This is a genomic window from Gimesia aquarii (assembly GCF_007748175.1).
Taxonomy (GTDB): Bacteria; Planctomycetota; Planctomycetia; order Planctomycetales; family Planctomycetaceae; genus Gimesia; species Gimesia aquarii_A.
Genome location: NZ_CP037422.1, coordinates 1981014 through 2038684, shown reverse-complemented (window position 1 = coordinate 2038684; position 57671 = coordinate 1981014). Strand labels below are relative to the sequence as shown.

General features: G+C 43.9%; 43 protein-coding genes (2 of these 43 cut by a window edge). 23 read left to right on the top strand and 20 right to left on the bottom strand.

Going from position 1 to position 57671, the window contains the following annotated elements:
- Window positions 1-332, bottom strand: the 5' end (the start) of a protein-coding gene (locus tag V202x_RS08170; RefSeq protein ID WP_145172879.1) for a M20/M25/M40 family metallo-hydrolase. It extends 1279 nt beyond the left edge of the window; 332 of the gene's 1611 nt are visible here — the first part of the coding sequence; the start codon lies at window positions 330-332; its stop codon lies beyond the left edge, outside the window.
- 297 nt (window positions 333-629) lie between these two features.
- Here V202x_RS08170 and V202x_RS08165 point away from each other — a divergent pair, with 297 nt between their 5' ends.
- Together V202x_RS08165 and V202x_RS08160 are read left to right on the top strand one after the other, a co-directional pair.
- Complete coding sequence (locus V202x_RS08165; protein ID WP_145172877.1) at window positions 630-3971, top strand: hypothetical protein; 3342 nt, start codon at window positions 630-632, stop codon at window positions 3969-3971.
- Between the two features lie 349 nt (window positions 3972-4320).
- Window positions 4321-6117 (top strand): hypothetical protein, encoded by a 1797-nt coding sequence (locus tag V202x_RS08160; protein ID WP_145172875.1) that lies wholly within the window; start codon window positions 4321-4323, stop codon window positions 6115-6117.
- Between the two features lie 42 nt (window positions 6118-6159).
- Here the strand turns inward: V202x_RS08160 and V202x_RS08155 are convergent, their stop codons facing one another.
- Window positions 6160-7188, bottom strand: coding sequence for a hypothetical protein (locus V202x_RS08155; RefSeq protein ID WP_145172873.1), 1029 nt, complete (start codon window positions 7186-7188; stop codon window positions 6160-6162).
- A gap of 374 nt (window positions 7189-7562) precedes the next feature.
- Here V202x_RS08155 and V202x_RS08150 point away from each other — a divergent pair, with 374 nt between their 5' ends.
- From V202x_RS08150 to V202x_RS08090, 13 genes are all read left to right on the top strand, one after another.
- Window positions 7563-11213, top strand: a complete 3651-nt coding sequence (locus tag V202x_RS08150) for a secretin N-terminal domain-containing protein (protein WP_145172871.1) — start codon at window positions 7563-7565, stop codon at window positions 11211-11213.
- Between the two features lie 42 nt (window positions 11214-11255).
- Window positions 11256-12938 (top strand): GspE/PulE family protein, encoded by a 1683-nt coding sequence (locus V202x_RS08145; protein ID WP_144981923.1) that lies wholly within the window; start codon window positions 11256-11258, stop codon window positions 12936-12938.
- A 73-nt stretch (window positions 12939-13011) separates the two neighbouring features.
- A complete protein-coding gene (locus V202x_RS08140) occupies window positions 13012-14220 on the top strand; it encodes a type II secretion system F family protein (RefSeq protein WP_145172869.1) in 1209 nt (402 codons plus the stop codon).
- 96 nt (window positions 14221-14316) lie between these two features.
- On the top strand, window positions 14317-14769 hold the full coding sequence (locus V202x_RS08135) for a type II secretion system protein GspG (protein WP_145172867.1): 453 nt from the start codon (window positions 14317-14319) through the stop codon (window positions 14767-14769).
- A 50-nt stretch (window positions 14770-14819) separates the two neighbouring features.
- The gene (locus tag V202x_RS08130) at window positions 14820-15443 is read left to right on the top strand and encodes a prepilin-type N-terminal cleavage/methylation domain-containing protein (RefSeq protein WP_145172865.1); all 624 of its coding nucleotides are present in this window, start codon (window positions 14820-14822) and stop codon (window positions 15441-15443) included.
- Window positions 15440-15904, top strand: coding sequence for a hypothetical protein (locus tag V202x_RS08125; protein ID WP_145172863.1), 465 nt, complete (start codon window positions 15440-15442; stop codon window positions 15902-15904). Before V202x_RS08130 ends, V202x_RS08125 begins: the two co-directional genes overlap by 4 nt.
- Window positions 15905-16819 (top strand): hypothetical protein, encoded by a 915-nt coding sequence (locus V202x_RS08120; RefSeq protein ID WP_145172861.1) that lies wholly within the window; start codon window positions 15905-15907, stop codon window positions 16817-16819.
- Window positions 16820-16879: 60 nt separating this feature from the next.
- Window positions 16880-18577, top strand: a complete 1698-nt coding sequence (locus V202x_RS08115; RefSeq protein ID WP_197993289.1) for a general secretion pathway protein GspK — start codon at window positions 16880-16882, stop codon at window positions 18575-18577.
- Window positions 18578-18615: 38 nt separating this feature from the next.
- On the top strand, window positions 18616-20112 hold the full coding sequence (locus V202x_RS08110) for a hypothetical protein (protein WP_145172857.1): 1497 nt from the start codon (window positions 18616-18618) through the stop codon (window positions 20110-20112).
- 69 nt (window positions 20113-20181) lie between these two features.
- On the top strand, window positions 20182-22080 hold the full coding sequence (locus V202x_RS08105) for a putative Ig domain-containing protein (protein ID WP_145172855.1): 1899 nt from the start codon (window positions 20182-20184) through the stop codon (window positions 22078-22080).
- A gap of 302 nt (window positions 22081-22382) precedes the next feature.
- Window positions 22383-26381, top strand: coding sequence for a secretin N-terminal domain-containing protein (locus tag V202x_RS08100; protein ID WP_145172853.1), 3999 nt, complete (start codon window positions 22383-22385; stop codon window positions 26379-26381).
- 18 nt (window positions 26382-26399) lie between these two features.
- Window positions 26400-27275 carry a hypothetical protein gene (locus tag V202x_RS08095; RefSeq protein ID WP_145172851.1) on the top strand — a complete coding sequence of 292 codons (876 nt, stop codon included), beginning with the start codon at window positions 26400-26402 and terminating at the stop codon, window positions 27273-27275.
- 113 nt (window positions 27276-27388) lie between these two features.
- Window positions 27389-28051 carry a BON domain-containing protein gene (locus tag V202x_RS08090; protein WP_145172849.1) on the top strand — a complete coding sequence of 221 codons (663 nt, stop codon included), beginning with the start codon at window positions 27389-27391 and terminating at the stop codon, window positions 28049-28051.
- 6 nt (window positions 28052-28057) lie between these two features.
- Here the strand turns inward: V202x_RS08090 and yegQ are convergent, their stop codons facing one another.
- From yegQ to V202x_RS08070, 4 genes are all read right to left on the bottom strand, one after another.
- Window positions 28058-29428 carry a tRNA 5-hydroxyuridine modification protein YegQ gene (yegQ, locus tag V202x_RS08085; protein WP_145172847.1) on the bottom strand — a complete coding sequence of 457 codons (1371 nt, stop codon included), beginning with the start codon at window positions 29426-29428 and terminating at the stop codon, window positions 28058-28060.
- A gap of 71 nt (window positions 29429-29499) precedes the next feature.
- Window positions 29500-30429, bottom strand: coding sequence for a sialate O-acetylesterase (locus tag V202x_RS08080; RefSeq protein ID WP_145172845.1), 930 nt, complete (start codon window positions 30427-30429; stop codon window positions 29500-29502).
- A gap of 73 nt (window positions 30430-30502) precedes the next feature.
- A complete protein-coding gene (locus V202x_RS08075; RefSeq protein WP_145172843.1) occupies window positions 30503-31969 on the bottom strand; it encodes a DUF1501 domain-containing protein in 1467 nt (488 codons plus the stop codon).
- Window positions 31970-31978: 9 nt separating this feature from the next.
- The gene (locus V202x_RS08070; RefSeq protein ID WP_145172841.1) at window positions 31979-35281 is read right to left on the bottom strand and encodes a DUF1553 domain-containing protein; all 3303 of its coding nucleotides are present in this window, start codon (window positions 35279-35281) and stop codon (window positions 31979-31981) included.
- Window positions 35282-35715: 434 nt separating this feature from the next.
- Here V202x_RS08070 and V202x_RS08065 point away from each other — a divergent pair, with 434 nt between their 5' ends.
- A complete protein-coding gene (locus V202x_RS08065; RefSeq protein ID WP_232098910.1) occupies window positions 35716-36465 on the top strand; it encodes a hypothetical protein in 750 nt (249 codons plus the stop codon).
- A 153-nt stretch (window positions 36466-36618) separates the two neighbouring features.
- Complete coding sequence (gene smpB / locus V202x_RS08060; RefSeq protein ID WP_145172839.1) at window positions 36619-37113, top strand: SsrA-binding protein SmpB; 495 nt, start codon at window positions 36619-36621, stop codon at window positions 37111-37113.
- A 58-nt stretch (window positions 37114-37171) separates the two neighbouring features.
- Here smpB and V202x_RS08055 read toward each other — a convergent pair whose 3' ends face one another.
- The 10 genes from V202x_RS08055 to V202x_RS08010 all read right to left on the bottom strand — a co-directional run bounded on the left by V202x_RS08055 (window position 37172) and on the right by V202x_RS08010 (window position 46634).
- Complete coding sequence (locus tag V202x_RS08055; protein WP_145172837.1) at window positions 37172-38290, bottom strand: PASTA domain-containing protein; 1119 nt, start codon at window positions 38288-38290, stop codon at window positions 37172-37174.
- A 229-nt stretch (window positions 38291-38519) separates the two neighbouring features.
- On the bottom strand, window positions 38520-39041 hold the full coding sequence (lptE, locus tag V202x_RS08050) for an LPS assembly lipoprotein LptE (protein WP_144981974.1): 522 nt from the start codon (window positions 39039-39041) through the stop codon (window positions 38520-38522).
- Window positions 39042-39089: 48 nt separating this feature from the next.
- Window positions 39090-40535, bottom strand: coding sequence for an outer membrane protein assembly factor BamD (gene bamD / locus V202x_RS08045; protein ID WP_197993288.1), 1446 nt, complete (start codon window positions 40533-40535; stop codon window positions 39090-39092).
- Between the two features lie 44 nt (window positions 40536-40579).
- Entirely contained in the window at window positions 40580-41326 is a 747-nt protein-coding gene (gene recO, locus V202x_RS08040; protein ID WP_145172833.1) for a DNA repair protein RecO, read from the bottom strand.
- Between the two features lie 353 nt (window positions 41327-41679).
- A complete protein-coding gene (locus tag V202x_RS08035) occupies window positions 41680-41988 on the bottom strand; it encodes a hypothetical protein (protein ID WP_232098909.1) in 309 nt (102 codons plus the stop codon).
- 222 nt (window positions 41989-42210) lie between these two features.
- Window positions 42211-42987, bottom strand: coding sequence for an alpha/beta hydrolase (locus tag V202x_RS08030; protein ID WP_145172831.1), 777 nt, complete (start codon window positions 42985-42987; stop codon window positions 42211-42213).
- A 62-nt stretch (window positions 42988-43049) separates the two neighbouring features.
- A complete protein-coding gene (locus V202x_RS08025; RefSeq protein ID WP_232098908.1) occupies window positions 43050-43766 on the bottom strand; it encodes a peptidoglycan recognition family protein in 717 nt (238 codons plus the stop codon).
- Between the two features lie 395 nt (window positions 43767-44161).
- Window positions 44162-45040 (bottom strand): DNA-binding domain-containing protein, encoded by an 879-nt coding sequence (locus tag V202x_RS08020; RefSeq protein WP_145172829.1) that lies wholly within the window; start codon window positions 45038-45040, stop codon window positions 44162-44164.
- The gene (locus V202x_RS08015) at window positions 45037-45966 is read right to left on the bottom strand and encodes a DUF692 domain-containing protein (RefSeq protein WP_145172827.1); all 930 of its coding nucleotides are present in this window, start codon (window positions 45964-45966) and stop codon (window positions 45037-45039) included. Before V202x_RS08015 ends, V202x_RS08020 begins: the two co-directional genes overlap by 4 nt.
- Window positions 45967-46103: 137 nt before the next feature.
- On the bottom strand, window positions 46104-46634 hold the full coding sequence (locus V202x_RS08010) for a hypothetical protein (protein ID WP_145172825.1): 531 nt from the start codon (window positions 46632-46634) through the stop codon (window positions 46104-46106).
- Window positions 46635-47604: 970 nt separating this feature from the next.
- Between V202x_RS08010 and V202x_RS08005 the strand changes: the two genes are divergently transcribed.
- Window positions 47605-48417 carry a DUF255 domain-containing protein gene (locus V202x_RS08005; protein WP_197993287.1) on the top strand — a complete coding sequence of 271 codons (813 nt, stop codon included), beginning with the start codon at window positions 47605-47607 and terminating at the stop codon, window positions 48415-48417.
- A gap of 135 nt (window positions 48418-48552) precedes the next feature.
- Here the strand turns inward: V202x_RS08005 and V202x_RS08000 are convergent, their stop codons facing one another.
- Window positions 48553-49449: a YHS domain-containing protein gene (locus tag V202x_RS08000; RefSeq protein ID WP_197993286.1), complete on the bottom strand. Its 897-nt coding sequence runs from the start codon at window positions 49447-49449 to the stop codon at window positions 48553-48555.
- 375 nt (window positions 49450-49824) lie between these two features.
- Here V202x_RS08000 and V202x_RS07995 point away from each other — a divergent pair, with 375 nt between their 5' ends.
- Window positions 49825-50679: a hypothetical protein gene (locus V202x_RS07995; protein ID WP_145172819.1), complete on the top strand. Its 855-nt coding sequence runs from the start codon at window positions 49825-49827 to the stop codon at window positions 50677-50679.
- Window positions 50680-50733: 54 nt separating this feature from the next.
- On the opposite strand, the gene V202x_RS07990 is transcribed toward V202x_RS07995, so the two are convergent.
- A complete protein-coding gene (locus tag V202x_RS07990) occupies window positions 50734-51339 on the bottom strand; it encodes a methylated-DNA--[protein]-cysteine S-methyltransferase (protein WP_197993285.1) in 606 nt (201 codons plus the stop codon).
- Between the two features lie 100 nt (window positions 51340-51439).
- Between V202x_RS07990 and V202x_RS07985 the strand changes: the two genes are divergently transcribed.
- The 3 genes from V202x_RS07985 to V202x_RS07975 all read left to right on the top strand — a co-directional run bounded on the left by V202x_RS07985 (window position 51440) and on the right by V202x_RS07975 (window position 54018).
- A complete protein-coding gene (locus V202x_RS07985; protein ID WP_232098907.1) occupies window positions 51440-52186 on the top strand; it encodes a hypothetical protein in 747 nt (248 codons plus the stop codon).
- Between the two features lie 113 nt (window positions 52187-52299).
- Window positions 52300-53562, top strand: a complete 1263-nt coding sequence (locus V202x_RS07980; RefSeq protein ID WP_145172815.1) for a pyridoxal phosphate-dependent aminotransferase — start codon at window positions 52300-52302, stop codon at window positions 53560-53562.
- Between the two features lie 51 nt (window positions 53563-53613).
- Window positions 53614-54018 carry a VanZ family protein gene (locus V202x_RS07975; RefSeq protein WP_145172814.1) on the top strand — a complete coding sequence of 135 codons (405 nt, stop codon included), beginning with the start codon at window positions 53614-53616 and terminating at the stop codon, window positions 54016-54018.
- Between the two features lie 32 nt (window positions 54019-54050).
- On the opposite strand, the gene zwf is transcribed toward V202x_RS07975, so the two are convergent.
- Entirely contained in the window at window positions 54051-55610 is a 1560-nt protein-coding gene (gene zwf, locus V202x_RS07970) for a glucose-6-phosphate dehydrogenase (protein WP_145172812.1), read from the bottom strand.
- 75 nt (window positions 55611-55685) lie between these two features.
- Window positions 55686-56831 carry a (E)-4-hydroxy-3-methylbut-2-enyl-diphosphate synthase gene (ispG, locus tag V202x_RS07965; protein WP_145172810.1) on the bottom strand — a complete coding sequence of 382 codons (1146 nt, stop codon included), beginning with the start codon at window positions 56829-56831 and terminating at the stop codon, window positions 55686-55688.
- Window positions 56832-57037: 206 nt separating this feature from the next.
- On the opposite strand from ispG, the gene V202x_RS07960 reads away from it, so the two are divergent.
- Window positions 57038-57671, top strand: partial view of a tetratricopeptide repeat protein gene (locus tag V202x_RS07960; RefSeq protein WP_145172808.1) — the 5' portion only. Its footprint extends 827 nt past the window's final position; only the first 634 of its 1461 coding nucleotides appear in the window; the start codon lies at window positions 57038-57040; the stop codon falls past the right edge of the window.

Genomic DNA, 57671 nt, shown 5'->3' with positions numbered 1-57671 from the left:
CCAGGCTTGATACCATATTTTTGAAGTAACCCACGAATATAAGTACCAGCCGCCTGCCCTCCTTGTGAGCCGGCTTCTCTTCCCTCAAGTGAATCGCTGGCTAAAAATTCGATATGTGTTTTCAGCTCATCGACCGAAATTGACTTTACTGCCGCTTTATATGCGCTAGCGGCAGGATAATTCGTTTCAGCTTGAATGAAATGATTGCCACAGGCAAACCAAACCAAACCAATCAAACATAAGAATTTGATTTGTGAAGAATTACATTTACGAAAAACACCATTCGCTGGATCAGAAGTCAAAGTTCGCGGCTGTTTTGGTTTTTGATACACGCTATAAAATTCCCGACTGTTTTTGAGATAGGTGAATTAGAAAGATGGCCTATTCTTACTATACCTCTTATTTTAGGCTAGTGCTGTGTACAAATGATATTGCTCCGGACAGGTTTAAGATCAGTTACAACGACTGGTATTGCAGTTATTTACGAAGATTGGATAAAACACAATATCAATTTAATGCCCATCAACCGGCAATAATTGCAGTTAAAGGACTCTTAGGAAGTGACTTAGGGTAAGTGACTTTTAACTGAGATGCAAATCTGATTCATAAATAACGACGGCAAGGAAGCCATGGTACGTTCATTTGCTCAAACTCTGCTAAATCAATTCGCACAAATTTTATGTAAACGATTGGGAATTCTTTTTCTCATCGGTTGGATCTGTGGCCTCTTTCTGTTCGCCTGCATTCAGCGCTTCCAGTCATTTGTTAGTGACAGCTCAGAAGTTTTAGTTGGGATCGGGTTATCGATCTGTATTGGGATCTGGTTGGGTCTACCAACATCAGTTGCGCAGTCCAGCCGTGCTTCGGACTCAACATCGAAACCAATTTATGATCGCAGAAAATTTCAATTCACGTTGCTTACTTTTGCAGGTTGGTCCATTTGTTTTCCGCTTCTTTTAAAACAATTGAATCAAGTCTTACATCTGTTTTCGATTCAACAGATGTCAAATTTTGTTTTTCTAACAGGCCTCATGATATTGGCTGCGATCGCGCTCATCATGCCTGCTACCTATTGGTGTGCCCGATTATTCTGGTTGACTGTGAATCACATTGGTTTCAATTCTATTCACCAGCTGAATCAACATATTGCCCGTTATATCACAGGCATCGTATTTGGACTGTTCATTGCTATCTTCTGGTTAGTGCCGCAACTAGGCTGGACGATTTCGCTGGCATTTCCTGTCGGAGTTTCTTTACTGATCTGTTTTGGTCCATGGTTATTAGCTTACCTGGGATCTTTATTTCCTGAATCTTTCGAGTGGGTTCAGATAAATTTGATTAACATGAAATCAGGTTTACTTTCTGAGGAGAATGAGCGTTTGCTGTCAGAAAAGCAGACTGAGATTCCCTTTGTGATACATGGTAGTCGTTTTCTTGTAAGTCTGGCCGTCGGAATTCTCTTTGTGACTTCGAGTCGTGTTCTCTTTCAGTTGTATCCAGATTCACTTTACCTGAAAGTGATAGCCTGGTCTGCATTCTTAGCTGGAATTGCAATCGCATTGAATTTCATCCGTTTTCGTGGGTTAGAGGCTGCGGTTCAGTCAACAATCTGTTTCACTTTAGGAACAGGCATCGTTGGCATTGGTTGTCTGGCACTATTCCCTCTGTTTGTCTCTTGGATGCTATATGCAAATGCTTATATTGAGTTTGCTTTCGTTCTGGCATTGGTAAGAGGAGCTTTAACTGCGTTTATCTTTTGTGTTCTCGGCTATTGTTGGAGTGGTTTTTTAAATTTATCGATTCAGCCCAAGCGTTCGCGGGAAGACCAAATATCAATGTATCAACTTCCTGTTTGGCAGCCATTCTGTTTCCTGGCAGGCCTGTTACTTAGTTATGGGCTCGTTAGTACTTCAATTGCAGATGTCAGATCAGTTGCTGCGATTTCTGCATTGGTTTTACTATGTCTGGCAGTAATCATCTGGTTTTCGCAGTACCGGCTTCCTCGAACGAGAATGCAATCTGTGACTGCGAGTTTATGTTTAACGGCACTCATTACCGGCTTACTGTTTCATCACAATTATGATGCCCGTCGCTCAGCAAAATTATTATTTTCAACGAATACTTTTACAGGCTTGCGTTACGGATTAAATTCAGAGTTATTGCCTTATTTGGATGAGGGGCGTTGCTTTTCGGAAGTCGAAGGTGAATATGGCACATTTACGCTCTGGTCATTTCGTGAGAATCAAATCCAGATCCGCAGGAGTGGACTGCCATTTGGAGTCACAACTGTCGATCCTGGGCTGTGTCCTCACACGACAGGGGAACTGATGCCCTTCCTGATACCCGTGATTCTTCATGAGCGTCCCTCGGAAGTCTTATTTTTAGGTCTGGGGGCAGGGGTCGGAGTCAACTCCAGTTTGGATTTCCCAGTTCAAAATGTGACTTGTCTGGAATCCGATCAAGGGCTCGTCAAATTGTATGAGGAAGAGCTTGCGTCTCGAAATTCCATTTCTGCATTCGATTCAGAACAAGTTCAATTGATTCAACTACCGATTGCGTTGGCGATGGCGTCTCGAACTGAATCGGAAAAGCAATATGATTTGATTATCAGTAATCCGGTTCAGTCAGTGGTGACACAGTCGTTGTCTGAATATACGGCTGAGTTTTATCAGAATGTTTCCCGCCATCTGAATCAAGAAGGGATTTTTTGTCAGAGGTTTCAACACATTGATTTTGGAGCCCAGCCTTTACGTGTGATAGCACAAACATTTCTTTCCCAGTTTAAACAGGTCATGGCAATTGAAATTGCCAATGGTGAAACATTATTTTTGGCAACGAATTCTGAGCAAGGCTTTATTCGGGACAATTTGATCGATCGGCTACAAGCTCCCCAGGTAAGACGCACAATGGCGCAAGTAGGCTGGGACTGGTCTGTTTTGATGAATCTGGCCGCCTATTCTCATGAAGCGTTGAAAGACATGGCCGATGATGTGAAAACATCCGTGAATAATACTTCGACCGGTAATTTTGCTTTTACACTACCTTTCGAATTAATGCGTTGGGGATTAAAGCGAGAAGAAATTCAGAAGATGGTTTCCAAAGAAAACCGTACGGGTCGTATTATCAACTGGATGCCACTTGAAAAAGATGATCCCATCGTGCTCAGGAGACTGTCAGAGGTCACTGCACAAAATAAATTGATGGCACAATACCCTGATCAATACTGGAAGTATCGGAAACCTGCCAAGGAACAGATTACAGAAAACCCGCGTTCATTGATCAGGCAAGTTGCCGCTGAGAACTTAAATGATGATTATATTCATAGTGAAGACAAACGCCGCATGCTTTATTTCAAAGCATTATCAGACGCGATGGAAAAGGCAAATCCTTCGATAGAACTTATCAGCCGTGTTGTGAAATTTACCTCCACCTATGATCCAATGGTGAGCTATTTTATGCATGATGAAGTGGCCGAACTCTACAAAAAGTCAAAAGACGCTCCTCCGATTCTCGAATTTTCACATCGACTTCATGCCATCAATTATGGGGCAGTTTCAGATCGGTCTATCAATTCTGTCGTGCGTGCTCTGGAATTAGCAGCCACCAAACCTGAGATGTTCCAGAGATCGCACCAGCAATGGGATCATTTAAATGGCCTGCTTCAGGCTCTGAAAGTACGTTGGGACAATCGTTCTCAAGCCCGCCCTGTCACCTCCAAGCAGGCATTACATGACATCGAACTGAGTATATCCGCAATCGAATTGGCATTTGATGCCATGGATGGATTACACGACCAAATAGGGGTTTCACAACAAAGCTGGGGTCTACGAAAACTGGTTTTAGAGCGAACATTGGTTCGGCCTTTACAGACCTATCAAAATCGAGTGTTACCACATCACTATAAAAAAACGCGCGAAGAAGCCAAAAAACTGTTAGAGAATATTAAGCTTCCCGAAGCTGATGCACTTTGAGGCTAAGGGTTCTTTTCAAAGTCAATTCAGGAATCGATTTACAAACTAAGTGTCGATCCGATGTAAGCAGCTTCTATCATTCTCTAGAATTTCAGATTCATTTCCTTCACTCGCGTTAAAAAGCCCAATTTTCTGAATCTTTTTGGACTCTAAATGAGTATATTGGGAAATGTTGAATAGGGCACTTTTGTCAGGTGAGACTCCTCAGGTGGCAAGAGGAAAGCCCAATTTCAGGTTACTTTCGAATCCTCGGAAAAGGCGGATCATGACAAACTACTTTTATTCAAATTCATATCATGCGTTTTCTAAACATAGAACAATTTTTCGGTGTGTATGTAGCACAATACTGTTGACTACCCTGCTTTTCAGTAACTCCCTTTGGGGGCAGGAACCGTCCAAAAAAGACTCAGAGAAAAAAGAGAAAACAAAACAGGCAGTAGAGACGTTATTACCTAAGCCGATTATTGTCATCAATTTTGCAAGTGTTGAACGCATTTTACAGGACATCGATTTGATTTTCGAATTGGCAGAGCGCCCTGAAATTGCTGAGATTGCTTCATCTTCTCTCGCGAATGTCAACGATCTCGAAGGTATCGACCAAAACAAAAACATGGGAGTGGAAATGTATCTGAAAACAGGGTTGTTACCTCAGCCTGTTTTCATCATGTATCTTCCCATTTCAAAAGTTCGCTCCTTTATTGAGACGCTGGAAGCAGTCATTCCCGGTGATGAAGAAACAATCAAAAAAGACCCAAATCGCGATGATCTCTTTATTGTTAATGGCAGACGTGGTGAGTCTTTAATTCGCATGCAAGACAATTATGCCCATATGCTGTTTCGAGGTGGAGAAAGTGAAGAAACCCTCGACCTGATTACAACCCGAAATTTTGATGATCCCACACAGCAATTTCAGAACCTAACCAATAATTATGATCTTGCAGTGAAACTGGATTTAAGTGGCGTTCCTGAATTGATGCGAACAACATTTTTAGGATTTTTTCGTACTGCAATCGAAACTCAGTTACAACAAAGAGATGGAGAATCTGACTCTGCTTATGAACTACGGCGTATGTCGGGAAAACAGAATATCGAAGGGATCGAATATTTTCTCAACGAAGCCCAGGAGTTAGTGTTAGGCGGATATATTGATACAGAGCAGAAAAGGGGAATCATTGATTTTCTGATCAAGGCAAGACCCAATAGCGATCTGGCTCGTGATATTAAAAATATTCCTGGTAAGGCCAGTTATTTCAGTGTGGTGACCTCACGTAAGAATTTACCTGTCGCGGCTTCTGCATCAATGAATATTGCGCGTCGTGAGCGAGAATCTTATCACGCTTATTTAACTTACTTTGAGAAACAACTCGCTGAAAAGTTGTTAGCTGAAGATGAACGTCTGCAAAATACAAATTCTGTAAAGCAGTTTTTTGGTCCCATTAAATCAATGGTGAAGAAGGGACACCTGGATTTGTTTGCACAACTCGTTGCAACACCTTCACGAAAGTTTGCCTTGATCGGTGGCATCAAGGTTACTCCTTCTGCCAATCTATCGGCTGCTTTACTGGATCTAATCGAACGCGTCGATAAATTACCTGACAATAAGGCGAAAATTTTTACGAATGCGGAAACCGTTCAGGGGATCGCCCTGCATCAGTTACAGCCTGACATCAAGTCGGCCGATGATCGACAGAAACGGTTTTTAGGTGGCGTGCCCTCACTTTATGTCGGTGCCGATTCACAGGTGATCTGGTTTGCGATGGGAACGGATATCGCAGTTTCTGCACTCAATGAAGCAATCGAACAGATTAATACGGCATCGCCTGAAGCACGTAAAGAACAGCGTACGGCCCCCTTCCAAATAGAGTTTCATATGCGACCCTGGTTAGGCTTGTTTTCCGAAGAAGAAATCGATCAGAGTGGTGTCATGCAAGTCCTGGATGTTGCATTTGAAAAGGACAACGATTTAATTCAAATGACGACTCAACCAACCGAGACGGGAGTTCGAACCCAGATTCAAGTCGATGAGGGGTATTTAAAACTGTTGGGGCTTTCAATCTCGAAGCAATTTGATCGTAATCAGGAACGTCGTGCTCGCAGAGAACGGGAGCGGCAGAAAAAGAAAGCGAAAGACAATCAGAATAATTAATACTTTATCAAGAGTACAATTGTTAAATGATAATGAATGTCATTATTTCTTTTTGATCGTTACATAATGATTAATAAACTGTGCTTGTGACATGGATTGTGACAGATCAATATTTGCGCCTTCGAACAAGCGACGCATAGAACGGCTTTTTTTCCACTCTTCGGCAGAGACCATATCATCTTTATTGCGGTCAAGCAGTTTGAAAAAGTACTTGGCTTGAGTATTTATAGGATCGTTACTAGAGGCAGTAGGTTTTGTGGGAACCGTTTTTTCTTTCGGAGTCTTCTTGGATTCACTGAGCTTGGTAGAAGCTTCCGATTTTCCTGAATCTGTTCGTGATTCGGTTGGCTGATCCCGATTGAGGGCAAACATGAAAGATGCAGCACTGCGCTGTGTTTTACCTTCTTTTGAGAGCTTGATTTCACGCGGTGTCAAAAAACCATCTCCGTTCAAATCCATCGTAAAAAAATCATTGAGCTTAGTAGGGTTGTTTTTTCTCCATTCATACAAGCCAATCTGACCATCTTGATCTGTATCATGAGGAATAAAATCTTTCGATAAATCAACTGTTGTGCGTTCCAGCTTGGCGGTCTCTTTTTTAGTCGAACTACTCGATTTGCCGCTGGAAGAATTCGTCGGTCTGGTGTCTCTACCTGATTGAAATGAACCATAACGGCCCCGCATTTCACTCTGGTCAAACCCTCCCTGTGAAACCCATCCTGAACTCCCACTTGGAGAAGAACTCCTAAAGACCATTGGTCGTCTTTGCCCTCCTTCATCTGAAGAACCTCTCCGACTGCGCATGCGTTCCATGAGCTTAGGCAAAATCTGCTCAAATTCTTTTTGACTGATACTACGAGATGTATCCAAGCCTGCCGCTTCCAGAGACTCTTTCAGGCGTCCGGGCATCTGTGCAAATTCTGCTGGTTCTATTACGCCGTTTTTATTTCGATCAATAAACGACATAAATCGTTGTGCTCTGTTTCCATCACCTGGTTGAGCATAGACCAGATCAAGATTGACCCCTACCAGCATTAAAGGCAGAAGGAGCAGACTGAGAAATCGAAACATTTTCTTCCTTCGCGGTATTTTAGGCGGTCTTTTCGTGTCAGGACCGTGTTTAATAGACAACTACAGGGATTTTGCGCATCTAAAGCTTCTGGATGCAAGAGGTTTTCCCCAGAGATAACATAATAACACCAGTTATCGCGGAAAAGATCGTTCAAATCGAAAAGATTTCAGTGATCTTTGAAACGGGCCGTAAGCTATTGAAGTATCACATGATAGTGCATGTTTGGGCAATTTGCTCTTGTATTTGATTTTTGCCACTCATAGCATAATGGTCATAAGGATATCTTTATAACAAGTCTTTTTTGTCGTATTCGGAATTGTCATTCACAATGGTCCTGAAAACAAAATCCTTTCATTGCTTTGTCGTTATCTTGGTGGCACTCATTGTATGTTCAGATTCTGTCCACCAGTCACTTCAGGCTCAACAGCCGGGAGGTCGACCGGACCGGGGAGGATTTGGTGGTCGTAGAGATCGGGGAGGATTTGGTGGCAGAGGGAGCTTCGGTGGCGGGGGACCACGAAATGATATCGGTTCCCTGGTAGCACGCGAAGCAGTTCAAAAGGAACTTCAGTTAACCGAGGACCAGATTAAAAAGCTGAGTGAAGTAGCTCAAGAACTTCGTCCCAACCGTGAGTTGGTGGAACCATTTATGAATCGGATGCGTGAAGCGCAAACTGATGAAGAGCGCAGTAAGATTCGCGAAGAGATGGGCTCTGTATTCGAAAAACGGAGAAAAGAAGGCGAAGCGAAACTTTTTGGACTGTTAAATGAAAAACAAGCTGCACGATTAAAGCAGCTGCAATTGCAAGAAACCGGGTATCGTCAGCTGACCAATGAAGAAACAACGAAACAGCTTAATCTGTCCGATGAACAATCGAAAAAAATCAAAGAGATTGAGGAGCAACGGCTCGCAGCGCGGCGAGAATTAGGACGCCGTGCTTCATCAGAAGAACGTGAAAAACTTCAAAAAGAATTCGATCAGAAAATTGAGAGTGTTTTAACGAAAGAGCAACAGTCTCAATGGAAACAAATGCTCGGTCCAGCATTGGTCTCTGATCAAAATCAGAATTCTACAACTGTAACAAGTAATTCAGTTTCTTCACCTCGTCCACGCCCTCAGATTCCAATGGAACCGGAAGGCTTGCGACCGCAAGACCGCCGTATTTCATTTGGTGGCGGAAAAGCAGTTGCTATGGATAAAACTGCAGATCAACCCCAAGTCGGAAGTGAGCCCAAGGCGGCTCGTAAAATGTCGTTCAATTTCCGGTTTGCTCCCTGGGGAGATGTTTTGAAACTCTTTGCAGAGTCTGCAGGTTATACGCTTGATTTAAACGATGTTCCACCGGGGACTTTTAACTATTTTGATAATGGCACTTATACGCCGACCGAAGCGTTGGACATTATCAACGGTTACTTGTTGCAGAAAGGATATGTCATTGTTCGTCGCAATCAGTTCCTTGTTGTCTTAAACATTGATAATGGAATCCCCCCCAATCTGGTTCCCATCGTCAGTTCTGAAGAAATTGCCAAACGTGGGAAGAATGAACTGATGAGTGTTTCTTTCCAATTAGAAGGAGTTGACCTCGATCAAGTTTCTAAAGAAGTACAAGCCATATTAGGTCCTCAGGGCAAATCTGTGGCATTGAAAACAGCGAACTCGATTATCGTTACCGATATTGGCAGTAATCTATTGCGTGTCAAAAAAATTCTGGAAGGAGCGATTGCCAATGGGGGACCCACCGATCTCGTATTTCGCTCTTTCGATTTAAAGTATATTGATGCTTCGGAAGCAGAGAAGATTGTTCGCAATCAATTTGGGCTCCCTGCGGCAACGCAAAATGTGAGTTCCAGTGCCATCATGGCCCGCTATTACGAAGCACGGTCTCGACGCAGCAGTAGTAGCAGCAGTAGCAAGAGCACCTCACAACCAACAACAACGGGCAAATCAACACAGGTAACAGCAGACCCTCGTACCAATCGTCTCTTGGTGACTGCGACACCTGCTCAAATCAAAATCGCAGAAGAAATCATTAAATCGATCGATGTGGATGAAGATAGTTTGGGAAGTCTGGTGGCAGGAGGAGGTCACCGACCGTTTTTGCAGGTCTATTCAATTAGTTCAGCTGACTCACGCGAAGTCACGAAAACATTAGATGCTATGATGCCTGGCGTGGTCGTGAATGAAGATGCTCGCAATGGCAAGATTCACATTCTAGCGACACTCAAAGAACACAAAAGAATTGACGAGATGATTCGACAGCTAGATGGCGAAGGAGGCAGTCAGTCTGTTTCTGTCATCAATCTCAGTTTTCTCGATCCCATCTCTGCAACGACGACGTTACGCTCGCTGTTTTTGAGAGATGGCAATGATGCTCCGACAATTGAGGCAGACTTGCTGGGGCGGCGCCTGCTTGTACGTGGTTCGCCAGATCAGGTCATTCAAATCAAAACGGTATTAGCACAATTGGGTGAAGATGGGACCGGTAAATCAAACGATGTCAGAGACAATAGCCCTGTTCGTACGATTCCGCTTGGTGGCCGTGATTCGAAAGAAATTCTGCAGTTGATCGATAAGCTCTGGTCAGCCTCTTCTGGTGAGGAGAATCCAATCCGAATCGTAGTACCTTCTGACAATTCATTAATCCGCGAAAAAGTATTGGGAGAAGAGAGCGCTCCCGTTAGAAATCGAGGTTACCGCGTACCAACTCAAAGTACGGGAGCACCTTTGAATCGTCCGATTCAACTCAGACAACCTGCTTCAGAATCTGACACTCAGCGGTTTTTCTTTACTGCAAGCGAGCAGAAATCAGAGAGTGAAGCAACGCAACAAAAAGATGCTACTACCGAGACGAATACTGCTGATAAAGTGAAGACAGAATCAACGGGTCAGAAAACATCGACTCAGAAATCTTCTCAATTGGATAAAAAGAAACCAGTCGCCATTTCGACCAACGGAGATAATCTAATCATTTCATCAACCGATTTGGAAGCTTTGAATCGGCTTGAGCAAATGATAGAAGCTTTAACCCAGGCAATACCACCCAAAAATCAATGGACGGTTTTTTATCTTCGCTCAGCAGATGCAACGGCCACTGCTAAGATGCTGGAAAGCCTGTTTCCGACCAGTTCTGTATCAGATATGGCACCAGACTCCGGTATGTTTGGTGGTTTATCATCGATTGGTGGTAGCCTGATGGATGCCACTGGCTTGTCAACTTTAGGTATGGGGCCTCAGACATTGCGGATCATTCCTGAAGTACGGTCGAATGCGCTCTATGTCACAGGGCCTCCTGATAAAGTCCGCTCGGTAGAACAGATGTTAAAAGTGCTTGACACATCAGAACTGCCTGCTTCATTACGAAATCGTTCACCGGGAATTATTCCTGTTGAGCATGCTTCGGTGAATGAAGTCGCAAACATCGTCAAAGAACTCTACAAAGATTATATGCAAGCCCCTCAGAAACAGAATAACTCACAAAAAGGAAATCCGTTTGCTGCAATGATGGGGGGTAATCGAAACCAGCAAAATTCTAATGCGAAACCAGCTGAAGCCCGACTTGCTGTGAGCGTTGACGAAAATGCGAATCAATTGCTGGTTTCAGCCAGTGATTCGCTGTTTCAAGAGATCGAATCACTGGTTCGTGAGTTGGATTACTCTGCCAAAATGTCACGAAAATCAGTACGCGTTGTGACTTTAAACAACGCGAATTCTGCTTTAATTCAGAATGCTTTGACTTCGCTCTTACCTAATGTTTCTGTCAGTACAACAGGTAGTAATTCTCGGAAAAAAACAACCGACCAGAACGCGAATTCTCCAAACCAACCTGCATCCCCCACGAATTCAGATAACCGTAATGAAGAAATTCGCAAATTTTTTGAACAGCGAATGCGCGAACGGATGGGAATTCCTCAACCTGGGGGAAATTCGAATGGTCGTACCTCGCGCGGTTTTCGTTTTCCTGGAAGTGACAATAGTGGTATTAGAGGAGGCGGCAGCCGTTCGAATCGTGGCCGGGGTCGCTAAGATACCATTCTCCATGAATTTTTTTGCTATTGCGTAAACCCCATGGAAATCGGTGAAATTCTCCAACGACGTGGACTTCTTGACGAACGCCAGTTGCAGTTAGCGCAGCAATCGGCGAATGGTCATCGTCTGGATCGTGTTGTCCTGGAAATGGGGTTGGCCTCAGAAGAAGATCTTCTCAAAGTATTTGCCGATGAGCTTGGCATGAAGTACTTTGAGTTAAAGGACTTTCAAGTTGATACAGAGTTGCTTTCACAGTTTCCCGCTACGCCAATCTTTCGACATTCATTACTCCCCTTGCAACGAAACAACGGTCGCGTACTGGTGGCATCAGCCGACCCTTTTGATTTTGAAGCTATCGATGAGCTCAGTTCACTGAGTGGTCAGGTTTTAGAGCCGGTACTTGCACTCCATGATGATGTTGTTGAGCTCATCAAGGATAACCTTGGTGTTGGCGGTGACACGATTAACGAGCTAGTCTCACAGCGATCCGCTGAAGACGGTGTTGAATTACTTGAAGAAGTCTCTGAAGAACATGGCGAACTGGCCGATATGGCACAGGCGGCTTCAGTGATTCGTCTTGTGAATGAGTTACTGATCGAAGCATTACAGCAACAGGCTAGTGATGTGCATATCGAGCCACATGAAACGGGTCTGGTTGTGCGTTATCGGATTGATGGTTTATTGCGGGTTCAATCCGTTCCTGCCGAGATCAATCATTTTTACTCGGCGATCATCACCCGTCTCAAGATCATGTCACATCTAAATATCGCTGAGAAACGATTGCCACAAGATGGACGAATCAAACTTCGGATTACGGGGCGAGAAATCGACGTTCGTGTCTCGATTATTCCGATGATCTATGGTGAAGGAGTCGTGCTGCGCCTGTTAGATAAAGAACGGATGGTTTTTCGACTGGATAATGTTGGCCTCAATCAGGGGCTGCTAACTACCTTTCGCGATTTGATTCAGATGCCGCATGGAATTGTGCTAGTGACAGGTCCTACGGGAAGTGGAAAAACTTCAACGCTATACAGTGCTTTAAATGAAATTAAAAACCCCGAAACGAAAATCATAACGGTTGAAGATCCGGTCGAGTATCACAGTGAAGGAATCAGTCAGATTCAGGTGAATTCTCGAATTGGCCTCACCTTTGCAGCTGGCTTACGTAGTATCTTACGTCATGACCCTGATGTGGTTCTGATCGGAGAAATTCGAGATGGAGAAACAGCCAATAGTGCGATTCAGGCATCTCTCACCGGGCATCTTGTTTTCAGCACTTTGCATACCAACGATTCACCGGGAGCATTTACACGTTTAATCGATATGGGTGTTGAACCTTATCTTGTCGCCAGTACAGTGGAAGCCGTTTTAGCACAGCGTTTGGTGCGTTTACTTTGTCAGCACTGCAAAGCGCCTTATCAACCACAGGCTGATAAATTACCGCCTGATTTTCCTGACCTTGAAATTAAGGAACTCTGGGAGCCCGTTGGTTGCCGACATTGTCGGGAAAGCGGATATTCTGGACGGATTGGTATTCTTGAACTTCTCGTAAACGACACAGTCATTAAAAGGTTGTGTACCGAGCATGCCAGTTCTGGGCAAATACGCGATTATGCTCTAAAAAATGGGTGGCAGACATTACGTGATGCTGGTTGGGAAAAGGTACTCGCAGGGATTACTTCCATTGATGAAGTCCTGCGTGTCACTAAAGGAGATATCTAAAGCGAAATAATAATTGTAAATGCTAGTAGACAAATTTGTTTTCAAGAGTTTTGATTCAATCAAAGTAATTACGATGCCGGAATTTCAATACATTGCCAGAGAAGCGACAGGCCGCCAGGTGACGGGTATTCTGTCAGCACCCAATCAGCAGGATGCCTTGAACTCTCTGGCTGCGCGCAGTTTATTTCCGGTGAAAGTGGATTTGGCAGATCAGGCAAAGGCACAATTGAAATACACGGGGCGTCGTGTTCGTGCTCGCTTTTTGTCTGTCTTTTATACCCAATTAGCAGACTTACTGAAGTCAGGCGTTCCCCTGCTCCGTTCGCTGGAGTTATTGCATAAACAGTCAACAAATCCCGCTTTGAAATTAGTTCTGGAAGAGGTTCGAGCTGAAGTTGCCGATGGAACACGGCTGGCTGTCGCTATGGGCCAGCATCCCAAAGTCTTTTCTGAACTGGCTGTGAGTATGGTTCGTGCAGGGGAAGAAGGGAGCTTTCTGGAAGACGTTCTAAAACGCATTGCCAACTTCACGGACCATCAGGAAGAATTAAAAAATCGTGTCGTGGGAGCGATGATTTACCCTGCGTTTTTGACGACATTTGGAACGATTATTGTTAGTTTTTTACTCATCTATTTCGTTCCCAAGTTTGAACCAATTTTTGCAAGAATGTCCGCACGAGGAGAACTTCCCTGGGCTACCACCACACTATTGGGATTTAGCGAATTCATGCAAGCTTATTGGTTTGTGATACTTTTTATAATGGCATTAGCTGTCGTTGCGGTTTACAAATATATCGCGACAACGGAAGGAGGTATGAAATTCGATCAATTTCGATTGAACGCTTATGGATTGGGTAGCATCGTTCGCAGTCTGGCTATTGCCCGCTTTTGTCGTATCTTGGGAACCCTGCTGACGAATGGCGTTCCCATTTTACAGTCCTTACGAATTGCCAAAGATGCAGCAGGGAATAAGGTGATCAGCAACTCAATCGGTGAGGCAGCCGAAAGTATCTCTTCCGGAAAATCGATCGCAGAGCCATTTGCTGTGAGTGGGCAATTCCCGGAAGAGGTAGTGGAGATGATAGCTGTGGGTGAAGAAGCAAATAATTTAGAACAGGTATTAATTGATATCGCTGACAATATGGAACGGCAGACGAACCGTAAACTGGACATGTTTGTGCGTATGCTGGAGCCTTTGATGTTGCTGCTCATGGCTGCTGTTGTCGTTTTTGTGATGTTGGCTTTACTTTTACCCGTCTTTCAAAGCTCAGGCTTACTATAATAAATAAGGGAAGAAGACTTTGCTGGTTAAATCTCATTTAGGTTGAAGCCAGAATTGTGATTTCTGGAAAATGTATATTGCGAAAAGGATGGAGACATGTATCAACAAAAAAAACAAGTAAGACAAAAACGACACGGATTTACGTTATTGGAGATGCTGATCGTATTGGGAATCATTCTCGTTATTGCAGCGATGGTTGTTCCCAACTTGTTAGGCAGTCAGAAGAAAGCCAACATTAAAGCCACACGCGCCAGCATTCACAATCTGGAACAGGCATTCAAGCTCTATGCTGCTGAGAATAACGGCGAATACCCACAAGGAGGCCAGGAACAGATTCAGCTTCTATTAGAGCCAGCTACCTCAGATGGTCAGGCAGCGGAACCATATATTGATTCGCAACCTCTGGATGCCTGGGGACAGGTATTTCAATATGAGTACCCTAATAACAAATCAAAATCGACCAAGCCGGCAATTTGGTCTCTGGGGCCAAATCAACAAGATGAAAACGGATCTGGTGATGACGTGAATAACTGGGACCAGGCAAATTAGACTAACTTTGCAAGAGGCCAGTTAGAGATGATGACAAGGGGGCGCTATCCGTGCCATTTCAACAGAAAAAGAATTTGAAGGTTCAACAAAATCGATCAGCATTTACGCTGATCGAAATGTTACTCGTTCTTTCTCTGCTTTTGGTATTGATCTCTGTTGTCTGGCCTGCTGTACTCCGGATCAACGCGAGCAATCGATTAAAACAGAACATGCAGGATGTGAAATCAGCGTTCGCTGCCGCACGTATTCGTGCCATTGAGCATGGTATCAATTATCAAATTTACTTCGAATTGGGTGGAAACCACTATCTGGTAGTGCCCGTTGATAAGGAATTATTAGGACAAGGAATTGATTCCGCTGATACACGGCAGATCTCCAGCGAGGAGGCTGTGATCTCACAAGAGCTCTCAGAAGATTTTGAATTTAGTAAAAACGTTGCGGCAACAGTAACCGAGCCGGCTATCCCCTTCGAATGGCTTGGAAATCTTCCCGCTGCCAAAGATTGGAAATGGATGGAAACATCTTTTCCGATCACGTTTTATCCAGATGGATCTGCTGCCTTCGATTTGGAACATGAAATTCTAGGAAAAGATCAAAAAAGAGTCGCCAGTATTGAGCTTCGAGGTCTGACAGGCAGTGCATCGATTTCGTACGATCGGGAGACGTCTCGATGAGAGTTCTCAGGCCGATCACCCAGACGTCTTTTCCGAGTCGGGCTGGACTCACCTTACTAGAAGTTCTGATCTCGCTGACGATTTTTCTGGGTGCTCTGGCAGCAATCAGTCAGTTGATTAGCATTGGTTCGCGGGCCGCTTTACAGGCACAGCTTCGAACTCAGGCTATGATAAGATGCCAATCAAAACTGGCCGAGGTCATTTCTGGTGCGCAACCGATGGAGTCGGTTTCTCTGTCTGCATTCGAAGATGATAACGACAACTGGAAATGGAGTTTAAACGTCGAGCCTGGTACCTACGAGACGCTTTTAAAACTGACAGTGGATGTGCAATATTCCGGAGACTCTGAGACCGTTACCACCAGTTATCAGCTCACTCGTCAGGTTCGGGATCCTGCTGAATTGCTGGATGCAGCCAATACCGTTGAAGTGAGCGATGACACTGAAATGGAGGATTTTTAAATGCAAAAATCATTTAGTTCTCCGAAACGCAGGCTTGTTTCACTATCATTGGGATTCACCTTACTGGAAGTCATCCTGGCGATTGGATTAACAACATTACTATTGGCCGCCATCTATTCCGCTCTCGATCTGTATTGGAAATACACAACCATTGGTCATGTACAAGTAGAACGCGCGCAAATAGCCCGGGCAATTTTTCAAAAAATAACGCATGACTTACATTGTGTGACTTATGTGCAACAAATTACAGAAGAAGAGTCGACAGACTCCTCAGAAGAGGAAGATGAGATTGAAGAAATCCCGGTTACAAATCCGGATGAAGCTTATACCACTGCAAACATAGGCGTTTATGGAGATGCTCAATCACTTGTGTTACACACCAGTCGTCCAGCGCGACAACCACTACTATTTTCACAGTCAATGAGCGAAAGTGATTCCATCGATTCACGGAGCGATTTGTTATCGATCTCCTATTTTATTGCAGCCGCTGGTTCTGAAGGATTGCAGGGAGTGGTCGGCGATCGTTTTCGCAGTGCTTCAGAAAATGGTGTTGCGGCACAAGGACTTGCAAGGATCGAAGGAAATCGTTTAGCCATGATCAATGCCGATGAATCGGCAAATCTCGAAGAACTGGCCGAGCAATCTCAATTATTGGCGCCAGAAATTGACGACCTGCAATTTCAATATTTCGATGGAACTGACTGGTTAGAAGTTTGGGATAGTATTGAATATGGTACAGTCCCCCAGGCAGTGAAGGTGACAATCGGATTTCGAAGCGAAGCTGATCAAGGAGTCATCAAATCGATCAATAGTAAAATCAACGGTTACGAAAACACATACAGCATGGTGATTGCTTTACCGCTGGCATTACCTGCCATATTACAAACATCAGAACAAGAAGCCGACGCGTTTTAAATGGTGCAGCAACATTTCTTTCATCACGATCACAGGTATCAAATTTCTAGTCGAGAAATCATGTTGAAGCTGCGCGCGGGTAGTACTTTACTAGTGGTGTTGGTAGTCGTCGTGATGCTTAGTTTGGGTGCGTATACGTTTTCGGAATTAATGATCGTGGAAATGGAAGCGGCTAATATTTATGGGCGTTCCCTGCAATCGCGCGAACTGGCTCTCTCAGGTATCGAGCAAGCGGCTGTTTACGTGGGAGACCGATCAGAAATTGATGGCTGGAATTCCTACCATAACCCGGAACAGTTTCAGAATATCAATTTAGTACCGGGAGAGATTTCAAGAACCAGCGGTTATTTCAGTGTTGTGGCACCCGTCGTCACAGATTCCGAATCAAAATCCATTCGCTTCGGCTTAATGAATGAATCGGGAAAACTGAATTTGAATATTCTGGCAACTGAAGAGGTAGATGACTTAGAGGATGTCGATTCAGAATTAGATGATTTTGATATTGAGGCCGACACACCTGTTGACCGTTTAATGTATATTCCGAATATGACAGAAGACATTGCAGCGGCGATCCTCGATTGGATTGATGAGGATGACGAAACGCGTTCTTTAGGTGCTGAGAGTGACTATTACGAAACACTCGAATCGCCTTACTCTGCTAAAAATGCTCCCCTGGAGTCATTGGACGAACTATTGCTGGTGCGAGGTGTCACTCCAGAATTACTTTATGGCGAAGATACAAATCGAAATGGAATCCTCGATCCTAATGAGAATGACGGTGATGCGACATTGCCTCTCGATAATGCCGATGGAGTTCTGGATCCTGGTTGGTCAGCGTTCTTTACTGTTTATAGTCGTGAAATCAACATTCGTCCCGACGGCTCAGAGAAAATCAATCTGAATGCAACGATGTTGACTGAACTCTATGATGAGCTTGAAGTAGAACTCGGACCTGATGAAGCCCGATTCATTGTCGCTTATCGAACAAGTGGTCCGGTTCCGACATTGAGTGATCTGGATTCAGGCGACATTTTAGGGAGCACTGTGGGAGGGGGAACAAGTGAGAAAGAGGCCCTCAACGAGTTAGCCGTCGGAATCGCGAAAGCAATTTTTTCAGAAGAGGGGGTGACTGTCACTCGTGCAGGGATCGATTTATCAGCCGGAGGAATCTATAGCATCAATTCAATTTACGATCTAATTGGCTCTGAAGTCGAAACTGAGATCGATGGCCAACAGACGACCCTCGTGAGTCCCTGGTCAACTGACCCTGCCGCCATGACAGCTGATTTACCAATTCTGCATGATCTTCTTACAACAACTAAAAGCCAGTATATCGAAGGACGTATCGACATTGGGCAGGCACGGTTGGAAACGCTTCTGGGAATCCCTGAAATGGACGAAGATTTAGCCAATTCGATCGTAAATTCCCAAATGACTGATACAAATGGTGCGCCATCTACAGAAATCAGTCAGGCAAGACAAACAACGGGATGGCTAGTCATTGAGGGCTTAACGACAATAGAACAAATGAGAAAACTGGCTCCCTACATTAACAGTGGAGGGGATGTGTTTCGTGCCCAGTCGTTAGGATATTACGGAAAAGGAGGCCCTGTTACTCGAGTCGAAGCCATCATTGATGGAACATTCATTCCCCCACGAATCACATATATCCGTGATTTGAGTAACCTGGGAGCTGGGTATCCTTTGTCGTCGTTTCGAGGAAATGAGACATGGTGGCTTGGTGAAACAACTCAGTGATAGGACGATTTCGAAACTGAAATTTTGAAAAGTAAATAATGGCAGACTATCTAGCACTTAACTGGGAAAAATCAGAACTCACAGGTATCGAAGCAACTGTCAGTGGTTCAGCTGTTTCTATAAAACGATCATTTCATATCGTTTGGCCTGATGAGTTGAACCCCACTCAGGATCCGATTTCAGCTGGCAGTTGGTTGAAGAATGAATTTTCGCGGTTAAATATTTCGGTAAAAAACGTACTGATTTCTTTTCCCCGTCATGACACTACGATTCGTGTATTGGAAATACCTGATGTTCCTATAGAAGAAGTGCCTGAAATCGTTCGGTTTCAGGCGGCAACGAAATCTTCGGTTCCTCTCGGTCAATTATTACTCGACCACTTGTTGCTGCCTATCCGTGAAGGAAAAGAGGCGCGTGATGTATTGGTTGCCAGTATTGTCAGAGAACTGCACGATCAGGCAGTGAATACGTTCCAGTCGATAGGTATGGATGTCATTTCGACGGGAGTCAGTGCGATCTCTGTTGCCGAATGGATCGCACATGTTGGTACCTTCGATAAGATGTCTGATCCCACCTTAATTGTGAATCAGGTAGACCATCATCTGGAAATGTCATTGGTCAATGATCAACAACTATTATTTACCAACTCAACATCGATGACATCTGCAGATCGCGATGTGACAGAACAGTCGATGATCACAGAGGTCAACCGTTTTCTTTTAGCCAGTAGTTCACAACTTGCCGGACAGAAAACAAAACAGATCATATTGATTGGCGAACAGCAGGCACAGCAATCTTTTTCTAAAAAGTTAAGTAACCGATTTCGTTGTGCTGTTGAATTTATAGATCCGTCACTAAGTGCAGAGTCTACATTCAGTGACTCTCCCCCTCTTAAGTATCCGGGAGTTCTGGCCGGACCAATGGGGATGTTATATTCCCAGGCAAAAAAGAGTATGGAAGTTGTTGACTTTCTGAATCCTCATAAGGCAGAAGTGAAGCCAGATCGTCGTAAACTACAGATCGGTTTAGGAGTCGCCGGTGTGGTATTAATATTTATGACGGCTTTATTTTTAACACAGCGTCGTGTTTCTGATCTGGATGAACAAATAGTGGAACGCCAGAATATCCAGAATGGTTTAAATGAATTGCTCAAACGAGGGAAGCCAACTTTAGAGTCAGTCGCACTCATCGAAAACTGGCAACACTCAAATTCCAAATCATTAAAAGTATTGAATGAATTAGATACCGTACTACCTGGCACAGATCGACTCTATCTAAGTGATATGAGTCTGAATCGTTCGGCCGGTCAATCGATCAGTCGCCTGAGAGCGACTGGTCATGCGAAAGATGATCTGGATGTGAGAGACCTCAATCGCGAATTATCAAATGATAATTATCGAGTTCACCCTAAGCGAAGTAGTAACAGTACCTTCGATTCTGAGTACCCCGTTCCTTTTGAGATCGACGCAGAACGGCTTCCTCCTCAAGTCAATACTCAGCAGAAATCTAAGCCTGAGAAGGTGAATAAAAGTTGATTGGGAAGAATTATGTCGGGAATCGTAAATCAAATGCGAATTTGTTTCATTGAGTTGAGTGTGTGAACGATGCAAAAACGAGAAAAAATACTGGCATTGATTTTTGGAGCTGTGATTGTCTTCTGGTTGGGAATGCCAATTCTACATAGCACTTTTATCGAACCAATTGAGTCTCGAGAGAATCAACTGAATGTGATCAATAATTCCATTGATCAGAAAGAACAGCAAGAACTGGAACTCCTTCGTTCAGCCAAACAACTGGGAACCTGGGTTGAACACAGTCTTCCGCCGGACGAACACGATGCACAAAGGCTCTATCTGGAATGGTTAAATGATCTGGCAGAACTTTCAGGAATATCAGATTTGAAATTGTCACCTGGTCGTCGAATCCGTGAAGGCAAAACTTATATTGCCGTCCAGGTTTCTTTAGAAGGGACCGCCACTTACCAGCAGTTATGTCACTTTCTGCTGCATTTCTACCAAACCGATCTATTACAAAATATTGTTCGCTTGGAATTAAAGAGTACCGGTACTGGTAAGTCTGATCCACTCGAAGTGAAAATAACAGCAGAAGGTCTGGCTTTGACAAAGGCAAAACCCCGTGAGCAATTATTTCCACGTGCAAAAGTAGCTGCTATTCTGAACTTTGATGGGACTAAAATGAAGGTTCAAGACGTCATTGATTTCCCCAGTCAGACTCCTTTTCGAATTCGTATCAACCAGGAATTTCTCACTGTAACTGAAATCTCAGAGGATACCTGGACTATTGTGAGAGGTGCTAATTCGACAGTCCCTGCTCGCTATGATGCTGGTACACCTTTTGAGCTATCACCTCTCAGTCAATATTCTGAGGGAAACACAAAATTGCAACAGTCGATTACTCAGGATACAGAACTGATTAAAGTTCTTAGTTCAAAACATTTTCCCAAAGGGCAACGATTTCTCATCAAGATCAATAACGAAATCTTAAATGTTATCAATCAGACCAATGGAGAATGGGCTGTTCAACGTGGAGTCCTTGATACAAAACCCACTGCTCACTCCAAAGGGGAAGTTGTCATGCAAGCGCCTCAATATTTACAGGCGGTTTTTGATTATGGTTTGGTTGCACCCTCAAATCCATTTGCGAAGCCTGTTCCAGATAAAGTTTATAAGCTGGAACTGAAAGAGATTCCCAAACAGACGATTGTCAGAGGTAATATTCTTGAGTTAAAAATTCCTATAGTAGGTATCAATCCTTCAATCAATGCTCCTGTGTTATCTGTCAAAGAGAAATTACCAGGGTTGGTAATGAAATCGGATAAGTTAAAGTGGTCCCCTGCTAAAGAGCAAAAAGCAGGCGTTTATCCCATAACAATCGCTGCAGTTCAGGGAGATCAAACTCAAGAAAAAGTGTTCCAAATCGAGCTACTTGAAAAAAATACGCCACCAAAAATTGAAGCCATCAAATCTGTGGTTGCATACCAGACACAGCCTCTCTCACTATTCGTGAAAGCCAGTGATGTCGATCTTCCGCCACAAAAGCTCAAATTCGAGTTAGCATCAGAAGCTCCTGAGGGTGTGAAGCTCAACTTAGAGACAGGGGAACTCACCTGGACTCCTGCTGCTTCGGCTGAGTTAAAAGACTACGTGATTACCGTAAAAGTTTCAGATTCGGGGACGCCTCCTGTTTCTTCAACTGAGAATATTACTGTCAAGGTTCTACTAGACGACGCATTTTTTACGTTCTTAACGGGTAGTATCAACGTTGATGGAAAGAAAATTGCCTGGCTAAGAAATCGGGCAACGAACCAGAAGCAGGAAGTTCAAGCGGGAGACACCATTAATGTTTCGGAGATCCGCGCCATCGTGAAGTCTATTTCAGATAAATATCTCATTCTGGAGATCGATGGCAAACCGTGGGTGCTCTCACTGGGAGAAAATTTCAGAACATTGCGAAACCTGTCCTCAGTTCCTGTGTTGAATTAGCCTCTCCTCTTGTAAACTCGAAAGAGATGGTTACTTCTCATACCTTTCCTCTCCATTTTTCCTATTCTTAGCTCGCTATATTCTCAGGCATCAATTCTGCGATTCGTAAACCGACATCACTGACATGTACGGGCGGAAGTATTTATGCGCATATCATTACTATATATGAAGTTATGTTAATCGCCGAGCCCTAAAAAACTCTGATTTTCTTTCCAAATATAAACACCTTTGTTCAATAAAATAGTCAAACTTTTCCGATATTAACGATTGTAGGGATTCTTTCAGGGACGATCTCGCTTGAGATGCGTCTACATTCCTTGATCAGAATTCCTGAAGTCGGCTTATGGTATCAATGGGGTGAAACGTTGTTTTTATTCATACGATTAATCAGAAATTGTTCCAGGCATTTACGTTGCCTGTTAGCACTGCTCGTTCTTTGCGGGCCTTCGGTTTCTGTTTACGCCGACTCAAAGCCCTCGTTTTGGAATCGCTTCCGAAAGCCATCCTCTACAAAGACGAAGGAAACTAAAGCTGTTTCAGATGACTATGAGCGAAGCTTTTCCCAGAACGAACATCGACCAGGTAAAGCGCCTGCAGAAATTTCTTTAAACTATGTCCAATCGACGTGGAAGAAAGTATTAGAGCAAGTTGCAGAGCAAAATGAACTGACATTGGTAATGGATGTTGTACCGAAAGGTTTTTTTTCGCGTCGAGATAAACGACTGCATTCCTTTGATCAAACTTTACAAATCTTAAATCGAGAACTCGAACCTAAGGGATTTCGGTTGCTTCAAAAAGACAAATTTCTAGTCGTTCTCGATCTTCGACAGACCAAGGCAAAGTATATTCCCCCGACCATCCAAAACGGTAAATCGAAAATAAATACCGAAAGAAAGAATCATGGAGTTCAACAGGTAAACTACCAGAAACAAACTAAGGCGTCTGAATCACGCATCACTCAGCCAGATGTACCAGCGACTTTTGAAGAAAGTGCACAAAAACTTCCAAAATCTCAATCGAAACTGAGGAAAACTCTGTTTTCAGTTCGTCCAAGTACGTTGAGTAGTACAGAAATTCTCAGACAGTTCTATCATGCCTTAGAAACACGTGCTGAACTGCAGGGAGAGGGTCCAGGTGGTTTCCCCGGAATCGTAGTTTTTATGAATGGAACTCAAAAGGTACTCAAGGATGAATCAACTGATTTAGAGAACCCAGTTGATTCACATATTGATTTTCGTATAGGACTCGATAAAGAAAACAATGCATTGGTTTTTGAATGCGCTAGTTCCAAAGCGAATTCATTAAGATCAACTGTCATGAGACTTGATCAAGCTGCCAAAGGTTATGCAGAGTCAATTCAGCTTGTATCAGGTACGATGAAAATTGGTAGAGTTGCTCAAACCCTGCATGAGCAATTGAAAGCAAGTACAGTTAAAACAGGTTCGCATTTGAGCTTATCTCAAAATAGTGCTCCTAAAACACCACCGCACTTACGTAATCGAAGTTTCAATCAATTAAGACAGCGTATAGATCAAATCAGTTTTGACGAAAAACAGCCTGAGAACACAAGTCAAGATCCAGTACCACCCGGTCCAGCAGAGAAACCGGATCAAGCTCAAAAACAGCAAGCGCTTCCGGAATTATTGCAAGATCTAAAGGGCAATGTGAATATCGAGTCTGTCCCAGATCTCGGAGTTCTGATCTTACGCGGTAAAGATGAAGATGTTGAAGCACTGATGAAGATCATCAAAGAGTTGGAAGAATTAAGTGCAGGTACCCGTCCTGACATCCATTTATTAAATCTGCGTCATGTCAATTCGACTGCACTGGCTGATCTTTTGAATGGCGTGTATGAAGAGCTTGTTAACTTACGAGCTATTCAAGGGCAGACTCAAAAAATCAAATTCATTCCTCTGGGAAAGCCCAACGCATTATTGATTCTAGCACCTGATACAGATATGCCTTCGATTCTTAAGCTGGCAGAGGAACTGGATCAGCCCGTGAACCCACTCACCGAATTTGGTGTGTTTCATTTGAAAAGTGCCAGTGCCACTCAAGTCTCTACAACATTACGTGAGTTTTACGATGAACGAGGTGGGTTGGGAACTCGCATTATTGTTTCTCCCAATATACGAACCAATTCGATCATCGTTCAAGCCCAGCCAAGAGATATGCAGGAGGTCGCGGCGCTGATTCAGAAGATTGACCAGGATCAATCCAAGGCAATCAGCCGTGTCAAAATATTTCCTCTAAAGAATGCGATTGCAGAGGATTTAGCTGAAACTCTGAACTCAACATTACAAAGTGTGCTTAACCCGGCAGCAGCTCGAACAGCAGGTTCCGGAGCTAATTTTGGAGGCGCGGGGGGTGAAACAGCCCAACAATTACAGGAAGCACGCTCAGTTGTCCTGGAGTTTTTGACACACGATGGATCTCAAAGCCAGGTCTTGCGATCAGGATTATTAGCAGACATTCGAGTCATTGCCGATCCGCGTGCAAACACACTGGTTGTTACTGCTCCTAAAGACAGTCTGGAGTTGGTAGAAGCTTTAATCAATCAATTTGATCAACGTGTCTCGACGGTTGCGGAATTAAAAGTTTTTACATTGAAAAACGCTGACGCAGACTTGATGGTGACTTTGCTACAGTCTACTTTTTCCGTCGAGAATCAACAAACTGATTTAGGAATTCAAATTGCGGGTATTGATGATACCAACAGTAACTTAGTACCCTTGAAATTTACGGTAGATCGACGAACCAATTCAGTTGTCGCGCAAGGCGGAGCTGATGCATTACAGATTGTCGAAGCCATCCTGTTAAAATTGGATGGTGCAGATAGCCGAAAACGTGAAACTACAGTGATTCAATTGAAAAACACTCCGGTCGCGGATGTGGCTGTAGCCATTAATGAATTTCTTGACACTCAACGTTCACTTATTGCTCAGGACCCTGATCTGATCAGTAGTTTTGAGTTGCTGGAACGCGAAATCATTGTCGTTCCTGAACCGATAAACAATAATTTAATTATCAGTGCCACGCCTCGCTATTTTGCTGAAATATCCAATCTCGTCAAAGAATTGGATAAGGAAGCTCCGCAAGTCATCATTCAGGCTTTGATTGTTGAAGTCGAATTGGATAACGATGACGAGTTTGGAGTTGAGTTGGGAATTCAGGATTCATTGCTCTTTAATCGAAGTATCATCGACAACATTCTGACGGTACAGCAAACCGTCACCGGACAAAATAACGTCACTCAAACCAACCAAACAATTGTTTCCCAAGAGGCAACGCCCGGCTTTCTGTTTAATAGTATTAACCCACTGGGAACCAATAATTCTAATAACGTTGGAAATACGGCCGGTCAGGCATTGAGTAACTTTTCATTACAGCGCGGTAATGATGATCTTGGCTTTGGTGGACTGGTGCTTTCTGCTAGTTCTGAGTCTGTCAGTGTCTTAATTCGGGCATTAGCTGCCAAACGGAATGTGCACATATTGAGCCGTCCTCAAATTCGAACGGTCGATAATGTCACCGCCCAAATACAGGTGGGACAAATTGTTCCGGTGGTGAACGGCGTCACGGTTTCCAGTGTAGGTTCAGCAAACCCTGTCATCGAACAAGATGAAGCAGGAATTATTCTGGCAGTGACACCACGGATTAGCCCTGATGGTAATATTGTCATGGAAACCATAGCTGAGAAAAGCGATTTTGATGGACAAAGCGTTCCCATCTTTACGGATGCAACCACTGGAAATGTTGTTGAATCTCCGATTAAGAACATTACACAAGTCCAGACGACGGTCAGCGTTCCCAATGGTCAAACTGTAGTTTTAGGTGGAATGATTACCGAATCTGATACTACTATTGAACGCAAAGTCCCTTGGTTGGGTGATATTCCTTTTTTAGGCATCCCCTTTCGCTATGACTCATCCTCAACCAGACGTAAAGAGTTATTGGTGTTCCTGACTCCACGCATCATTCAAAATGATGCTGATTCCGAATTCATTAAGCAGGTCGAAGCAGAGCGCATTCACCTGATGGAAGAAAAAGCGGAAGAAATGCATGGACCTATTTTTGCTGTACCTCCGGGAGAACCAGAGTTCATCCCTGATGGAGACGGGCTCTTAGAACCGATACCGCCAGCTGAGATGCCTCAATCCAATTTGAATTCATCTGAAATGATCGAAAATGAAAGCAGTGGAGAGATCCAGCAAATCGGTTATGAAACAGAGGCTTTAACAAAACGATCTAAAAAGAAGCCGGTAAAACAAAGGCGTTTTCCTTATTGGGGGCGAGATTAATAAATGGACTATTTAATCATGCCTTTTCGATATTTGATGATTTTATTTCTTTCAACACTCGTTACGGGATGCGCAAGCATCGATCTGACCAGTTGGGATTGGAAAATGAAACATCAGTTTGCGACACCCAAAAAACCGGTCTATGAAATTGTAGCACTCTGGGAACCGGCTGAAGGAAAAGGGGTTGATGGAATGCCAACCCGAGGATTTGCTGGCCAGTTATTGTTTTTCCAGCATAATAACCCCTCGCCTGTTTACGTGAAGGGCGAGGTGATGATTCATCTATTCGATGACCAGGGTGATCTGGAAGGTCAAACAAAACCAATTCATCAATACAAATTTGATTCAGGAGCATGGCAGGCTCACGCGGTTGAATCGACTTTAGGTCCTGGCTATCAGGTTTTCATACCGTATGTTCGAAAAGGTCGGATTCAAGCGGAATGTGCCTTGCGCGTTCAACTGACCCAGCAAAGAGTTTCTGATGTCTATTCGCGAATGGTTTCAGTGAAACTGGAAGGAACAACTCCTGAAACAAGGCAAACGTCTCTAACACAGAACCAACAGCACTTCGAAGCAAAAGGTCAGATCGAAGTCGATACTTTAGCAAGACGAGAAACAGGAAAGCGTCTAGAGCTATCTCGGGAGCATAAACAAATTAAATTTAATGATTCTGAACAGCGACAAGAACGAATTCAGCAAACGAAAGCAGAATCGTTGACGCCTGTTTTAGATGAACGCGATGAACGAATTCGCCAATTGGAAAATCAAATGGCTCGTTTATTGGATGACCAAAGGCAACAATCAACGGAACGATTTAGGAATTCTGAGAATGAATCTATTCCCGCAAATTCGACCAGTTATCGTAAGTTTCGATTAAGTGGTTCTGTGGAATAACATGATTCTCTAATCAGAAAACAGGTTATTTACTTCCACAGTAAAAAGTCGATGTTATAATTAACGTTTATTCAAGCTGGTTTTGCGTTTGCTTCTGTTTCAGGAGAAACACGATGCGTTTTGTTCTCATAAATACAATGAACGTCATAGTTTGTGCCTTGTTGCTTTTTGGTCTCTCCGAGCGATGTCAGGCTCAGGTACAATCTTTGTCAAATAATGCCTCGGGTAATGCAGGAACGAGTTTTGGGAATACGGGTTCCAGGAATAGTGCCTTTGGTGATTCCCAATTAGGGCTTTCTACTTTTGGTAACGCGCAAACAGTGACTCCTCAAAATTCCTTCATCGGTCGATCCGATGCAGCGCAAAACTCATTTATTGGACGTACAAATGCACAAAATACGGCCAATACTGTTGGGCAGAATCGCAACTTTAACCGGGCAAACACGAGCGGATTTCAAAATGGTCGAAATCAGTTTAATACAGGTCAGAATGCAATAAAAGCGCCTGCATTTCGTCCACAGATGAGAGTGGCATTTAAGTCTGCTCCTCTCCCGCTAAGTAATATGAAAACATCAATGGATCAGTCCTTTGGTCGAATCAAAGAACGAAACGAACGGTTTCGAGATGTGCAGTTCCAGTTGAACGCTGATCGGAGTGTCACACTACGTGGTCAAGTCGAATCAGCAAGTGCCAAAAAACTGGTGGAGTTCCTGGCTATGTTGGAGCCAGGTGTTCGTAAGGTAAAAAATGAATTAACGGTTGCTGCCAAAAAATAGTTTGTATTAAACAAGGCTTGTTGTGGCCGGTGTCTGCACTGATTTCATTAATAACGCAAACCGTTGATCATGTGCGCTTAATTGTCCCGCACTTTCTTCAAGCTGATTTTCAGCAAACGGGATTTTCACGATATGACCGCTACCAGGAGCGACATCAATCGATTCGGTTTTTTGATTTAATAATGTTCTCAATTCAAAGACCGTATTTCCAGAGGGCGTCATCAACTCAAGTTCATCGTTGAGTCCAAACTTGTTTTTGACATCGATAATCAGACCATCTTCCTCACGGTCAATAATATCGCCGACAAATTGTTGTTTGTTAGCGACCGAACGACCATGCTCATAATTTTGCATACTTTCTGAAGCATGTCTTTGGAAAAAGCCTTCGGTATAACCACGATTGGAAAGACTGTCGAGCATTTCCAACAAATTCTCATTGAACTCAACACCCGCGGCGGCATCGTCGATGGCTTTGCGATAAACCTGTGCGGTTCTAGCAGCATAAAAGAATGATTTTGTGCGTCCTTCAATTTTCAGCGAACTGATTCCCATATCACTAAAAGTCTTGACATGCTGTACCGCACGCAAGTCTTTCGAGTTCATGATGTAGGTACCATGTTCGTCTTCGTAAGCAGGCATGTATTCGCCGGGGCGTTGTGGTTCTTCCAACAAAAATACCTGATCCACGATGGGAAGTTGCTGCTGACTTTGGGGAGGGGGAGGATTTTTTAGCACAATATCACCTTCCATGGTCTGGACCGCTTCATTCACTTTATAGTCCCAGCGACAGGCGTTTGTGCAGTTTCCCTGATTTGAATCACGATGATTCATGTAACCGGAAAGTAGACAGCGCCCTGAATACGCGATACAAAGTGCACCGTGCACGAAGACTTCCAGTTCCATGTCAGGACATTCTTCCTGAATCTCAGCAACTTCTTTGATTGATAGCTCGCGAGAAAGGATGACGCGAGTCAGACCAAAGTTCTGCCAAAACTTAACAGTGGCATAATTGACGGCATTCGCCTGAACTGATAAATGGATGGGAACTTCTGGCCAACGTTCTCGTACCATCATGATTAACCCGGGGTCAGACATGATCAGGGCATCCGGTTTCATATCGATAACCGGTTCCATGTTTTTGAGATAACTACGCACTTTCAGATTGTGAGGTGCAATGTTACTCGCAATATAGAATTTCTTACCCAGTTTATGTGCTTCTTCAACGGCTTCTGCCATGACTTCCAGTTTATTGAATTCATTTTCTCGAACACGCAGACTGTAACGAGGCTGCCCGGCATAAACGGCGTCAGCACCAAATGCGTAGGCATATTGCATTGCCTTACGCGTCCCAGCGGGGGAGAGAAGTTCCGGTTTCATATTGATACCTAAATCACAATTTCTATCGAAAAACAGATTGTAAAATGCGAATCACTCAAAACAGGATAGTATTATTCCTGAGGGAGATTCCATAGGGCCTGGGCAAATTTCTTTCCTAAATCCAGATAACCCACAGAATTATAGTGCCAACGATCTGAATAACCATAATCATCAGTACTGGTTACAAGTGCTGCACGTTTGTCTTTTTTGACAAACGAGGCTTGTGCGGCTCGTACGATCTCACCATGTTTCCAGACTTTTCCATCGGGATGATTTCCTGAGTCGGAAATGCGTCCTATGACCACAGGGAGATCATCCGCGTACATGGTAGCGCGAATTAAGTCCATCAGTCGCTTCAGGTTGGCCTCATACGCTCGCGCGATTTCTTCAGCGTAAACGGCATCGCTTTCGCCTTGCATCCAGACAATACCAGCGGGAACCAGGGTATCGCTTTCACCATCCTGATCAATGTCCCGCGTTTGTAGTGCGCGTTTCATACCTGCGAGAAAATGGTCGTATTGATTGATCCCCTTACCTTCTCCCGTTCCCTTTTCATAATCCGGGTCCCAGCAACCAAAGTTGCCAGCCGCCTCGATAGCAAGAGAAGTTCCACCACGCGAAATTTTGATCAAAGCAACATTTTGATTTGGAGCGAGTTCTTTCAGTGTTTTCGCAAACGTCAGCTCAGCTCCAAACCGATTTGAATAAACATTGGCCTTCCCATCTGATTTGAATCCAGCACCGTGACCGGGTTTGAGCTGAGACCAGATACCGCGACCATCAACGGCAACACCGTCCGGGCTTGGATTTGCATGAAAGATCATAACGTCGGGAATCGGTTGTTTGAGATCGGCCGGAAGATCTTTGGTATAACCGTAGCCATCCATATTAGATTGGCCACCGAGAAAATACACATGATATGTTTTGCTGGAAGCAGTGTTAGTACTACAGAAGAATTGAATATGGATCAGCATTAATGCAACGCATGCAAAACGACACATAGGAAACCTTTCACACAATTTGTAAAAAATAGATTACTTGCGATTCGACCTCGCAAGTAATCTATTATACAAGCTATGCGATGATTTCGTCGATAGAGTGACCGAAATCCATTTCAATGCGTTTGTGGCCAGGCACTTCGAGACGGCGGGCATTCAGTCCCAACTGTTTCATCAGCGTGGCATGCACGTCAGTCACATAATGCGGATGCTCTTCGGCATGGAACCCAAGTTCATCCGTTGTGCCATGCGCGACACCACCCTTGATTCCACCACCGGCCATCCAGATTGAAAAACCATATGGATGATGGTCACGGCCGTTACTGCCTTGTGAACCAGGTGTTCGTCCAAATTCCGTTGCAAACACAACAATCGTATCTTTTAATAAACCTCTGCGTTTTAAGTCTTTTATCAGCCCTGCCGCTGGTTGATCGACCTGCTTTGCCAGCTTGGAGTGATTCGTTTTCAGATTGGAATGCGAATCCCAGGCACCGGCAGCACCACCCCCATGCATGATCTGGACAAAACGAACGCCCTTCTCTACAAATCGTCGCGCAGCCAATAACTGCATTCCAAATGGTTTTGTTGCAGGATCATTCAGCCCATAAAGTTCCTGAGTCTCTTTGGTTTCCTGATCAAACCGAATGACTTCGGGGACTGCCGATTGCATGCGGAATGCCAACTCATAAGACTTAATTCGTGCTCGAAGTGTACTATCATTCGGATATTTTATAGAGCTTAGCTGATTGAGTTGATTGATAAGAGAGAACTCAATCTTCTGTTCTGCATTCGATAGATCAAGTTCAGGCTTTGCATAGGGAAGCGGATTTTTCGGATCGACTTTGAGGGGAACCGAATCGTAGGCAGGCCCTAAATAATGTCCGTCTCTCACATCAAAAAAGCGGGGACCCATGTTGATGAATTGCGGCAGGTTCTGATTCAGTGATCCCAAACCATAATTAATCCAGGCACCAATGGTTGGTACCCTCTCATCCAACATATGTCTGCCGGAGTGGAATTGGACCTGTGCACCATGGTTGTCGTCTGTGGTCCACATGGAGCGCACGATAGAAATGTCATCGACACAACTGCCAATATGGGGGAACCAGTCGCTGACCTCAATACCACTCTGACCATATTTCTTGTAACCCACCTGCAGTGGATAAACTTTATTTCTTTGTTGCCCGTTGGCATCGTTGACGACAACAACACGTACTCGTTTCAGTTTTTCAGATTCTTGAACGCTTTTCCAGGGAGTTTCACTGATCGATTTCCCTGCGTATTTGGTGAGCATTGGTTTCGGATCGAAACTTTCCATATGACTCACGCCACCGCGCATGAACATCCAGATGACGCTTTTCGCTTTGGGAGGAAAATGAGCTTTGCCATCGGGTGGAACATGTGCCGTGGATGCACGGGCTTGATCTTCCTCTTGTAATAAGGAAGCCAGCGAAATTCCAGCAAGACCGGAACTGAGGCTCGTCAGGAAGTTGCGACGAGGAAGCTTACCTGAGAAGTTCTGAAGAGAATACTGTTTATTCATGACGCACCTTCATCGAATCGTGATGAAATCGTTATGGTTGAGTAAGGCATGAACCAGATTTTCACGCGAACGCCAAGTCGGATTCTGATTTTTATTTGATTTTAATACCGACTCTGTTTCAGCCAAAGCTTTCAAGCAAAGAGCCGATTCCTGCGGGGTTGGCTCTACACATAGAATTTTTTCGTAGGCGAGCCTAATAAATTTCTGATTATTGATATCAGGATGCTTTGTTTGAATTTGCTCTGTAATTTTACGAGCCATTTGCAGAGAGACTTTGCTATTGGCTAGTGCCAATGCCTGTTGAGGTATGACACTTTGATTTCGACGATAGCATGCAAAAATATCAGCGGCATCAAACATACTGAGAAATTTATTCTGAGCATCTCGTGAAGTTGTGAAATATAAACTGCGTCGCTTACTTTCAGGGTTTTTGTCCGGATCGATGGTCGGGCCTCCTCGAGCCAGATCGAGTTCTCCAGCCAGGTAAAGCAGACTGTCACGTATGACTTCGGATTCCATCCGTATGGTATTTCGCCGCCAGTAATATTGATTCTTTAGATCCTGTTCCAGGGTTCGGGGATCCGCGCCAATTGTTGAACTACTAAGTTGATAAGCCTGTGAAGTGACCATCAATTTGTGCAGATGTTTCATGCTCCAGTTGTGTTCCATGAAGTCAACCGCGAGCCAGTCCAGTAATTCATGCTGAAGTGGTTGTTTGGAACGCAGGCCAAAATCAGTCACCTCTTCTACCAGTGGCTGACCAAAGTGCCTTAGCCAAATATGGTTCACGGCGACTCTTGCCGTTAACGGGTTTTTGCGATCAGTAATCCAGCGCGCAAACGCCGTGCGACGTCCAGTGCTGGTTGTGGGATAAGGTTGAAATCGGGATGCCTCCTTTTCCGCAGGGCCTTCAAGTGCTTTAAGCGAAGCACGGACCGGCGTATATTTTTCGCCCGGCTTATTAACCGCTTGCTTTGCTGTTTCGAGTTGTTTTTTGGCAGTTGCGAGCTCTTTGTCAATTTTTTTCGCTGCTTCGCCTGTGGTGGACTCTCTTTTTTCCTCTGTCTGAGCAAGTTTTTGCTCGGCTAAAGCTAACTCATACTTTCTGGCGGCCAGAGCAGCAACTCGTCTCAAATTGGTTTGGTCAGCCTCTGATTGGTTCGAATAGGGGGCTTTATCAGCGGCATAGGCAGCCATCAGACTTTTTTTATAAAGCTGAGCGACTCTCAACGAAATCTTAGCAGTTGTCGATTTTGATTTCGCCAGTTTTAATGATGGTGTTTTAGAATTTTTGCCATCGATTAATTTTTCATTGGCTAGAAGTGAGCTGATATGGATCTTTTCGAATTCTGCAGAGGCGTCAAACGTCAGTAGGTCAATTTTTCCAGACTCCCTCTGTAACGGCAGCCTGTAGGAAATGGCATGCTCTCCATTCAGTGAAACGTTTACCAGTTGGTCGCGCACTTTAATTTCGAGTTCATAAAGCTCGTTCAGATTCACAGCGCATCCATGCCGTGCTTCTGCAGGATAAATAGACCGTGATCCTTCATTGTATGAGACCTGAAGCTTTGAGTCTGGCTTAACGGCGCTGAGATAGATCATCTTTTCCCGCTGACCATTGACATCAAAGGCCAGCCCGACTGAACGCCATTTATCACCACCAGTGGTCTTGAATTTCAATTTGGCTTTAAAGTTCAGCGGATGATTGGCTTTCGAACGCAGATAGGCTCGGCCATATCCCGTTTTGGTTTGAATGAGTTTTCCATCTTGAAAGGTCCATTGACCGGGGCCCATGGTCCATTGTTTTGAATTGGCCTTAGTAAAATCGTCAGCGAGAAAGAGTGTTTCTTTTTCCTGAGACTTCTTTTGAGCTGGTTTCGTTTTGGAGTTCTTCTCTAACTCTGCCAGTTGTTGTTTTGCTTGCTGTGCTGCTTTCTGCGCAACAGAGATTTTTGCTTCCGCAGCCTTGAGTTGATCCTTTAGAACAAAATCCTGTAATGCTGGATTATGTGCTTCTGCCGGCAAGTTGACTGGTGTGACTTGAAATGAATTGAAAGTGAAGATCTCCGGAGTCTCCGGCTTTAGTTCGCGAGTCTTATCAGGGTCTTTTTCATTTCCACGAATATGAACATAGGTCTTAGCATCAATGTGCGCGTCGAAAACACGAGGCAGGCCGTTTTTTTCCAGATCAGTTTCACCGGGCAGTGCGTCGAGACGTACCTGATATGGTTCAAAAATGGCTCTCATCTGATAATAATCTAAGTTGGTTAGCGGATCATATTTATGATCATGGCATTTGGCACAATTCATCGTCAGTCCCAGGAATGCCTTTGATGTATGTTCCAGAGTACTGTCCAACCAGGTTGTTCGATTGAATAAATAATAATGCCGTGCCAGAAAGCCGGTGGCACGCAGTGCCTGGTGATCCGTTGGCTTGAGTTCATCCGCGGCGAGCATGTCCTGAACCATCTCTGCATAACTGCTATCGCGATTTAATGACTCAATGATCCAATCGCGCCAATGCCAGATATGTTTTTGACTGTATCGCAATTGCTTTCCCAGTCCATACCAGTCTGTATATCTCCAGATATCCATCCAGTGTCGGCCCCAACGTTCACCATATTGTGGGCTCGCTAATAATTTTTGAACGACTTTTTCATAGGCATCGTTGCGCGAGTCGTTCACAAAATTATGTATCTCATCTTCTGTGGGTGGTAGCCCAATCAGATCGAGATAGACACGACGTAATAACACTCGTTTGCCTGCTGGGGCTACTGTGATGAATTTTTTTTGTTTCCGTTGTTGTTCCAGGAAAGCATCAATTGGATTTTGAGAGTTATGACCAGAGTGAGTTTGAGGCACTTTTGTTTTAACGGGTCGCTGAAATGACCAATGATCTTTAGGTCTGCCGGGAATTTCTTCCTGAGGAGTTTTGGCACCCTGTGCGATCCAGGTTTTGATCAAGGCGATTTCATGCGCAGAGAGCCTGGAACCTTCTTCAGGAGGCGGCATCTGCTCGTCTTCTTGAGCCATGATACGTTGTAAGAGCAGGCTCTGGTCTGGTTTGCTGGGGTGAAGGACTGCGCCGCTATCGCCCCCATTCAGCATAAGCTCACGTGTTTCCAAACGCAGTTCTGCTTCCTGCTTGAGGGCACTATGGCAGGCATAGCACTTCTCTGCAAAGATCGGCTTGATCTCCTTGAGGTAATCAACGTTTTCAGCTCCGGTGAGGTATTGCGGAGAGAAGACGCCCCATAACAAGGTTCCAAAAACAAACCTGCAACAAATTGTTCTAGAATTCCATCGTATCATACCTAAATATGTACCAGCGAATTGAAAGTGTGGTAAGTCCGTACTTCTAATTTTTATATATTATATATATCTTTCTTTGTATATTTTATACAAAATAGGACAAGTTTCACTCATAATTGTGCTAGTCAGTAAAATTAGTAACGATTTCAATTGGTATCAGGGTGTAATTTGGTAGGCTCAAGCGTTGAGACTAAGTTTAGTAATGGCTATGACTTTCCAGACGAATGTAAGCCTTGAAGTCCTATTTGATCACGTCTACCATTGCCATTTAGATCAGATAGGACAAAAGACTGGAATTTTCGTAAGTTATGGCTGGTTTTATGATCCGATTGAGAGGCAATTGCGTTTAACATAACGCAGATTCATTATGAGAGACCATGTTGTGCTTTGTAAGCAGTTAATTGAACCAGCGATTACAGATAAGGGATTCGATCATGGCCGATGATTCCAAAAGTGGTGGTGATTTGGAAAAAGATCAACGTTCACAAGAAGATGCACCTCCTTCCAGCATCTATTTAATTTCGTATCCCAAAATTGTATTTCTCTATCCCACATTCCTTGTTGCAGTTGTCGTGGCGATTTTCATGTCGATTGCTGGTGAGTCTGCGCAGATTGGTGGCAATCGAGAGCACATGGCCGAAGTGATGTCGCTGATCTTTCTGGGAGTCTTCGGCTTAAACCTGACAGTTCTTGCTTTCGATTTCCCACGAACCACCTCGTTGACTCTTTTCTTTCTGGGAGCGGCGCTCTTTATGGGGGCTTGGATGCTGTTACGGTTCAATCCTGATATCGTTCCTACGATTACTGGTCTTCTGAAAGGATTACGGCCCTGGGCTAATTCCCAAATGTATTGGCTGTTTGCCAGCATACTGGGTTTGATTTTCATTGGTGTGGCGATCAGTGTTCGTTTTGATTACTGGGAAGTGAAAGGGAACGAATTGCTCCATCACCACGGTTTCTTGAGTGATCTGGAGCGATTTGCCGCACCGAATTTGAAAATTGATAAAGAGATTAGCGATATTTTTGAGTATCTTCTGTTGCGATCAGGTCGATTGGTATTACATCCCAGGAATCAGCCTCGGGCAATCGTACTTGACAACGTCCCATTCATTTCCCGTAAGGAAAAACAAATCACTCGTATGCTGGGAGCGCTACAGGTTCAGGTACGACCAGATAATCACTAGCGGTTTCGGTACCGAACCTTTCCTCAAGTCGATGTGTCGCCATTTGACTTGAAGCAACGTTGTTTTAAGTGCAAGCAATTTCTGTTTATCATTCATAGAAATCAACGGGTCATCGTCTGCTTTGTGTATTTTAGGTGCGTAGGGTTTTGAGTTATGGGTAAAAAAGGGAAAAAGAGTGCTTCGAAAGAAGATCCCAACTCGCGGACTGTTTGCCAGAACCGTAAGGCGCGCCACAACTATGAAATCCTGGATACACTTGACTGTGGAATTGTTCTGGCAGGTAGCGAAGTCAAAAGTATTCGCGCGAACAAGATTTCGATTGAAGAAGCATTTGCTCGCATGAAAGATGGTGAAGTCTGGTTATACAATTGTGATATTGCCCTGTATCCACAAGCCAATACGATGAATCACCAGACCAGACGGCCTCGCAAGTTGTTAATGAAAAAAGCCGAAATCAAGAAATTTGCAGAGCGTGGCGAACATACCAGTTTGACGCTCATACCACTAACGGTTTACTTCACACGTGGTTTAGTCAAAGTGAAGCTGGGAATCGCAAAAGGACGCAAACTGCATGACAAACGTGAGAAACTGAAAAAAGATTCAGCTCGTATGGATATCCAACGTGCGATGCGTGCCCGTAATAATTAAGGCCCTCTGAAAGTTTTTCAAAGGGCCTTAACGCTTTCTCTAAACTGTCATAAATGTCTTATTTATTGGCTGATTTCGGGTCTGTATATAGCCTGAGATGAATTAAGTCCCCTTTTTGTGCTGGACTACCTGGTTTAGGCAGTTGCTCATAGACATGATAAATTTTCTTAGCTTCATTTGCTGGTTGGCCTGGATGAACCTTTGAGTCAAATCCCATTTGTTTCAACATTTTTTGTGCGGATTTGTAGTCCCTCCCAATCATAGAAGGCACTTTAAATGCTGCCATTTGCTGAACTGGCTTTTGAACATTCTTGTTTTCAGCCGCTGCGATGACTTTGCCCTGCAGTTGATAGTCATCAAGGTCGGGACGAAAGGGATCATTGTCTCTGCCTAATATACCTTCAATGAATCCTCGATTTTTATTCGCGACCACATCCTTAAATCGATAAACTGTCGACTGGTTTCCACCAGGGTGAATCAGTTGCACCGCACCCGGTATATAAGTCTTGGGGTTGAGTAAGACTTTTGCTTCACTGTAGTTGGCGGCATCAGCGGGCCGCCGGGGTTTCACAGCAATGATGATCTGTTGTGGCGTATTCACGAGAAGTTTTAAAAAGTATCGTTTTTTGGCAGTTTCTGCCGGCATTCCAAATAGAAAAGGCAACGGTCCTTCCATAATGTTGGCACCACGTCGATTGAGGGGAATAGGAAAGACTTCATACGTTTTTTTTTCTTCATCAATTGAAAAGATACGTTTTCCATCACAGACCCAGCGCTCGTCTTCCCCTGGTTTCAATTGAAAAGGTTTGCCTTTCTCATTGCGTTTATCACTGACCTGGCCTTTTTTAATCTCCATCCCCGTAATCTCGATCGCACCTTTATCGGGGTGCTCATAATAAAATTTGCCTTCGGATCTCTTTTCTAATTGAAAGACGTCGTCATACCATAGGCGTATATGATTTCCTTGCAGTTTTTGAATCTTCTTCGATTCGGTTTCCCATTTTTTTAGAATTTGCTCCAGTTCAGGCGGTAATGGTTCTATCTTAAGAACGGCATTGGCTGGATTAGGACGTTGTTTACGTTGTGCCAACAATTCATTGTTCATCAGTAACAGAATCAATGTAGTACAGCAGGTAAAAATAAGAGCACTTTGATGTAAAACAAGTTTCGACTTCATTTTGTTATCCAAATCCTTCCCTGAATTGCCGGTCTGACTGATCGGCGTGCCAGTGAAACTGGCGAGTGGCCCGATATCTATTAGCAATCCGTGCTATTGAAGAAGATAGGTTTTCTAGTAAGTGTGGGGGTGAATTTCGTAGCTGTGATTTCTGAAATGATGTGCGACCAGATACGGTCGGAGTGTAGCAGTTATCGTAATTTCTGACTATCCATTTTTGTAAATCTAATTACCAGGGCATTTCCATTAATTGAACAATTTGATTGGCCAAACTATCGGTAGCAGTCTTGGTTGCCGTAGCCAGAGATTGCCCCACTTCCGGGGCAAAGGAGGCTGCCGAGACCAATGATACAACATCAGCAGTGATCGGAACTTGTTGCTGCGATAAAATTTTACCACTTCGCATATCTTCCCAGGTTACCTCAACGACAAATTGTAAATTTAAATTGCGAGGATCATCAAATTGAGTTGTGCCTAAGACACTTTTGTTAATTTGTTTAATCGTACCCGTAAGTCGAGTATCAGCTTCAGCCCCTTTTGCCAGTCGAAATGGCGTGCGTGACTGAATTTTTTGCTGAACGGCTTCCGTTAACTGGTATTCAAATCCTCGGCGAAACGTCTTATTTTCAAAAATTGGTACATAAACCGTTTGTACGTCAGGCTGATAAGAATTGCCTACTGTATACCCACAGCCTGTCAGATCGATTGACAGCAGAGATAGTAGCAACAAATTGAGCACAAAACGTTTCATAAATATTTTCGATAGATAACAGACATTCCACTAAGAAATGATAAGTGATTAGAGTTTTATTTTTGCTGGTTTCGAATCTTCTTCGATGGGAATTCTCCTGATTGGCTCTTCAAGCTCATCCAATCTCAAGCGAGCCGGTGGTTCCAGTTCCTGATTTGTTGCAGGAGCTCTAGTTGACTTTGATGGAGTGGGTGGCGTATTTCCAAATGAAGGTAAACTTGGTACAAGTGATCTCTTAGGTTCTGGCTGCTGCTGAACCATTTTCTTTGGTGTTGCGTAGTTCGCCCAGAGGTGGTTGGTATTTTCCTCGCCAAGTTCTGACAGTAACTCACGGGCCTCGTTAGCAAAGCTGGAAGTCGGGTACTTTTCAATCAGTAAGTTGCAATAAATGGCGGCTGACTTTGGCTTACCTCGACGCATCCAATATTGAACCGTTTCCCAATCTCGCTTTGCCTTCGCTTTTTCAATTTTTTTCAACTCTTCTTTGAGTCTGGCTCGTTCTGATTCAGGAAAGAGACGGAGAGTGGTCTCTTTAAGCTCACCTGCGTCATTCAGGACGGTAGAATCATATTGAGGACCCTGGTATGACATCAGTTTCACGTGGGTTCCCAGCATGAACGCATCTTTAAGATGAGGACTTTTGGGATATTCTTCACGTAGTAGACTAAATGTACGGTCGGCGTCCATATAACGCCCTTTTTTCAGATAATAGCTGGCGGTAAGCATTAATGAATCATCAGCGAGAGGACCTGTCGGATCATGGAGCCAAATGGATTTGAGTGCTTCCAATGCGCGGTTCTCTGTATCGAACACGGGACGCGTACGATCAAAGAAATTAGGAACCAGAGCCCAGCGTGATTCTCTTTGTTTGCCATCACTGGGAATTTCAGGAGTTTCTGAACCAGGATCTTCTAAATTGACCTGTTGAATATCGTTACCAGTAACGATCGATGGTTCCTGCAACCAGTAGCGGGCGATATGAAACAATCGTTTTGTGGTTTGGTCTAAGTGGCGTGTGGAAGGAAAATCAATCAAAAGTTGATCATATCCATCTTGTGCCCATGAGTATTTTTTTTGTGCAAACTGAGATTCTGCCACCATGAACTGGGCATCCTCTCGGATCGGATCATTTTTGTATTTCTTCACAATGGCTTTGAATTCTTTTTCAGCCGCCTTGTATTCCTTTGCCTGGAATTTTTCGTTTGCCAGCTTGAATTCTCGTGCCCCTAATGCCGGTTCGATGAATGTCGAATCTTTTTTCTTTTTCCAGAGTGCGGTCTGCATCACTCGTTGCATTGGACCGCGAATTCCATCAATCGAAGGATTATCAGTTGCACTTTTTTTGGACCAGGGAGGTTTCCAGGCTGCGAAATCGGAGGAGCGATCACCAAACATCGTACAGCCAGAGATCAACCCACATAGCATGAGTGCAACACAAAGGCGTATTGCAGGCTGCACGCATCGAAATAGGTAATTTAATTGGTATATGGACATGGTCGTCATCCCTGACTTCCACCAGAGGGAAATGAATTGTTTGTTTATAGTTGCAGGTAGGGTGCCATTTTAGGACGACGACCCAGGATATGAGACATGGTTGTTGATAGCAATTGCCTGATCTCTCGTTGTTGCTGGAGTGATAAGTTCAATCGCTGGGAAAGTAGTGTATTCTCGACGGTTAGTTTTTGTAAAATTGTAATTGTACCACGGGAAACCCGGACTTTTCCGTGTCGCTGTTGCTCGCAATGCTGGCAATACAAGCCCCCGTTATTTGCGTCATAGAGATACGATTCCAATTCTCCCAGTTCTTGACTGCAGCCGGTACAGTACTGGAACTGAGGAAGCTGGCCGATCTCTTCTAATATAGTTAACTCAAAAATAATTAACGATTTCTGATAATCATCATGTTCTTGCAAGTGTTGTAATACGACACATGCTGCATCAAACAGCTCTGGATGTGGATCATATTCCTCAGTGAGAGCGTCTAATAACTCCGCAATGTAATACCCCACATACAAGTTGGAAAGATTTCCAGGATAAGGACGAAAACGATTCACCAGTTGGGCTTCGGTCAAAAGATCAAGACCACCGGATGATTTTCGGATGAAGACTATCCGACATGTGGCTAACAAGTCAATAGCAGCCTCAAACGAGCTTTTTAACCTTTTTGCACCTTTTGCCAACGACGCAATTTTTCCAAAGTCCCTGGTGAACCAGGTAATGACTTTGCTGGACTCACTAAAGTCGGCCAGTCGAATAATCAAACCTTCGGTTTTTTCGTTGGACATTGATGAGGTCAGGCTATATTACCGGGTTTAGTTGGTCGTACGATAATTATGAAACTCTGAATCGCTGTCTCTGCGAATTCAGTTCCTCAAATTCCGATTTCTTCTTGAATCTTTGATTTTAGAAGCGCACCCTCTACGCTGAAAAGGAGAAATGAGGGGGGAATCATGATTTACGCTTACAAAAATAAAAAGCCCGCGACTAAATCGCAGGCTTTTTTTGTTGTAATAAATACAACTAGCGCTCAAATGGAGACATACTTTCAGAAGAGAGTATGGCAAAAATTTCGGCCCGAAGTTATTTAATCGATGATGTGTCTTTCACCGGAAAGGTCAAATCATCCAAGTCGCGAACTTTAGAAAACATCGAGCTTAAAGTGATTTCCTTTGTGATAAGGTCGATCACTGGGATAAAAATTATGCCAATTCTGATTGTAAACCGGAATTCTCATACTTTCCGGATAGCGGTAATACAGGTTGTCATAGCTCCCCTGTGGTCTTTGGAAGTTTTGGGGATAATAGACATAGGGATAATAGTAAAATCGTTTCCAGTCTGCGGGTTGTCCTCGACCAGCTGCCATTGCATCAGAAGATGAAAAAGTAGACGTGGCCAACCCAACCACAAACAGGAACAAACCTGCGAGCATGAGACGCCGCACCATCATAGTTCTCTCCTTGCCAGTCAGTAGAATAAAGTAATCAACCCGAGATAGGTTGAGATTGATTTTGTACGAAAGGAATCCTGAGATATTCAGTATTCCGCTTTATTCATCGACCTGATCGAGGGTGTTACAACAGGATAATTCTGCACAAACCGATTAATCGTCTCAATTAGACCTGTACAAATTGTTCTATTAGCGACTATAGAGGAAAACGTTTGAAGCTGTCTAAACGAGTCGGGCAGTAGAGATTCCTTCCATAATCCAACGATTCAGAAACGGCAGCAAAGCTGTTTTGTCGTTTAGATCAGGCTGAAAAGAATTCAGGAGATGAGTTTCCGCACCCGTTGTTTCCCACATACGAGTAACCCTCTGGGGCGAAAATTGGTCCTTGGAATTGTGAGTGATATTTTGGTCCAGAAGAATCCGATTGCCTTTCAAGTTACAAGGAGCCTCGCTTCGGAAATCGCTCTTATTGAATTGCCCATTGAGTAAAGCCGCTCCTGCATAGAAACGGGGAGTTTGAATGAGTAGTTTTGTGGCGACAGAACAGCCTGTGCCAGTTCCAGCCAGATAAATTCGTCCTGTGTGGATGTTAAGAATTTTTTGCAGCTCGCGGACTGTGTTTCGGACATGCTTACCAAACTGCTTCACAAACAGGTGACTGTCGGGCCAGTGATAGCCATTAGTGGGCGCAGCAGGGTCAATTGCGGGGGCGCGAAATGAGAGCCCTAAATAATTTCGGAGACTGATTTGCGGCATGATTTCATGCAGATCCTGTTCAGAACCACCATCAGGATGTAACCAGATGACCAAAGGATAGGCATATTCAGGCTCGTAATGTTCTGGACGAAACAGGGCGACATGCTTAATCGGTAACCTGACTATCACATTCGACTGATTGTCATTTTCAGACATTCTGTCAACAGGAAGAGGAGGCGTGAATGCGACTCTCTCTCCATTGAACACATTTTTAATCCATTTAAGACGTTGCGTATAATCCATTGTCATTTTACTTTCAGTAAGTCAGTCTAGAGGAGTCTTAAATGTGGGGGAGTAACAGTAGTTTATTCCTGAGCAAGTTGAACTTTTGTGTGTGGATTTGGGGTTTTTGGTGGAATGGATCCATATACAGGGAGATCAATGGCAGCTGCCACTTCGCTCATGGGGAAGTATTTTCCGGGACAGGCTGTCGCTTTGACATCGCGGTGCCCTTGTACGTTTTCACTGGAAATGTGATATTCGGTTTTTAGAACTCCAACCAGTTTCTTAACAGCTGCCAATTGTGCTTCCGTAGGAGGTTCATTTTCGAAATTTCCTACCAGACAAACGCCAATCCCTTTCTGATTGTATTCATTATTTCCGGCATGCGCACCATGCATCTGCTCGCGCCAGCGGAATGTCGATTCAATTGCACCGTCGGGCATGCCGTTCCCATTTCCAATGACGAAGTGATAGCCAATGCCCAGCCAAGCATTGCCGGATTTATCTTTTTTCTTGCTATGAAGCTCGTGAATACTTTCAACGCTTCCAGTTGATGAAGCGGTGTGATGAATTACGATATATTCCCAGTCACGTGTTTCAACTTCAGGTTTCCAGGGATTTTGTGGTTCAAGTGCCATTGTTGGTGGTGTGATAAACAACGGCGTATTGGGAGCTGGTTTGGAAACCTGAGCTGGATATTGTGGTTGCTGAGCAGGTCCGTTAATGGTCACAGGAGGCAAGGATGTTTGCTGGGTACATCCTGCGATCTCTAAGGCCGGCAACATTGCAACGCAACACATTATGATGCCCTTCAAAATGCTGCCCTCCCTGACAACCAATGTGCTTATCAATTCGTTTGAAGTATAAAGAAATCAATAAAATTATTCTGCTAAGTAATTTTCTAAGTCGGGACTGTAATTCCGAGCGTATTTTGTGTCAATGCGGGGAGTGTTGGTGGTTTATGCTGTGGTTCTTTGAAATGGAAAAGGCAGCCTGAATCAAAAGATTCAACGATCTAAAGTCTCTAAATTAGCAACAAAAAGTGCATGCAATTTCTACCTACGTGCTTCAAATTACCTATATTGCGCAACAGACACGATTTTGACGAAAAATAGAGCTCTTTATAAATGAGACTGAATCTATGCCTTCATAGTGTCGAAGGGGCCTTCAGAAGTCTCGCGATTCATCATACATATCACGCATCACAGAAATCGATAAAGAAACCAGAAGCCATCCAGTGTCTGAACCAGTCATGGAGTTTTGAATCCAACTGACCTGGTTCCATGAGGCCTGACTCAGCAAATTGAGTGATCACATCTCCTACTTTTAAGCCTTGATTGAGCTTTGATAACAGGAAGTATTCCGACTGAGAAATAGATTCCCGACGGACAATGAAGTTTCTGCGTGTAATCGCGAGATAGGTGATTTGCTGTTCTGGAATGGGAGGTGAATTTCCCTGTCGTGCGCTGGAAATATACTCATGAACGGGGAACTGAAATTGAAGTAAACGAAAACAGGGAGCCATTTGAAGGCGAACTTCAGGCCAGGCTTCTGGCTCTATCGAATTTAAAGCCTCTGTAGTGAGCGGCGTTTCTCTTTCGATGCCCGGGCCATCAAATACTTCGCTATAAACGCGTTCCAACATGGCGATTTCAATCAAAAAGTCGGTCCAGTTGAATTCACCATCCTCGGAAGTTGGCTTGGTTTCTCTTAAAAACTGAGGAAAATGAGCTCCCAATTCACTGAGCGTATAACTGGTTGGTGGGTATTTCTGAAGGAACTCCATCGAGAAGGCACCAAAGGCCGTTTTTCCCATTGCACAAACCAGAGCGGGAAATTCTTCGCTTAAGCATTCCAGTAGACGCGCATAATACGCATTGGCATAGATACCCATCCGCTCCAGACTAGTCAGTTGGCTGGAAGCGGTAATCACTGTTTCCAGCTCATTACTTTCCAATGGAATCTTATTTTGTGCCTCTTCAGAAGCGATGCCAGCTTCGACACCGGTCGGCCAACTGATAACGGTTTGCATCCAACGTTGAATTTGATCCAGATTACGCGATTCGTTACTCATTCCACTTCAGCCGTAATGAATGATGCCGGGTGAGGGATCGCCTTTGAGGTTGTGTTCGTAACCATTTCTTCTGTACTTCCTTTTTCGAACGAGCTCAAATTCTCATCCATGTAATTTTTGGCTTTCAGAACTTCCTCATGCACAACAGGAAATGGTGGAATATCGGCATCCCACTCTAACAATGTGGAAACTCCTCCAGTTCTCTGGTGTAATAACTGAAATAACTCCCAGACGGGATCAATTACCTTGCCGTCATGTGTATCAATTAAGTGGGTTCCACAGTTGGTATGTCCTGCCAGGTGGCATTGTACAACTCGTTTCGCGGGAACTGCTTCAACATATTTTATAGGATCGAATTCATGATTCACGCTGGAGACATACACATTATTCACATCCAGCAATAAGCCACATTCCGCTTCTTCTGCCATCCGACAAACAAATTCAGACTCACTCATTGTTGAGTCTCTAAATTCCAGATAACTACTAGGATTTTCCAGAACAAGTGGACGTTCCAAAATTTCCTGAACGGTTCGAATTCGTTTAACGAGATGCGAAAGCGTACTTTCATTGTAGGGGATTGGCAGCAGATCATGTGTATTACGGCCTGCAACACCAGTCCAACAGACATGATCCGAAACCCAGTGAGCGTTGACTGATTCTGCTAGAGATTTCAGTTTTTTCAGGTAATCGCGATTGAGAGGATCGGTGCTTCCAATTGAAAGTGAGACACCGTGCATCACAATAGGATAACGCTCCGCGATCTGCTCCAGCACAGCCCGCGGTCTTCCCCCAGAGTCCATGAAATTTTCTGAGATGATCTCAAACCAGTCTACTTCTGGCTGGTGTTCCAGAATATGGGCGAAGTGTACGGTTCGCAGTCCGACTCCCAAACCCAGATTGTCGTGTCCTAGACGTGGTTTTAACATATGTCCTCACTCCGACTTTCAGTAAGGGGACTCTTATCCGAATCGACAAAGTTTGCTAATGCGTGCTTGTAATAAAAGCAGGCTCCAGACCAACTAAATTGATCAAGGAGCCTGTTTTATTATAGCAAAAGTAAAACTTATTTTTTGGGAGCAGGGGCAGGACCAACTTTTTTGCCAGCTTTTTCCATTGCTATTTCGAATTCAGCACGAGCCAATTTCCACGCATCTGGCATCAATGGCACACTGCAGCTTCCTTTTCCTTTACAAGAATTCATTCCAGGGTTAGAAGCACAGCCACCTTGGCCTTTACATTCGTTGGAACCTTTACATGCATGTTCTGCAACAGAGGCACAAGCTCCGAGACCCGCACAATCATTTTCCACACCGGCATGGGTTCCTTTGCAAGTGTTTAAACCACGACAGACATGTGGTTCAGTCAGTAACAAACTCACATCTTTGGAATCCTTGTCATCAGCACCATGATCGTGATCATCTTTGTCATCCCGGGTGGTACTACCAGCTTCTTCACCAGCAGCTGGTGTCTCTGAAGCAGCAGGTTGCTCTGGTGCTTTTTGCTGACAGCCAGTCATTGAGCCTGCTACCATGCCACCAAATGCAGCAAATGTCAGTCGGTTAAAATCACGTCGATTGAGTTCAGGGCGTTTCATGGATTTCCTCATTGTTTTATGTTGGGGTGATGCAAGTTCATACAATGAACCCAAAGTAGAAAGGTCTGCTCTTTTGTTCTGTGAGTTATCTCACATTTTCTGCAGAATTTAAACGGCGGATGATTGAATTCGCTAAAAATTTCCATTTCTTTTTTGATACAAATTTTTTTCTTAACTCAGCTGTTTTAACGTATTTCATAATAGAACTAACTCTGCAACAGAACAGCATTCTGAGTAGTTGTGTGTTAGCTCACAGGATCGTATTGCTCGAATCTCGATATAAAAGGTAGAGACATACGGTCTCCAAATGGAATGAGTAAGACAAGATCCAGAACTCCCAATCAAACACTTCGCAGCACAAATCATACGTGTACCCGATACAAGACTGATCCTTCTTGTTAACAGAACAAGAATTTTTAATTGGAGAAGAATGTCAGCAATCACGTGAGATGCCTTTTGTATGTCACGGCCCTGGATATTTGCCTTTTAAAATCAACTTGATCGCTTCATTTGACGTAAGAAAGAAAGGCTCCAATCGAATTTGCATTTGCGGTCATTGATTTATTCAGAAGAAAAGGTTGTAAGTTCTGATTCGATAAGAGGCATTACTAAAATTACATGCGATTTGAAATCAGGCTGGTTTGCGTCAATCAATTGTTTGCTGGTTTTACCTCCAAAAAATCATAAATAGTAATTTGCAACTCGAGGTGGTACTTCGGCTTTGAGTTCAGTGAGTCGCGCTGTTGAATGTCAACTCTTTCAGAGTTCAGCACGTGCCTGCGTTAATTCAGGAGTTTTAGCTAGTTTATGGGAAGGTCACTTTTCATTATGTTTTACTAACCGTTACAAGTCTCATATCAATTACAAAAATATGAACCAGAACATTCCTGTTAATTGAATAAACCATCAAATCTATCCGATATGTAAAACCGTGTAGGACTTCTGGGCCTGTTTTAAAAGGGGTTTTATTGTGCGTGTACCAAGTTTAATCGCTGTAACACTCAGCTTCATACTTATAACATTTTTCACCCAGTATGTTCAGGGTGAAGAAATCAAGTGGCAAACCAATTTGAAACGAGCTGCTCAACAGGCTCGTGTTGAAGAAAAAGCCATGCTCATTCAAATTGGAGCATCCTGGTGTGGATTTTGTCACAAGATGGAGAGAGAGACTTATCGGAATCAGAAAGTGATAAAACATGTCAATTCCTGTTTTATTCCGATTCGAGTCGATGCTGACCAGAATACAGAGTTAGTTGAAGCCATCGGTGTAGCAGGGCTACCAACGACTGTTATCATTACGCCTCAACTAAAAATTGTGAAGAAGATTTCTGGCTACGTTGCTGCTGGAGAAATGACAGGGCATCTCAACAAAGTATGTCTTGCTAATCATGAACGTAAAGTACCAGTTCGTACTACCGAAAAGATTCAGAAAATGAGTCAGAAACAGGTGGTCTCTCAATTTGCATTCAAGAATGTTTGCCTGGTGAGTATGTTGGATGATCAACGGCTTGTTGAAGGTATTCCAAATTTTACTTCTGAATATAAGCAACGGAAGGTCTGTTTCGCTTCCGCAGCGAACAAAAAGAAGTTCGACTCAAATCCGGATCGATACTGGCCTGCCTTTGAAGGAAACTGCCGTGTCTCACAATTGGAAAAAAGCCAATTAGTGGAAGGTGATCCACATGTCGGTGGGGTCTATCGAGAGAAACTCGTGTTTTTTACCTCTGCTGATCAGCGGGATCGGTTTTCTGCCAACCCGGCAGGATACCTTTTACACCCATAAGTATAAAAAACACCTGACAGCAATTCCTCTTCTTAGGTTGGAAGGGAGAGGAACGATGTCGCTGCCAGGTGTAGTTTTAAAAATCACTAAATTCAGCCTGTTGGATTTGAATCAGCAGGCTGATTTTTTTGTAGGTTACTGAATCTTTTCAATCGACTGTGGTTCGAGCCAGACAAACTTGCCTTGATTCGCAATTGGTTTCCCTTTCACACTCACTTTCATGCTTTGGAACCGGCTCTTATAAAGGTCAGGATACGAAGCATGTGCTCCTTCGATCACATAGACTTTTCCATCGTTACTCTTAATTGCGAGTCCTAGCTCTTTGGGGTCCTTTTTAGGATGGACCCCGTATTCACAAGCAGCACAACCTGTTGTGCCATTGATCGAAACCAATTGAGATCCGATTGCGTTTGTACTACTCGTTTTCTGGCCACCCTCTTTTTGAGATACGTATTTAGCAGGGTTGGCCTGGAATTTTTGCTTAACACTTTCACTGGGAAACTGGTAACGCATACCATGGTAAATGGCGGTGAATTCTGGTTTGCCTGGAACGTCTTTTCCTCCATCGATTTTGCAGACAATACATTTTCCATTGTGTGCTAGGTCAACATCAGCATACTTCTGTGGCGATTGATCAAATATCGATTTGATCTGCTGATTGGGGAATAAAAACGCTCGTCCTTGATAAAAACTCACATGATCCACCTTACCAGGGTTGCGAACACCGTCATGATGAGCGAAACAGACAGAGCAATCACCATTTAACGCAGGGACAAATTTTTCTGGTTTGGCTGCGAACATTTTTTTTATTTCCTCATTCGGAAACAGATAAGTCCGACCATCATAGACCACAGCATGCTCTGGTTTCCCTTTGATCATTTTTTGACTTTTAACCAGACAAACAGCACAATTTCCATTAAGTGCCACTGGGGCTTTATCAGCTACTTGTTCCTCTTTTGCTTCAATTGAAACGGCTGTTAAGACAATGGATGCTAATAACGCAACCGTCATTACAAATGGTGTCAACTTCATCGACATCTCCTGGAAATTTTTGCATCGGATTTTTATCGTTGTGAGTGAGACTACCATTCAAACCTTTGTCCCGTCATTTAAAATAATGCCTTGGGTTTGGTTCGTGATGTTTCACTTCCCATTACTTACGTAATCAGTATTGCCGTGTCACAGAGCTCAATCTGTGGTCTATTTCACACTCTGAAAATTTTTTCCAGTTCTCTCAAACAGCAGTTTGCTGAATTGAAGAATCATGGTCTTCCGTAGTGAGAGTTAAAAACGGTATTGCATGAAATGCTCAAGTGTTGATAATTAGTGCCTCTCTCCAAATCAGTCCTATCTTCAAACATATCTCAAACCCTCTCGTACTATTAAGTTATAAAAACCAGGTGCCTTATGTGGTGCACAAGTTGCCAGTCAGATGTGGCTGCAGAAGTTTCTACCGACTCCAAGCGAGTCCATTGCGCAATCTGTGGCAATGATCTGGGAACGACAGCAGCTACACGAATTAGTGATAAGACTCAGGAAGCCCGGAATTTGCTTGCACGTTGGTCGAATCGTGAGATCCTGGATCCGTATGGTCCTTTGAGCAAGGTAGAGTCACGTCCGCAGTTTGCCTCTTCTCCCTTTGAGCAATCGGAAAAAAATGACCTTGAAAATGTTCCACCACAGGCTGCTGTGAAGGAACAAATAAATGAGAAACCTACATCAACTCACGCACAAGTTTCAAATACTCCTTATCAGGAAACACCAATTCCTGTAGAGCAGAAGTTAGAAAGCGAACCTATACACGAGGAATCAATTTCATTTCAACAAGCGGCCATTCCACGGTTGCGATCTGATTATCGTGATATTCAGGATTTGATCGAAGACGATGAGCAAAGCCCGAACTGGTTGGGGTTGGTTGGCCAGTTAATGGCGTATGGTGGTGTGGCTGTTTTAACAATTGGAACCACGCTCGTTCTATGGGGTTATTATGGTGGACCTGCGAATTATGCTTCTACAGGCTGGCTGATCAGTACTGCCGGACAAATGCTGCTCTTTCTGGGAGTTATTACTCTTGTCTCAGCAGGGATGGAACAGACTTCATCTTCAGTGAGCCGTCGTATTGATCGCTTGGCGCAAAGAATTTTCCTGTTTGAACAAGCCATGCTCGACCAACAGGAATCACAGAAAAACCAGCGCCCTAATCCGCAGCAGCCTCAAACTGATGCAACAACATCAGAAATACGATCCCGAAGATCTGCTTGAATGACAAGCGGAAAAGTTTTCTCTGTACACTCAATCTAAGTTTCGGTCAAATTACTACTGAATCGCCTCTGACTCCAGTGTGAGCAAGTGCTGTTTGAGCGATGTTCCCTGAGGTGAAGAAAACCCTCCCAATTTTCCACCTGAAGCGACCACACGGTGACAGGGAATAATAATCGGAATTCGATTCGTGGACATTACGGTTCCCACAGCACGCGCGGCGCGAGGTGCACCTGCTTTGGTGGCGAGTTCTCCGTAGGTGATCTGTTTTCCATAACCTATTTTTTTAAGTTCTCGTATGACGCGTGCCTGAAATTTTGTCATGTGAGGTAGACTGACTTTGACGTCCCGAAATTCGACAACCGCGCCTTGATAATAATCTTGGAGTCTCTCTGACAAATCTGGAAACCAATTTGTTTCCTCGAAATTATTGATTGAGTCGTTATGGTCTTCTTCAAAGACTTGCTTTGCTGCCTGGCGAACGTCGGCGGCGGAGTGGTGTCCCATCAATAGTCTTTCTACGCCCTCGGAATTTCCCATGAGTCCACACCAACCGATTTCCGTGGAAAAAATCGATAATTTTAATGAAAATGACTCATTAGAAGTGCCTTTCTTTGCTGTTTTAGAAATCGATTTGGGAACTGAAACAGTTCTTTGACCCATCTGGAAGTCTCCGATAGAATAGATTTGACTCAAAAGTACAAAATAACCGCCGTTCATTTTAGAACATATAAAACTGAATTTACAAGATAATAGAGTGATTATGCATCCATACAGCATGTTGTCCGACGAATACTTTACCAATCTGAATTTATGCACGGAAATGACGCTACCTTCATCTCGGGAAACGGTGCTGAATTTTTTTGAGCGGGTGCAAAAATCTTTTCCAACCATGCGAAATTTCTATAACCGCGGCGAAAACGGTTTCATTCTTGAGGAAGACAAAGAAGAGACCGGGCAGCAACGTTGGATTTCTCTCGAACCTCAGCGCGTGAGTAGTGGGTACTTTTCACCCAAAGATCCGGATGATTGTTTGAAGCAACATAAATTAATGTTGGAACTGGTTCCTTATATGCTGTCAATCAGTCCTCTCGATTGTGAAGCGCTGGATTATGTCGTGGGCTTTGATTTTTCTTATCGTGGGAATCATGATGCTTTAGTGGCCGAAGCCTTAGGATCGAATCAGGCGATTGACAGCCTGTTACAGATTCCTAGAGCGCGGCCGCTGAACTACGAACCATCAATCACACTCAGTCTGGACGATTCCTGTCGTTGTCAGGCGCGTTTGTTAATTGAGACTCGTACAAATGCCTATCAGGTCAGACGTGAGGATTATTCCGATGAGCAACTTTCCGTATTCTTTACGCTAAGACAGTATGGTAGTCTCTCAGCAGAAACAAAATTAGAAGAGACCATGCTGGATCTGAAAGAAAAATCAGACCAATTGATGAATGAATACGTCATCGATCAGGTCTTGCGTCCTTTGGCACAGGCAATTTCAACGAAATAAAGAGTGTTTTTTAGAATGAGGGCTGGCCCAGTTTCAAAATTGGGGGTACCCCTATAAAGTAGTCATCATCGATTGTGCTTCCAGAAAACTTCAAGATCAAAGGGGAATCCTTCGTGGCTCTATCATTAAGCGATTTTGCTCAGTCTCTTACCGTCGAAACAGCTTTTAGTGTCTTGGCTGTTGCAAAGCAGTTAAAAGCAGAAGGCAAAGATGTTGTCGAGTTGGAAGTGGGAGACAGTCCTTTTGACAGTACCGCCTCTGCAAAATCAACAGGTATTGAAGCGATTCAAAATAACCAGTCACATTATTGTGCTTCTCCTGGAATTCCCGAATTCCGTAAGGCGGCTGCCGATTTTGTCTCGCGTGAATTTCAGGTAGCCGCGAAACCGGAGAATATAGTTGTTGGACCTGGTGCCAAAGTTTTTGAGCAATTCTTTTGTGAAGCCTTTTTGAACCCCGGCGATGGCGTACTCGTTTTTAGCCCCTATTTCCCGACTTACTTGCCAAACATTGAACGTCGCGGCGCACGTATGGTTCTGTCGGATCTGAAGCAGTCGAATGATTTCCGTCCTGATCTTGCCGATATTGAAAAATTCTTGTCTGATGATCCTGCTCCGAAAGCCATCTTCCTGAACTCGCCTCATAATCCTACTGGAGGGGTGATTGAAGAATCCGATCTGAAAGCAATTGCCGATTTAATCCGTGGAAAAAATATTGCTGTGTTTAGCGATGAACCATATTGTCATATGGTCTGGCAAGGAAAACATCACTCTATTCTGGCTCAACCAGGAATGATGGATCAATGTGTTTCCGCATATACTTTCAGCAAATCGTATAGTATGAGTGGCTGGCGATTAGGATTTTGTGTGGCTTCGGAAGAGGTTGCTACATCCATTGGTAAAATGGTCAACACCACACTTTCGTGTACACCTCCTTTGGTGCAACTTGCTGGTGCAGCCGCGTTGAACTGTGATTCCGAAGAGCGTGATGAAGTCATGTTGAAATTCAGAGAGAAGGTTGTCCTGCTAACGGATAAATTGAATCAGATCGATGATTTTCATGCCCTTGATCCCAATGCAACATTTTATGTCTTTGTGAATGTGGCCCCTGTCTGTAACAGATTGGGCATGACAAGTCACGGGCTGGCACTTTACTTATTAGAAGGTGCCGATGACGAGTTCGGCATTGCTTGTCTGGGGGGTGAATGTTTTGGAGAAGCTGGACATGGATTTTTGCGTTTCAGTTGTGCAGAACCGAATGATCGACTGGAAAAAGCAATCGATTTCATCCCGGAAGCCATTTCCAGAACAGAGCGTATAGCCAGCTATTTGGAAGCGAATCCAGCAGCCAGGTTGCAGTCGCCGTACGCGGTTTAAGAATTTTTGCTCAATACAATTCTGAATGAGAAACAGAATTTCAAGGATGTTATGAATCGTTATCAAGCGTTGATCCGCACTGCGGTCATCCTTTATTGGGTCCTGTTATTTACGGCGACTCATATCCCGTTAAAAAAAGGGACACTCCCCCAGGGAACCGATGTACCATTGCACTTTCTTGCTTATGCAGGTCTTTCATTTCTGCTGACATGGTGGTTGTCGCTCAAATGGGACAAGCTGACATTCAAACGATTATTCGCTGTATTTGTGGGAGTCAGTCTGTTCGGAGTCGTAGATGAGTTACTACAGGGGATTTCGGTGTTAAAACGTCAGCCAAGTTTAGATGATTGGGTGGCTGATACTGTGGGGGCACTGTTAGGAATATTGCTCTTTCTGCTAATTCAAAAACCTTTGCAGCGGCTCTTGAATCGTTCTCAAACCCATGATGTAAACTAGTGAAACGTGTTAATGTTAGATAAAATATAACATCATTCTTTTTCAGTAGCCGACGGTGTGCGCCAACTGCGTTTTGATTTATTCAAAAGTGCCATCGCACTCGAAGGTCCCCAGGTTCCCGCATAATAAGGCTCAGGAGTTTGGCCCGTCTTTTCCCACTCTTCCAGAACCGGCGTCACGAATTTCCAGGCAGCTTCCAGTTCATCACTCCGAGTAAAAAGAGTGGAATCGCCACGTAGCACATCCATCAATAACCGTTCGTATGCCTCAGGCAAGCTTTTGTGATAGGCGTCTTCAAATGCAAAATCCATTTCGACGGGTTGAATCTGATATTGCATACCAGGACGTTTTGTCGAGAACTTCATGGAAATCGATTCTTTAGGCTGAATGCGGAAAATGAGTTCATTCGGTTTACGTTCAACCAGCGAGCAGATATCACCATCGCATTCTACGGTCGTAAAGAGGTTCATTGGTGGGTGCTTAAATTGAATGGCAATTTCACTGACTCGCTCAGGCATTCTCTTACCCGTCCGCAAGTAAAAGGGAACCCCTTCCCACCGCCAGTTTTCGACCATTACTTCCATTGCAACAAACGTTTCTCGGTGAGAGTCAGCAGGCACGCGCTCTTCTTCCCGATACCCTGGGACTGCCTGTCCAAACGATTGCCCTGCTGTATATTGACCGGAGACAGCCCATTCCGAAATATCACCTTTAGTTCCTGGTGAGAGCGTTTTCAAGACTTTCAGTTTTTCATCACGAATTTCCTCTCCACTGAAAAGCGCGGGAGGCTCCATGGCAATTAAGCATAAAAGTTGTAGAACATGATTTTGTAACACGTCTCGTAATGCTCCCGAACGGTCATAATAGCCGCCCCGCCCGTGCTCAATTCCCTGTGATTCTGCAACTGTGATTTGTACATGATCAACGTGATTACGATTTAACAAGGGTTCAAAAATCGAATTGCTCAATCGGAACAGCAGAATATTCTGAACGGTTTCTTTGCCTAAATAATGGTCAATTCGATAGATCTGGTCTTCACCCAGTAGTTCACTTAATTGCTGGCTCAGTTCTTGTGCAGACTGTAGATCATGGCCAAATGGTTTTTCTATGACCACTCGTAACCACTCTTCTTCTGAATTGCGTGGCACCATCTGCGCTTGGGATAATGCATTAACGGCTGGATAAAATAAAGAAGGTGCTGTTGCCAGATAAGCGACACGTTTGGTGATGATGTCGCCGAGTACTTCACGTTCAACTGCTTCTATTGAAGTTTTCAGTTTCGCATGATCACTTTCAGCTGTGATATCAATTTCACGGTAGAAGAGCCGCTTGGAAAATGCAGTCCATTTTTCATCTGTCACAGTGTCCGTACGTGTAAATTTCGAAACTGTATCGCGCTGCTCGTCTCGAAATTGTTCGTCTGTCTTTGACCGTCGCGCCAAGCCTATGATGGGAAGATCTGCTGAAAGAAATCCTTCACTCCAGAGGTCATACAATGCGGGAATTAATTTCCGGGCTGTCAAATCACCAGAGGCGCCAAAAATCAGAATGGTTGCAGTTGTCAAATCGATAGAAGGATTAGAATTGGCCATGACTTACATCCATGCCTTAATAGAAAGTGTGGTTCTGGGAATAGGAATGATTGTTATATTAAATGAAGCAGACAGTTAAATTTTTGCCGATTGCTGTTCGATGAGTAAATCCAATTCACCTTTGAGGCGAGGTAATATATCATCATAGGAATATCGGCCTAAAGATTCGCTTCTTTTCTTTAGATTGACATAATTAGGACCACACCAAAGGCCGAGGTCTGCATCATCTGTTTCTCCAGGACCATTCACTCGACAACCCATGACTGCAATTGTAATTTTATGCTCTTTGGCATATTCAGTCATTTTTTTGACATCCGCTGCCAAATCAACAAACACCTCGTTTTCCACACGAGAGCAACTGGGACAGCTGATGATATTAATGCCCTCTTGAGCAAAATTAACAACCGTTCGTACGCGTCCGGCAGCAATATCTTCCAGAATAGTGCGCCCAGCTTCGATTTCTTCTCCTTTTCGATCATTGGGAACGGTTAAGGAAACGCGAATTGTATCCCCAATGCCTTTACTGATTAGTTGTTCGAAGGCCATTCTCGTTTTTATGATTCCATCTGGAGGCATGCCGGCTTCCGTCACGCCCAAGTGCAGTGGGATATCAGGACGTTTTGTGGCAAACCGCGTATTCACTTCAATTACTTTTGCTGGATCTGAATCTTTTAGAGAGACACAAAACCGGGTGAAATCAATTGATTCCAGAAGTTCGCAATGATCGAAAGCACTTTCCAGCATGGGAGAGATAGAGTCATCAGGATCATACTTTTCGAGTTTTGCCGGATCGACTGAACCACAGTTTACGCCAACGCGGATCGCGCAATCATTGTCTTTTGCAACTTCTGCGATAAATTCCACTTTCTTTTGCCAGGGTTTTTCTGGCTCATGATGATAAAGATGTCCCGGGTTGTAACGCAGTTTGTTTACATATGGCGCGATGACTTCCGCCAATCGGTAGTTTTCCTGTAGGTCTACAGATAGTGGAACAGTCGTCTGTTTTCGAATTTCGATGAGTGCGGCTGCTTCTCGTTTATTATCGACAGCAATTCGTACAATATCAGCTCCTGCTTCTTCCAGTGAATGAATCTGGGCAACGGTTGCATCAATGTTGCTAGTTTTCGTGGCGGTCATACTTTGAACGGCAATGGGATTCTCGTTTCCAATCGTAATGGCACCAATTTTCACTGCTCTTGTTGGATTTCGTGGTAACTGCAAGTTGCTTATCCTTTAAGGTATATCGATGCTCAGCTTTCGGTTTCAAATTCACGGATTGTAAAAGATCCAGAGTTCAACGTCCATTCATGAAAAATAGATAAAAATCAATTGGGATTGACAGATTTTTCATGTCTTTTTACAAGCCTTGGGTTAAGTATTGCTATTTTATGCAAAAATGAGTCGGATACAAAGTAGGCGGAATAAAAATGAATCGTCAAATTGCAGGGATGCTAGTCGGTTTATGTGTGCTCAGTGGCTGTGGATCTGATGCACAAACGGCTTCAGAGAAAGCAGTTAAGTCAAATCAAGCTAAAGAGAATGTATCGCAAAATCAAGAGGCCGAAAGTGATACTTCCTCGAAAAGCAAACCTCATGCAAAAGAATCTGTGAAGTCAAGACAGGAGATTTCTCAAAATCCGAATTCTGTAGATGAAGCCACTGTGAAAAAAGCAGAGGAATTTTTTGTTCAAGCTATCAATTCTCTAAAAAAAAGGGAATTTGCTAATAGCATCCAAATATTCACCACGGCCATTAATATCAATCCACATGTATCTAAGTACTATTTTCATCGAGGCAGTGTGTGGGCTGATCTGAAACAGGACGCCAACGCTATAATTGATCTTACAAAAGCGATTGAGATGAGTCCCCAAACTGGGCAGTATTACCTGACTCGGGGGCTATTTTTTGCAACACGAGGTGGCGGTGAGCTAGCGATTAAAGATTTTTCGAAGGCCATCGAACTCAACTCAGATGATTACCAGGCGTTTAATAATCGTGGTTTGTTATTTGCAACATCAGGAAAACTAAAGGAGGCCCGAGCTGACTTTGAGCAGGTTTTAC

Coding starts and splice junctions, on each gene's coding strand:
- V202x_RS08165 (WP_145172877.1), top strand. CDS start 630: ATGGTACGTTCATTTGCTCAAACTCTGCTAAATCAATTCGCACAAATT.
- V202x_RS08155 (WP_145172873.1), bottom strand. CDS start 7,188: ATGTTTCGATTTCTCAGTCTGCTCCTTCTGCCTTTAATGCTGGTAGGG.
- V202x_RS08145 (WP_144981923.1), top strand. CDS start 11,256: ATGGAAATCGGTGAAATTCTCCAACGACGTGGACTTCTTGACGAACGC.
- V202x_RS08140 (WP_145172869.1), top strand. CDS start 13,012: ATGCCGGAATTTCAATACATTGCCAGAGAAGCGACAGGCCGCCAGGTG.
- V202x_RS08135 (WP_145172867.1), top strand. CDS start 14,317: ATGTATCAACAAAAAAAACAAGTAAGACAAAAACGACACGGATTTACG.
- V202x_RS08125 (WP_145172863.1), top strand. CDS start 15,440: ATGAGAGTTCTCAGGCCGATCACCCAGACGTCTTTTCCGAGTCGGGCT.
- V202x_RS08120 (WP_145172861.1), top strand. CDS start 15,905: ATGCAAAAATCATTTAGTTCTCCGAAACGCAGGCTTGTTTCACTATCA.
- V202x_RS08115 (WP_197993289.1), top strand. CDS start 16,880: ATGTTGAAGCTGCGCGCGGGTAGTACTTTACTAGTGGTGTTGGTAGTC.
- V202x_RS08110 (WP_145172857.1), top strand. CDS start 18,616: ATGGCAGACTATCTAGCACTTAACTGGGAAAAATCAGAACTCACAGGT.
- V202x_RS08105 (WP_145172855.1), top strand. CDS start 20,182: ATGCAAAAACGAGAAAAAATACTGGCATTGATTTTTGGAGCTGTGATT.
- V202x_RS08100 (WP_145172853.1), top strand. CDS start 22,383: ATGCGTCTACATTCCTTGATCAGAATTCCTGAAGTCGGCTTATGGTAT.
- V202x_RS08095 (WP_145172851.1), top strand. CDS start 26,400: ATGCCTTTTCGATATTTGATGATTTTATTTCTTTCAACACTCGTTACG.
- V202x_RS08090 (WP_145172849.1), top strand. CDS start 27,389: ATGCGTTTTGTTCTCATAAATACAATGAACGTCATAGTTTGTGCCTTG.
- yegQ (WP_145172847.1), bottom strand. CDS start 29,428: ATGAAACCGGAACTTCTCTCCCCCGCTGGGACGCGTAAGGCAATGCAA.
- V202x_RS08080 (WP_145172845.1), bottom strand. CDS start 30,429: ATGTGTCGTTTTGCATGCGTTGCATTAATGCTGATCCATATTCAATTC.
- V202x_RS08075 (WP_145172843.1), bottom strand. CDS start 31,969: ATGAATAAACAGTATTCTCTTCAGAACTTCTCAGGTAAGCTTCCTCGT.
- V202x_RS08070 (WP_145172841.1), bottom strand. CDS start 35,281: ATGATACGATGGAATTCTAGAACAATTTGTTGCAGGTTTGTTTTTGGA.
- V202x_RS08065 (WP_232098910.1), top strand. CDS start 35,716: ATGGCCGATGATTCCAAAAGTGGTGGTGATTTGGAAAAAGATCAACGT.
- smpB (WP_145172839.1), top strand. CDS start 36,619: ATGGGTAAAAAAGGGAAAAAGAGTGCTTCGAAAGAAGATCCCAACTCG.
- V202x_RS08055 (WP_145172837.1), bottom strand. CDS start 38,290: ATGAAGTCGAAACTTGTTTTACATCAAAGTGCTCTTATTTTTACCTGC.
- lptE (WP_144981974.1), bottom strand. CDS start 39,041: ATGAAACGTTTTGTGCTCAATTTGTTGCTACTATCTCTGCTGTCAATC.
- bamD (WP_197993288.1), bottom strand. CDS start 40,535: ATGTCCATATACCAATTAAATTACCTATTTCGATGCGTGCAGCCTGCA.
- recO (WP_145172833.1), bottom strand. CDS start 41,326: ATGTCCAACGAAAAAACCGAAGGTTTGATTATTCGACTGGCCGACTTT.
- V202x_RS08035 (WP_232098909.1), bottom strand. CDS start 41,988: ATGATGGTGCGGCGTCTCATGCTCGCAGGTTTGTTCCTGTTTGTGGTT.
- V202x_RS08030 (WP_145172831.1), bottom strand. CDS start 42,987: ATGGATTATACGCAACGTCTTAAATGGATTAAAAATGTGTTCAATGGA.
- V202x_RS08025 (WP_232098908.1), bottom strand. CDS start 43,766: ATGTGTTGCGTTGCAATGTTGCCGGCCTTAGAGATCGCAGGATGTACC.
- V202x_RS08020 (WP_145172829.1), bottom strand. CDS start 45,040: ATGAGTAACGAATCGCGTAATCTGGATCAAATTCAACGTTGGATGCAA.
- V202x_RS08015 (WP_145172827.1), bottom strand. CDS start 45,966: ATGTTAAAACCACGTCTAGGACACGACAATCTGGGTTTGGGAGTCGGA.
- V202x_RS08010 (WP_145172825.1), bottom strand. CDS start 46,634: ATGAAACGCCCTGAACTCAATCGACGTGATTTTAACCGACTGACATTT.
- V202x_RS08000 (WP_197993286.1), bottom strand. CDS start 49,449: ATGAAGTTGACACCATTTGTAATGACGGTTGCGTTATTAGCATCCATT.
- V202x_RS07995 (WP_145172819.1), top strand. CDS start 49,825: ATGTGGTGCACAAGTTGCCAGTCAGATGTGGCTGCAGAAGTTTCTACC.
- V202x_RS07990 (WP_197993285.1), bottom strand. CDS start 51,339: ATGGGTCAAAGAACTGTTTCAGTTCCCAAATCGATTTCTAAAACAGCA.
- V202x_RS07985 (WP_232098907.1), top strand. CDS start 51,440: ATGCATCCATACAGCATGTTGTCCGACGAATACTTTACCAATCTGAAT.
- V202x_RS07975 (WP_145172814.1), top strand. CDS start 53,614: ATGAATCGTTATCAAGCGTTGATCCGCACTGCGGTCATCCTTTATTGG.
- zwf (WP_145172812.1), bottom strand. CDS start 55,610: ATGGCCAATTCTAATCCTTCTATCGATTTGACAACTGCAACCATTCTG.